Consider the following 55,459-nt stretch of genomic DNA (forward strand, 5'->3'; position numbering starts at 1 on the left):
ACTTTCGGCATGGCCCGCGCCGCCTGCCATGGATTGTCAACATTGTCATGCAGCCCTGCAGCGTGCTTCGCAAGCCCGGGTTCCGGTAACCTTGCGCCTTTCGCTTTGCAGGAATGCCTTACAGGATGAGCCACGACGCAGTCGCCCCCATCGCCGGCCATGGAAAGATGCCGCGCCAGATCCCGTACATCATCGGCAATGAGGCCTGCGAGCGGTTCAGCTTCTACGGGATGCGCAACATCCTGGTGCAGTTCCTGATCACCTCGCTGCTGCTGCAGGAAATCACTGCGGAAGGCCGTGCCGGTGAAGCCAAGGACATCATGCACAGCTTCATGATCGGCGTGTATTTCTTCCCGCTGCTCGGGGGCTGGCTGGCCGACAAGTTCTTTGGCAAGTACCACACCATCCTCTGGTTCAGCCTGGTCTACTGCGCCGGCCACCTGTGCCTGGCGCTGTTCGAGAACAGCCGCGAGGGCTTCTTCCTCGGCCTGGGCCTGATCGCGCTCGGCGCCGGTGGCATCAAGCCGCTGGTGGCCTCGTTCATGGGTGATCAGTTCGACCAGAGCAACAAGCACCTGGCCAAGATCGTGTTCGACGCGTTCTACTGGATCATCAACTTCGGCTCGCTGTTCGCCTCGCTGCTGATCCCGCTGGTGCTGAAGAACTGGGGCCCGCAGTGGGCATTCGGTATTCCCGGCATCCTGATGTTCGTTGCCACCTTCGTGTTCTGGCTCGGCCGCAAGCGCTACGTGCTGGTGCCACTGCCGCCGAAGGACCCGCATTCGTTCGCCAACGTGGTGCGCACCGCGTTGACCGCGCGCGTGGCCGGCCAGGGCCGCCCGGGCCTGGTGCTCGCCGTGCTTGGCCTGGTACTGGCGGTGGCCTCGTTCGCCCTGGTCGGTTCGCTCGGCATCGTGATCTGCCTCTGTCTGGCGCTGGTCGCCATCCTGGCCGGTATCGGTGGCGGCACCTGGCTGCAGCTGGACCGCGCCCGTGGCCAGCACCCGGCCGAAGCGGTCGAAGGCGTGCGCTCAGTGCTGCGCGTGCTGGTGATCTTCGCCCTGACCACGCCGTTCTTCTCGCTGTTCGACCAGAAGGCCTCGACCTGGGTGCTGCAGGGCCAGCAGATGCAGATGCCGAGCTGGTTCACCGCCTCCCAGATGCAGGCGCTGAACCCGCTGCTGGTGATGATCCTGATCCCGTTCAACAACCTGGTGCTGTACCCGGCGCTGCGCCGTTTCGGCTTCGAGCCCACCGCACTGCGCCGCATGACCGCCGGTATCGCCTTCAGTGGTCTGGCCTGGATCGTGGTCGGCGGCATCCAGGTGGTGATGGACGGTGGCAACGCCATGTCGATCTTCTGGCAGATACTGCCGTACGCGCTGCTGACCTTCGGCGAGGTGCTGGTCTCGGCCACCGGCCTGGAGTTCGCCTACAGCCAGGCACCGCAGGCCATGAAGGGCGTGGTGATGAGCTTCTGGAACCTGACCACCACCATCGGCAACCTGTGGGTGCTGCTGTCCAACGCCGCCGTGCGCAACGATGCGGTGACCCACAAGATCGCAAGTACGGGCCTGAGCGAGGCGGCATTCCTGATGTTCTTCTTCGCCGGTTTCGCCTTTGTTGCGGCGTTGGCCTTCGGTTGGTACGCGAAACGCTATCGTATGGTCGACAACTACCGTAGCGCTTGAGCCTGACATGACCCCCGTCAATCTGCTGTTGATCGCCGTCACCGCCATCCTGTCGTGGATGGCGTTCAACAACCGCAAGCTGGCCGACCGGCTGATCCTGTGGCCGCCGGCCATCGACCGTCATCGCCAGTACGACCGGCTGGTGACCTACGGCTTCATCCACGCCGACTGGTCGCACCTGATCTTCAACATGATCACCCTGTTCTTCTTCGGGGGATTCATCGAGAGCGTGATGGTGCAGCTGACCGGCAGTTACCTGACCTACCCGGCGTTCTACATCGGAGCGCTGCTGGTCTCGATTCTGCCCAGCTACCTGAAGAACCAGAAGAACCCGAACTACCTCAGCCTCGGTGCTTCCGGTGCGGTGTCGGCGGTGCTGTTCGCCTTCATCCTGATCAAGCCGTGGTCGATCATCCTGGTGTTCTTCATCCCGGCGCCGGCGATTGTCTATGCCGCGTTCTACGTCGGCTACAGCATCTGGATGGACAAGCGCGGTGGGGACCGCATCAACCACAGCGCGCATTTGGCCGGTGCGGCGTTCGGCGTGATCTTCATGCTGGCCATGCAGCCCAGCATCTTCACCCACTTCCTGCGCGAACTTTCCAACCCGACCTTCCGCCTCGGCGGCGGTTGAGGGTCGCGGGGGCCAGATCCGCTGGATCCGGCCCCCGGGGCAGGCCCTGCTACCGGTCAGGCCGGGGTCTGCTGGCCGTAGGTATCCAGCAGGCGGGCGAACACCTCCTCGCCGATACGCTGGAAATCCTGGTCTTCGGTCTGCCCTTCCACCGCCAGTTGCAGCAGGCCCTCCAGCAGGGCGCGGTCGGTATCGGGACGGGTGTCGCTGGGGTGCATCGGAGCCTCCGCGGGGGTGAGCTTGATCAATGTTCGCAAGGGCCATGCCAGCCTGGCCGTAGCCCTCCACAGGCGATAGCGGCCGCGCACGCTCCAGCTTGAGGGTCGAAAACTGACGTGAATGGGCCGGACTTGCCCCTGTTCAGGCTTCACACGATCATGGCGCCCGGCTGCGCACCATCCACGCAGTCGTCGCAGGAGACATTTCCATGGCTTCGGTCACGCCCCCCGGTCTGGCCTACGAGGTCGAACACGATCTGGCCAACCACCGCTTCACCGCCCGTGTGCGAGGACAGCTGGCGGTGCTCGACTACCAGATCAAGCGCAAGCGCATGGTCATCACCCACACCGAAGTGCCCGAGCCGATTGCCGGCCGCGGTATCGCCGGTGAGTTGACCCGCGTTGCACTGCGTTTTGCGCGCGAACACAAGTACAAGGTGGTGCCGGCGTGTTCCTACGCCGAGGCCTTCCTGCAAAGGCACGAGGAGTATCACGACCTGCTCGTCGGCTGAATGCCAGCGGGCCACGCTTCAGCCAGGGCAGGCGATGATGTACAAACATGAACAGGGGATCCCGATGAAGACTGGAAACAACCGGCCATTGCGCGCAAGCGTGCTGGCCGGCGTGGTGGGCGTGCTGTTGTTGGCCGGTTGCCAGCGTGAGAGCGAGCCGGCACCGGCGACCGACGCGGCACCTGCACCCGACGCCACCGCAGCGGGCGAAACACCAGCCACGGAAGCGGCGCTGGACCTGCGCGATGTGATTGAGAACAACGAACGCGAAGTGGTGGGCATCAGCTACCCGGCGGGCATCGATCGCTATCCGGGCCTGGCGCGCGCGCTGCAGGACTACGCCACCAGCGCACGCAGCGACCTGCAGCAGGCGCTGGACGGGCTTGGCAACGACAAGCCGACAATGCCCTACGAGCTGTCGCTGAGCTTCGAGAAGCTGCTGGAAACCCCGCAGCTGGTGGTCGTCAGTGCCGATGGCAGCCGCTATACCGGTGGCGCCCATGGCGAGCCGCTGGTGGCCCGTTTCGTGTGGTTGCCGCAGCAGCAGCAGATGCTCAGTGCCGAAAAGCTGGTGGCCGATACCAAGGGCTGGAAGGCGATCAGTGACTTTGTTGCCGACCAGCTGCGCGAGCGCGTGGCGACCCGCCTCAGCGGCGAAGACATGGACCCGGCCCAGCTGCAGGAATCGTTGCGCAACGCCTCGCGCATGATTGCCGACGGTACCGGTCCGCAGGCCGACAACTTCAGCCAGTTCCAGCCGTTGACCGATGACAAGGGGCAGATCACCGCGCTGCGCTTTGTGTTCCCGCCGTATCAGGTGGGTCCATACTCGGACGGCACCCAGACCGCCGATGTGCCGGCGGCGGTGGTGTTGCCGCACGTGGCCAAGGACTACGTGGAGTTGTTCGCACGCGGTTGACCGCAGTCGAGGAGGTGGCGTGGATACAGGGTTGCAGGAGCGGGTCGCCGGCCTGCTGCACGAAGCCGGGGTCCGCATCGGCGGCACCCAGCCACAGGATATCCAGGTGCATGACCCGCGCTTCTTCGCGCGGGTCATGGCACACGGCTCGCTCGGCCTTGGCGAGAGCTACATGGACGGCTGGTGGGACGCCAACGTCCTCGATGAATTCCTTGTCCACCTGATGCAGGCGCACCTGGACGAACGGGTACATGGCTGGCGCGAGGTGGCCGATGCGCTGAAGGCGCGCCTGTTCAATCTGCAGGCGGGGCAGGGCAGCTACGAAGTCGGCCGCCGCCATTACGACCTCGGCAACGACCTGTATCAGGCCATGCTCGGGCAGCGCCTGGTGTACAGCTGTGGCTACTGGCGCACTGCCGATGATCTGGACGCCGCACAGGAAGCCAAGCTGGACCTGGTCTGCCGCAAGCTGGGCCTGCGCCCGGGCCAGCGCGTGCTGGACATCGGTTGTGGTTGGGGCGAGGCGCTGAAGTTTGCCGCCGAGCGCTACGGCGTCAGCGGCGTCGGCGTGACCATTTCGCAGGAGCAGGCCGAGTTCGCGCGCGAACTGTGTGCCGGCCTGCCGATCGAGATCCGCCTGCAGGACTATCGCGAACTGGATGAGCCGTTCGATGCGGTCTTCTCGATCGGCATGTTCGAGCATGTCGGCGACAAGAACTACGCCAGCTTCTTCGAGGTGGCCCGGCGCTGCCTGTCGCCGCGCGGGTTGCTGCTGCTGCATACCATCGGCACCAACATCTCGCGGCATCGCACCGATCCGTGGATCGCGCGCTACATCTTCCCCAATTCGATGCTGCCGTCGGCGGTGCAGATCAGCAAAGCGTTCGAAGGGCGCTTCGTGCTGGAGGACTGGCACAATTTCGGCACCGACTACGACCGGACCCTGCAGGCCTGGCGACGCAACGTGGAGGCGGCGTGGCCGCGGCTGGATGCGCGTTACGACGAGCATTTCCGCCGCATGTGGCGCTTCTACCTGGCCGGATCGATGGCCACCTTCCGCTGCCGGCACGCGCAGCTGTGGCAGCTGGTGCTATCGCCGGAAGGCGTGCCGGGCGGGTACGTCGCGCCGCGTTGATTCGGGTGCATCCACGCCATGCGTGGATGGCGCTTGAGACCTTTGCTACGGAAAGGAATCCGACCCCGGCCAACAAAAAACCGCCCGGTCTCCCGGGCGGTTTTCGTTTCACGCTACCGCGCTGGCGATCAGTTGCTGGCGCCGGTCAGGCCACGCTTTTCCAGCAGCGGCTCGATCTGCGGCTCGTGGCCGGCGAAATCGCGGAACAGCTGCATGGCATCCACACTGCCGCCCTTGGACAGCAGGGTGGCGCGGAAGTGGTCGCCGTTCTTGCGGCTCAGGCCGCCGTTGTCCTTGAACCACTTCTGGGTGTTGGCGTCGAGCACTTCCGACCAGATGTAGGCGTAGTAGCCGGCCGAGTAGCCGCCCATGATGTGGCTGAAGTACGGGGTCTTGTAGCGCGGCGGAACCGGCGCGTAGTAGATGCCGTCCTTCTCCAGCGCGGCGCGCTCGAAGGCCATCACGTCCTTGGCGGCCGGCACCTGGTCGGCCCCGATCTGGTGCCAGCGCTGGTCCAGCATCGCCGCACCCAGGTACTCGGTGGTGGCGAAGCCCTGGTTGAACTTGGCCGCGGCCAGCACTTTGTCCAGCAGCGCCTGCGGCATCGCCGAGCCGTTCTGGTAGTGCTTGGCGTAGTTCTTCAGGATGGCCGGGTTGTCCGACCACATCTCGTTGACCTGCGAGGGGAACTCGACAAAGTCACGCGGCACTGAGGTGCCCGAGAAGTACGGATACTTCACGTTGGAGAACATGCCGTGCAGGGCGTGGCCGAATTCGTGGAAGGTGGTGTTCACCTCGTCCCAGGTCAGCAGGGTCGGCTGGCCGGCCGGCGGCTTCGGGATGTTCAGGTGGTTGGCGACCACCGGCTTGAAGCCGGTCAGCTTGGACTGCGAGACGTAGGAGTTCATCCACGCGCCGCCACGCTTGGAAGCGCGCGCGTACGGGTCGAAGATGAAGATCGCCAGCTGGCTGCCGTCGGCATCGAACACGTCGTACACGGTGACGTCATCGTGGTAGACCGGCAGGTCGGTGCGCTGCTTGAAGGTCAGGCCGAATTCCTGACCAGCGGCGTAGAACACGCCGTTTTCCAGCACGTTCTTCAGTTCGAAGTACGGCTTCAGCTGCGACTCGTCAAAGTTGTACTTGGCCTGGCGCACCTTCTCGCTGTAGAAGGCCCAGTCCCACGGTTCCAGCTTGAACGTCGGCTTGCCGGCGGCCTTCTGTTCCTTGTCGATCATCGCCTGCAGGTCGGCGGCTTCGCGCTTGGCGTTGGCCACGGCGGCCGGCGCCAGCTTGCCCAGCATCGCGTTGACCGCTTCAGGGGTCTTGGCGGTCTGGTTGGTCAGGTTGTAGGCGGCGAAGTTCGGGAAGCCCATCAGCTTGGCCTTGTCGGCACGCAGCTGCATGATGCGCGAGACCAGCGCGGTGTTGTCGAACTCACCCCCGCGGCTGCCACGGCTGACCGAGGCTTCGTAGATCTTCTGGCGCAGGGCACGGTTGGCCAGGTTGGTCAGCGGCGGCTGGCCGGTGGTGTTGAGCAGGGTGATCACGTACTTGCCTTCCAGGCCACGGGCCTTGGCGGCTTCGGCGGCGGCAGCGATCTGCTCCTTGGACAGGCCGGCCAGCTCCTTGACGTCGTCGACGGTGATCGCCGAAGCGTTCACTTCCGACTGCACGTTCTGGCTGAACTTGGTGCCCAGGTTGGCCAGCTCGGCGTTCATCTCCTTGAGCTTGGCCTTGTCGGCCTCGGACAGCTTGGCGCCGGCGCGCACGTAGTTGTCGTAGTACTTCTCGACCAGGCGCACGCCTTCGGCGTCCAGGCCCAGCTGGGTGCGGGTGTCATACAGCGCCTGGATGCGGGCGAACAGCTTGCCGTTCAGCGCGATCGCATCGCTGTGCGCGGCGAACTTCGCCGAGTAGTCGGCCTGCAGCTTCTTGCGCGCATCGTTGGTATCGGCACCGACCAGGCTGAAGAACACGGTGGTCGCGCGATCGAGGATGTCACCGCTCTTTTCCAGAGCGATGAGGGTGTTGTCGAAGGTCGGCTTGGCCTTGTTGTTGGCGATTGCCTCCACTTCCTTCAGCTGCTGCGCCATGCCGGCGTCGAAGGCCGGGGCGAAGTCGCTGTCCTTGATCTTGTCGAACTGCGGGAAGTGCAGCGGCAGCGGGCTTTCGGCAAAGAACGGGTTGGCCTGCCGGGCGTCGGTGCTGGCGGCCGGGGTGGCGGCGCCAGCCGAGAAGGCGGGCAGGGCAAGGCCGAGGGTCATGGCCACGGCAAGGGCAAGGCGAGTGGTCAAGGTAGGAACTCCGGTAAGGCAAACAAGGTCCCGAGAGTAACCCGGCCGGTCGTGTGCCCACTTGTGTCAAAAGGCATGTTCACGCGCCGCGTTGCGGTAGCGCCACCCAAGGGGGGGCTGGCCCGCTACCATGGGCCAAAGCCCCCACCGCACAAGGCCCGCCAGCATGACCATCGCCTATGATTTCAGCTTCCGCGACCTCGACGGCCAGCCGCAGGCGCTGGATCAGTACCGGGGCCGTCCCTTGCTGCTGGTGAACGTGGCCAGCCGCTGTGGTTTCACCCCGCAGTACACCGGCCTGGAACAGCTGTGGCAGGACTACCGCGAACGTGGCCTGGTGGTGATCGGCTTCCCCTGCAACCAGTTCGGCGCGCAGGAGCCCGGTGATGCCGCGCAGATCCGCCAGTTCTGTTCGCTGGACTATCCGGTCAGCTTCCCGCTGTCGGAGAAGATCGAGGTCAATGGCGAGGGCGCCGACCCGCTGTGGGCGTGGCTGACGAGCGAGAAGCGTGGCCTGCTGGGAAGTGCCCGCATCAAATGGAATTTCAGCAAGTTCCTGATCGATCGCCAGGGACAGGTGGTGGCGCGGCATGCGCCGACCACCAAGCCGGAACAGCTGCGCGGTGAGATCGAAGCGCTGCTGTAACCGCCCGCGCCCTGCGGTAGCGCCGGGCCATGCCCGGCGTCGCTCGTGATTGCCGCCGCTCAGTTTCCTGCGGCCGCGCCCGCTTGGCGATTGCGCACCTCTTCGGGCAGCGCGTCGATGATCTCCTGCATGATCCGCGGCAGGCTGGCTTCGCTGTAGCCGCGATGGGCATGGGCGACCTGTCCATCGCGGCCGACGATGAACATGTGCGGCACGGCGACGATGCCGTACTGCTCGGCGAGCGCGCCGGCGGGATCATGCAGGTAGTCCAGCTTCGGCCAGTCACGCTGGCGGATCAGGCGGCTGACCTCCAGGCGGGATTCACCCCAGTTGACTGCGTATACCTTCAAAGCGTCCTCGCCGACCACCTGTTGCAGATGGGCCAGGATCGGCAGCTCCTTGCGGCAGGGCCCGCACCAGGACGCCCAGAAGGTGACGATCACCACTTTGCCGCGCTGATCGGCCAGATTGACCAGGTTGCCTTTGCGGTCATTGCCCAGCGCCTGCGGTGGGAGCTCGCCACGTGCGGGTGGGGCGGCCCATGCCGGAATGGCCGCCAGCAGGACGCAGACCAGCGCCCAAGCCCGCATCCAGTGCGGGAATCGTGTGTTTGTCATCCGTGTTGTCCCCTGTTAGGCATGCGCCCTGCGTGCTGCGGACAATGCCGCCAATCGAAGCGCCCTGCAGGCGGTGGCGAAGCCGCAGCCCCACCCCCGCCGCTTACTTCTCGACGAACGCGCGTTCGAACACGTAGTGGCCCGGCTGGCCGATGCGCGGCGAAACCTGGAAGCCACGTGCGTCGAGCACCGCGCGCAGGTCGGCCAGCATCTGCGGGCTGCCGCAGATCATCGCGCGGTCGCTCTCCGGGTTCAGTTCCGGCAGGCCGAGGGTGCGCTGCATCTCTCCGCTTTCCATCAGCGAGGTCAGGCGGCCTTGGTTGGCGAACGGCTCGCGGGTGACCGCCGGGTAGTACAGCAGCTTGTCGCCGATCATCTCGCCGAGGAACTCGTGCTCACGCAGTTCCTTCTCGAAGTAATCACGGTAGGCCAGGTCCTTTTCGTAGCGCACGCCGTGGCAGAGGATCACCTTCTCGAAGCGCTCGTAGGTCTCCGGGTCCTTGATCACCGACAGCCACGGTGCCATGCCGGTACCGGTGCCCAGCAGGTAAAGGTTCTTGCCGGGGTGCAGGTCGCTGATCAGCAGGGTGCCGGTGGGCTTCTTGCCGACCAGCACCTTGTCGCCCGGCTTGATGTGCTGCAGGCGCGAGGTCAGCGGGCCGTCCTGCACCTTGATGCTGAAGAACTCCAGGTGCTCTTCCCAGTTGGCACTGGCGATGGAGTAGGCGCGCAGCAGCGGCCGAGCCTCGGTTTCCAGGCCGATCATCACGAACTGGCCGTTCTCGAAGCGGAAACCGCTGTCGCGGGTGAGGGTGAAGCTGAAGTAGGCGTCGGTCCAGTGACGGACCTCAAGCACCGTTTCGGCGCCGAAAGCGGAGGACATGGGCGTATCTATCGGAAGTCGTCTGGGGTGATTCTATCTCAAATGAGACAGGTTCTCATTAGGCGGAACGAGAGGCGTTCTCAGCGGTAGCCGGCCGCCTGCAGCTCGAACAGCTCGGCATAACGGCCGCCTTCGGCCATCAGCTGCTCATGGGTGCCGCTGGCCTCGATCCGGCCTTCGGCCAGCACCAGGATACGATCGGCCATGCGTACCGAGGAGAACCGGTGGGAAATCAGCACGGCGGTGCGATTATCCGCCAGTTCCCTGAACCGCTGGAACACCTCGAACTCACTGCGCGCATCCAGCGCCGCAGTGGGTTCATCCAGGATCATCACCTGCGCATTGCGCATCCACGCGCGAGCGATTGCGATCTTCTGCCACTGGCCACCGGACAGGTCCACGCCCTGCTTGAAGCGGCGCCCGATCAGCTGGTCGTAGCCGCCGGGCAGTGCGTGGATCACGTCCTCGGCCATGCCACGCCGGGCGGCATCTGCGATACGCGCCTGGTCGTCCATCGCTTCGACCAGGCCGACACCGATGTTCTCGCCGGCGGTCAGGTTGTAACGCACGAAGTCCTGGAAGATCACTCCCAGGTTGGCGCGCAGGTCATCCAGGTCGTAATCGCGCAGGTCGCGGCCATCGAGCAGGATGCGGCCTTCGTCGGGCTCATACAACCGCGCCAGCAGCTTGACCAGGGTGGTCTTGCCGGCGCCGTTCTCACCGACCAGGGCCAGCACTTCGCCCGCATGCAGCTGGAAATCGAGATGGCGCACCGCCCATTGCTCTGCATCGGGATAGCGGAATCCGACATTCTCGAATACGAAGCCCTGGCGGATCGGCTGCGGCACGGCCACGGCGTTGTCGCGCGAGTGGATTTCCGGCTGTATCTGGAAGAACGAATACAGATCGTCCAGGTACAGCGCCTGGCTGGCTACCTGCGAAAAACCGATCAGCAGGCCTTCCAGCAGCTGGCGCAGGCGCAGGAAACTGCCGGCCAGGAAGGTCAGATCACCAATGCTGAAATCCCCGCGCACGGTGCGCCAGGCGATGTACGCATAGGCGGCGTAATAGCCCAGCGTGCCCAGCGCCGCCAGCAGCGTGCCCCAGAACGCGCGCCGCCGTGCCAGCGCACGGTTGGCCAGGAACAGCGCCATCGACAGCCGGCGGTAGCGCTCCACCAGGAAGCGGTGCAGGTTGAAGATCTTTACTTCCTTGGCCGTTTCCACGCTGGCCCCGAGCTGGCGCAGGTAGTCCAGCTGGCGGCGCTCGGGTGTCCACAGGAAGTTGAGGCTGTAGCCGGCCGCATTGAAGTGCGATTCGCCGATGAACGCTGGTACCAGCGCCATTGCCAGCAGCACGATCAGCCAGGGCGCGTAGACCAGCAGGCCCACGGCCAGGCTGACCACGGTGATCGCATCCTGCACCTGGCCGAACAGCTGGCTCATCAGGTTCATGCGGCCCATGGTCTGGCGACGGGCACGGTCCAGCTTGTCCTGCAGGTCGGGGTCTTCGAAGTCCTCCAGGTCCAGCGTGGCCGCGTGCTCCATCAGCCGCACGCTGGTGGCGTTGGCGAACAGTTCCGACAGCAGCGCATCGGCATAGCTCACCAGCCGCCCCAGCAGATCCGAGGCGATGGCCAGGCCGAATTCCAGTGCCAGCAGCCCCAGCAGTGGATTCAGCAGCCCGCTGGACAGCGCTTCGCTCAGCGGCGGGAAGCCGGCACCGTGCTGGCTCAGGTGCAGGGCGGTATCGATGATCAGCTTGCCCACGTACAGCATCGCCACCGGCAGCAGCGCACGGATCACGCGCAGGCCGAGGCTGGCCAGGGTCAATGCCGGGCTGGTCTGCCACACCTGGCGCAGGAACGGCGGCAGGTTGCGCATGGCCTTGAAGCGCTGGCGCAGGCTGGGTTTCTTTTCGGAGGCGGCGGGCATTCACCTATTGTGCGCGCCTGGGTCGTGCAGAAGGGGTCAGTGCAGGCGTGCGGCTTGGGGTCAGATCCCTTTGCCATGCAATGGGATCTGACCCCGTTGCATCCACGCATGGCGTGGATCTACCGCGGCGGAGGGATCTGACCCCGGTGGGAATTATGGCAGTGGCGGCAGCAGGCCGGCACCCAGCCGGTTCCAGGCATTGATCACGGCGATGCCCATGCTCAGGTCGCTGATGCCCTTCTCATCGAAGTGCGGGGCCAGCGCATCGAATGCGGCCTGTGACGGCGCGCCGTCGGTCAGCCGGGTCAGGTCCTCGGCCCAGCCCAGCGCGGCACGCTCGCGCGCATCGTAGAAACGGCTTTCATGCCACGCCGGCAGCGTGTCCAGCTTGCGTGGCTCGATGCCGCCCTTGCGCAGCGCGGTGCCGTGCATGTCCATGCAGTAGCCGCAGCCGTTGAGCTGGGACACGCGCAGGAACACCAGTTCCATCAACGTCGGGTCGATCGAGCTGTCATGCACCGCCTTGCTGGTGGCCAGCAGGCCCTTGAAGGCATCGGCGGCCAGGCGGGTGTAGGGAACGCGGGGAAAGGTATGGTCGGACATGTTCGGCTCCACGGCGGCCACGATGGCCGCCTTTCGCTACCAGGACGCCGCCGCGCCCGCCGTCGTGACAACCGCAGACAGCTTTTCCGGATTCAGCACGCTGTAGACCTGGGTGATGCGTCCATCCACCACCTCTACCGTGGTGACCGAGTGCAGGCGCTGGCCATCGAAGCGCAGGATGGCCGGTTCGCCGTTCACATAGCCCAGCTGCGCGGTGTGGCCCAGGCCGCGTTGGGCAATGGCCCAGAACAGGCGACCGATGCGTTCGGCGCCCAGCAGCGGCCGGATCGCGGCGGTGACCACGCCGCCGCCATCGGACACCAGCCGCGCATTGGCATGCAGCAGGGCCTGCACGGCCTGGCTGTCGCCCTGCTGGGTGGCGTGCATGAAGCGCGCCAGCAGCTCCCGGTGCTGCCGCGCATCGGCATTGAAGCGCGGGCGCCCGGCCTGCAGTCGCTGCCGGGCCCGATGCACCAGTTGGCGGCAGTTGGCCTGGCTATGGCCGATCAGCCCGGCGATCTCGGCATAGTCATGCTCGAACACTTCCTTGAGCAGGAAGGCCGCCCGTTCCTCAGGACCCAGCTGTTCCAGCAGCGTCAGGAAGGCCACCGAGACATCGTCAGCCAGCGCCAGGCGCTGCGCCGGGCCGGGGGCCGGGTCGGGCTCCAGGCTGATCGCCAGTGGCTCGGCCAGCCAAGGGCCCACGTAGTGCGCGCGCTCGCGCCGGGCCGCACGCAGGCGGTCCAGCCCCAGCCGGGTGGTGGCGGTCACCAGCCATGCCTCGGGATCGCGCACGCTGGCTGGGTCGGCGCCGGACCAGCGCAGCCAGGCGTCCTGCACCACGTCTTCGGCATCGGCACGGCTGCCCAGCAGGCGGTAGGCCAGCGCCATCAGGCGCGGGCGGTGGGTCTGGAAGGTCGATTCAACATTCATGTCGGCAAGGACGCCAGAGGGGGTGGGGGCGTGACAGAGGGGTTGGGGGCAGGCCTCTTTCCACAGGGACCGGCTCTGACCCCTGCGAATCTACGCGCACTCGGCGGAGGGGGTAAAATGAGCGGATTACCCCCGCCAGCCTCGAGCAAGCGAGCAAGCCGTGACATCGATCAAGCAGGAAGACCTCATCCAGTCCATCGCCGACGCGCTGCAGTACATCTCGTACTACCACCCGGTCGACTACATCAAGAACCTCGCCGCCGCGTATGAGCGCGAAGAGTCGCCGGCCGCGAAGGAAGCGATGGCCCAGATCCTGATCAATTCGCGGATGTGCGCCGAAGGCCACCGGCCGATCTGCCAGGACACCGGCATCGTCACCGTGTTCCTGGAAATCGGCATGGACGTGCGCTGGGACGACGCCACCATGGGCGTGGAAGACATGGCCAACGAAGGCGTGCGCCGTGCCTACATGCATCCGGACAACAAGCTGCGCGCCTCGGTGCTGGCTGATCCGGCCGGCAAGCGCATCAACACCAGGGACAACACCCCGGGCGTGGTCAACGTCAAGGTGGTGCCGGGCAATACGGTCGACGTGATCGTCGCCGCCAAGGGCGGTGGTTCGGAAGCGAAGACCAAGTTCGCCATGCTCAACCCGTCCGACTCCATCGTCGACTGGGTGCTGAAGACCGTGCCGACCATGGGCGCCGGCTGGTGCCCGCCGGGCATGCTCGGCATCGGCATCGGTGGCACCGCCGAGAAGGCGATGCTGCTGGCCAAGGAAGCGCTGATGGAGCCGATCGACATCACTGAGCTGCAGGCCCGTGGTGCCTCCAACCGCATCGAAGAGCTGCGCCTGGAGCTGTATGAGAAGGTCAACGCGCTGGGCATCGGCGCACAGGGCCTGGGCGGCCTGACCACCGTGCTCGACATCAAGATCAACGATTACCCGACCCACGCGGCCAATCTGCCGGTGGCGATGATCCCGAATTGCGCGGCCACCCGCCACGCGCACTTCACCCTGGACGGCAGCGGCCCGGTGATGCTGGACCCGCCGTCGCTGGAAGACTGGCCGAAGCTCACCTACGACGCATCCAAGGGCACCCGCGTGGATCTGGACACGATCACCCCGGAAGACGTGGCCAGCTGGAAGCCCGGCCAGACCCTGCTGCTGAACGGCAAGCTGCTGACCGGCCGCGACGCCGCGCACAAGCGCATGGTCGACATGCTCAACAAGGGCGAGGCGCTGCCGGTCGATCTGAAGGGCCGCTTCATCTACTACGTCGGCCCGGTCGACCCGGTGCGCGACGAAGTGGTGGGCCCGGCCGGTCCGACCACCGCCACCCGCATGGACAAGTTCACCCGCCAGGTGCTGGAGCAAACCGGCCTGCTGGGCATGGTCGGCAAGGCCGAGCGTGGCCCGGCGGCCATTGAGGCCATCCGTGACAACAAGTCGGCCTACCTGATGGCCGTCGGTGGTTCGGCCTACCTGGTGTCCAAGGCGATCAAGGCGGCCAAGGTGGTCGGCTTCGCCGACCTGGGCATGGAAGCGATCTACGAGTTCACCGTGCAGGACATGCCGGTGACCGTGGCGGTCGACTCCACCGGCGAGTCGGTGCACAAGACCGGCCCGCGCGAATGGCAGGCCCGCATCGGCAAGATTCCGGTGGTGGTGGAGTAAGTCTCCAGCTTCCGTTTCACGCAACGGCGCCCGTGTGGCGCCGTTGTTGCAGGCCGCCGTGGATCGCGTGCTCTGCTAACGTGCTGTCTGGCATGCTGGAAGGGAGTCCACGTGCTGCAGTGGTCGCGTGTTTTCGTGTTGCTGGTCGCTGTGCCGGCGTGTCGGCCTGCGAGAGCCAGAAGGCGGCGTGCGACTTCCACAACCGCGCCCGTGCCGAGTCGGATCAGCGGAGTTGCGAAAGCGAAAAGAGCCGGATCATCAGCGGTTGCAGTGGTATTGCCGACGACAAGCAGCGGCACAACTGCGAAGGGGCAACGGTGCCGGCAGCTATTGCGGCCCCCGGCGCTTCCTTCATGCGGTGCTCCGTACGCCCACTGCCTGCTCTCCTGCGGCGGCACCGTGAATGAAATCCGCTCCGGCACCGGTGTTCCCGTGTACTGATCGAAGGCGTGTGTGGATGCCTGCACGAGCAACCACAGTCTGCTAGGGTCCGCACATTACATTCCTGTACTGGATGTGCCCATGCGCCTGCATCGATCCGTCGCGTCTGTGTTCCTGCTGGTCCTGGCCGGTTGCAGCACAACCTCATCCTATGAAGGTGCGGATTTCTCCGCGTCCGCGCACTGCCGCATGCAGTGCCAGGCCAGCCATCGCAGCTGTATGGCGCAGGGCAGCAGCGGCAACAGTGCCTTCAGCTGCGAGCAGCAGGTGGTGCCCGCGCCGGACAAGCGCTGCAAGGACGTCGCCAACCCCGAGCTGCGCCGTGCCTGCGAACTGAAGACGCACGACTGCACGATGCGCGCGCCGATGATGTCCTGTGGAGAGCGCCGGGATTCGTGCATGAGCACCTGCGGTTGAACGCAGCGGCATCGCCGGGCGCATAATCGGCGGATCCACCCACACAGGATCCGCCGCATGAGCACCACGCTGTATGGTTCGACCAGTACTGCCGCGCTGGTGGTGCATTGGCTGCTGATCGAGCTGGGCATCGAGCACGAACTGGTGCTGCTGGACTTTGACCGGCGCGAGCACAAAGCGGCCGGGTATCTGGCGCTGAATCCGGCCGGCGTGGTGCCTACGCTGATGATCGACGGCGCGGTACTGACCGAAGCGGCAGCCATCGCGCTGTACCTGGCCGACCGTCATCCGGAAGCTGGCCTGCTGCCGGCGCTGGGCACGCCGCAGCGTGGCGATGCCTACCGCTGGATGTTCTGGTGCGCCAATACGCTGCAGCCGGCCTACCGTGCCTGGTTCTATCCGCACGAAGTGGCGGGCGAGGAGAACGTCGAGGCCAGCCGCGAGATGGCGCGGCAGCGGCTGGAGTCGGCCTGGCAGCATGTGGCGACCCACCTGCAGGCGCACGGGCCGTACCTGCTGGGCGCCGCGCCGTGTGTGGTCGACTACATGCTGGTGATGCTGATGCGCTGGTCGCGCAACATGCCGACACCGAGTGACCGCTGGCCGGTGCTCAAGGCACATGCCACCTCGATGAAGGCGCGCCCGGCCTTTGCCGAGGTCTATCGCCGCGAGGGGATCACCGACTGGCTGTAAGCCAGTCGGATGGGGGCGGGGACCCGTCCGGGCAGAGTCGACTGTCAGTGGACCGCCACACGCAGTGCGGGCGTTTCCGCGAACGAATCCGAAGGATTGGGGGGGGAGTCGGCCAACAGTCGACTCTACCAACAGGCTTCGCTACGCCGCGACCGCGGGCGGATTACAGGATCTCCAGCACCGTTTCCGGTGGCCGGCAAAGGCGCGTGCCCTTGTCCGTGCGCACCACCGGCCGGTTGATCAGGCGCGGTTGTTCGGCCATCGCCGCCAGCAGGGTGGCGTCGTCGGCGCCGTCCAGGCCGAGTTCGGCGAACTGCGGCTCCTTGCTGCGCGCCAGCGCCTGTGCGCTCAGGCCGGATTCGGCCAGTACCTGGCGCAGGGTCGCCGCGTCCGGCGGGCTGTCCAGGTAGTCGATCACTACCGGCTCGAAGCCGGCATCACGGATCAGCTTCAGCGCGCCGCGCGAGTTGCTGCAGGCCGGGTTGTGCCAGATCGTCACGTCCATCAGAACCACTCCAGCAGGGACACGCCCACGCCGACATAGGTGGCCTTGTGGTTATAGTCGATCAGGCTTTCGCCGTAGCCATCGAAGACCTGCACGTGGCCGCGCAGCAGGTTGCTGATCGGGAAGCCATAGTCCAGCTGCAGCGCGCCATGCGAGCGGCTGCCGGATCGCAGCGAATGGCGCGCCATCAGCGAGACTTCGTGGCCGTTGCGGTTCCAGATCAGGGTCGCGTCACCGCGGCCCATGTAGTCGTCGATGTCCGGATTGTTGTCGTCACTGCGGGTCTCAGGAATGCGGTACCACGGGCGCAGCACCAGGGCCCAGTTCTCGCGGTCCAGGCCGACGTTGAGCATCACCCGGTTCCAGCTGCGCGACAGCGGGTCGGCGCGGCCGTTGGACTGGTGGTTCAGCGCGATGCCGGTCATGCGGCCGCGCCAGCCCCCGATCGAGTAGCCGTTGCGGAACACCATCATCACTTCCGGCTCGTAGTTGGTTTCGCGGAACGGGCGCGAATCCTCGCCGTTGTAGGCCTGCCAGCGCGAGCTCTGCGTGTAGCCGGCCCAGATGTCGCCGTTGTCGCCGAACAGGTTCTCGGCGATCTTGGTCTTGAAGCTGATCTGGAACTTCAGCTCGGTGCTGTCCAGCACCTGCGGCGTGGTGACTGTGTTTGCCGGGTTCGGCGAGTGCGGGGTGGTGTTGCGGTCACTGGTCCAGAAGGCAGGCAGCAGGTACACCGGCTTGTAGGCGCGCAGCTGGAACGGCCCGAGTTTGGAGTCTTCGGCCAGCTCCCAGCGGCTGTCCAGCAGCGACCCGCGACCGGCATTGGCCAGCGCACTGTCCGGCGTGGCCGCGCGGAACAGGTCGCCGACCCGTTCGCGCAGCTTTTCCTCGCCCTGGCTCAGGCGCGTGCTCTGCCGTTCCTCGCGGCGGGCCTGGGCAGCGGCTTCGGCAGCGGCGTCGGCCTCGGCCGTGGCCTGAGGGGTGCGCCCGAACTGGCGGTCATAACAGGCCAGGCGAGCGGCGTCGGTGGTGATCGCCGCGCACGCCGTCGGCGAGGCGTCGGCGCTCGGCGCGAACTCCTGGGCGGCCAGCGGCATGCTGGCCAGGGCCAGCGCCAATGGGGCGAGGCGGGGAAGCAGCGGAAGGAGGGTCATTGCAGCAGGCCCTTCAGTGAATTCGGGAATCGCACAGTGTGGAGGCTGCGCCGCATCGCGGCCAGCCCCACGGTTTATGCACGTCTACCGCGTGCGCGCGGCGTGAAGGCCGCATGGGTTACAGGAACCAGGCGAAGGCGAACAGGCCGAGCATGGCGATCACCACCGCCAGTTTCAGCGCCAGGCCGAGCAGAATGCCCAGCCAGGTCGCCAGGCCCACTCTGGTCGAGCGTCCCAATTGGCGGGTATGCCAGTACTCGCCGAGCAGGGCGCCGATCAGCGGCCCGGCAAACAACCCGATCGGCATGAAGAACAGGCCGACGATGCTGCCGGCGAAGGTGCCCCACAGCGCCTTGCGGCTGGCGCCGACCCGTTGCGCGCCGACCACGGTTGCCAGCACGTCCACCAGGAGCGAGAGCAGGGTCAGTGCACCCAGCGCGACCAGAGTCGGCCAGCCGACATGGGCAAAGCCGTCGGCCCAGGCGGCCAGCAGCAACCCGATGAACACCAGCGGCACGCCGGGAAGGGCCGGCAGCACAATGCCAGCGATGCCAACAAGGACAAAAATGACCGCTAGCAGATACAAGATGAATGAGAGTCCCATGCTGATCCGTATGGTCGCCGTTTTGGGGTTGACAGTGAAAGATTTTGCCAGTTGCTTTTTCGTTTTGGGCGGGTTAAGTTGCAGTCGCTGAGCTTGGCAAGGTCACCGTGGATCGTGGCCTGATGAAGCAAGATCTTCCCGATCCGCTGCATCGATGCACCTCGCTTCCCCCTTGCTTGTCAGCCGCCCACCAGGCGTATCCAACAACAAGAGAGAGTCAAAGGGAGTTAGTGAGATGGCTGATCGCGAGACCGGTACCGTGAAGTGGTTCAATGATGCGAAGGGCTTCGGCTTCATCAGCCGGCAGAATGGCGAGGACGTGTTCGTGCACTTCCGCGCCATCGAGACCCAGGGCTTCAAGAGCCTCAAGGAAGGCCAGGCCGTTACGTTTGAAGTCGTGCAGGGCCAGAAGGGCCTGCAGGCTGACAAGGTGCAGCCGGCGTAACACCTGCCGCATTCCGGCATCAAAAAGGCCCGCGCAAGCGGGCCTTTTTCGTTTCCGCGGCCTGCTGCAGGTCAGCGCAGGATGACCTTGCCGTTGACCACGCGCACATAGGTGTTCTCGCGGATGCCGCCGAGGTCGCGCTGGTTGACCACGATGGTGCGGCCATCATCCATGCGCACGCTGATATCGTAGGTATCGCTGGTGACGTTCTTCTGGATCTGGTTGCCGGCCAGCGCGCCACCGACCGCGCCTGCAGCGGCGGCGATGTTCTTGTTGCCACGGCTGCCGCCGGTGTGGTCGGAGATCTCATGGCCTGCCACGGCGCCGACGATACCGCCGAGGATGGCGCCGGTCGCGCTGGGCGCGGTGCGGCCGGACGGCACGGTGTTGATGCGGGTGACGATGCCGCAGTCGGCGCAGCGGCCCTGGTTGTACCCGCCGTTGTTGCCGTAGCCGCCATTGTTGTAGCCGTTGTTGTAACCACCGCCGCCGTAACCGGGCGAGGTGGCACAGCCTGCCAGGGCGAGGGTAGCAATGGCGCTGGCAGCGATGAGCTGGATCTTCATGGGGCGTCTCCTGGCCGTGAAGGCGGGTGTGATTGGGTGGCACTGCGTCATGCAGCAGGGTGGACGAATCCTCTCCTTTCGAACGTGAACAAGGTGCCAATCAGGCGTGTGTAGTCCGGCTGCAGGATGAATGCGCCTCAGCGGAAGTCCTGGTGGCAGGCACGGCAATCGGCCTGCACGGTGTCCACCACCTTGGCCAGCGCTGCGCAGTCGCTGGGCGGTGCGGCCAGTGCAGCATTGAGGTTGCCGCGCAGCTGGCTGGCGTGCTGCTGGAACCGGGCATTGTCCTTCAGCCCCGGAAAGGCCAGGTCGAGGTCGTTGGACAGCAGGCGCACGGCCTGCAGCCGCGGCACGCTGTCGGCCAGGCTGCAGCGGTTCTGCTGCTGGGCCTGCTGCAGCAGCTGCGATTGCCGCTGCATCACCTGCATCAGGCTGTCCGGGAACGGATCGCGTCGGGCTTTCAGGGCACGGCCGACCATCACCGTGGCGACCAGGCCGATCAGCAGGCCCAGGCAGAGCATGAAGACATAGCGGTGGGCGGTGGAGATGCGGCGGGGCGGGCTGGCGTTCATGCGGGCTCTCCGGGCGTGCAACAGTGGGTTCGGTGCCGGCGCGCTGCAGGCGCTGGCGGCTGCACGTTAAAATAGCCGGATGAACGAACAGGTCAAACAACGCTTCGCCGGCATCGAACGGCTGTATGGCGTGGGTGCGCTCGAGCGCCTGCAGGGCAGCCGCGTGGCGGTGGTCGGCATGGGCGGGGTCGGCTCGTGGGTGGTGGAGGCGCTGGCGCGCTCGGCGGTCGGCCATCTGACCCTGATCGATGCCGATGACATCTGCGTGTCCAACACCAACCGGCAGCTGCCGGCGATGGAAGGCAACTACGGCCGCAACAAGGCCGAGGCGATGGCCGAGCGCTGCCGCGCGATCAACCCGGATATCGGCGTTGATGCGGTGCAGGCGTTCCTGACCGTCTCCAACATGGCCGACCTGCTGGACCGGGGCTTCGACCTGGTGATCGATGCCTGCGACAGCTTCCGGGTCAAGGTCGAGACGATTGCCTGGTGCCGCCGCCGCAAGCTGCCGCTGCTGACCGTGGGCGCTGCCGGGGGGCGCACCGATCCGACCCTGGTCCGCATCCGCGATGTCTCGCGCACCGAACACGACGCCATGCTGGCGCTGATCCGCAAGAAGCTGCGCAGCGAATTCAATTTCCCGAAGAACGCCAAGCGCTATTTCGGCGTGCCGGCGGTGTACTCGCTGGAAAACGTGAAGTACCCGCAGGCCGATGGCAGCGTCTGTGGCCTGCGCCCGAACCTGGGCGCCGATGCGGCGCTGAAGCTGGATTGCGGCGCCGGCCTGGGCGCAGCCACGCACATCACTGGCGCGTTCGCGTTCGCCGCGGTGGGCAAGGCGCTGGAGATGCTGCTGGAGCCGAAGAAGGTGAAGGCTGAGGTGACCGAGGCCCACGCCGACGCATGACGATGGTGCCGGCCGCTGGCCGGCATACGCTGCAGCGTGCCAACCAGGGTCGGCACCTACCGTTACAACGCCGGCAAAGCGAACAGCCGTCGCGCGTTCTCCGTGGTGGCCTGTGCCACCGCGTCCAGCTCCATTCCGCGCAGTGCAGCCACGTGGCGGGCGATGACCGCCAGCCGCGCCGGCTCGTTGCGCTGGCCACGGATGCCGGCGTCGGGCTGGTCCGGTGCGTCGGTTTCCAGCAACAGCTGCTCCAACGGCATTTCGCGCACCAGCCGTTGCAGGCGCTGCGCCCGCACGTAGGTCAGCGGACCGCCCAGACCCAGCAGGAAGCCCAGCCTGTGCAGCTGCGCGGCCTGTTCCGGGCTGCCGGAAAAGCTGTGCACCACCCCGCGCAGGCCGCCGATGCGGCGAATCGCCGCGATCACCGCGTCCACCGCGCGACGCGCGTGCACGATCACCGGCAGCTCGAATTCACGGGCCAGTTCCAGCTGGCCGATGAAGTACGCCTGCTGTGCCTCGGCATCCAGGCCCTCGACGAAGAAATCCAGCCCGCACTCGCCGATCGCGCAGGGCCGTTCGCGCTCGATCCATTCGCGCAGCAACGGCAGATGCTCGGGCCGATGCGCGGCCAGGAACATCGGGTGCAGGCCATAGGCCGGGTACAGCCCGGGTGCCTGCCGGCATACGTCGCGCAGCTTCGGCCAGCTTTCGGCGGTCACGGCAGGTACCACCTGCACGCGCACGCCCGCCGCGCCTGCGCGCTCGATCACCGCCGTGCGGTCAGCATCGAACTCGCTGGCATCCAGGTGGCAATGGCTGTCGACCAGCAGGTTCAACGCTGTTCCAGCGGTGGCGGCGTCGCGGTGTTGCGGCTTTTCCAGTTGGCCAGCAGCAGGGTGCCCAAGCCTAGCACCAGTTCATCGACGAATAGGATCGGGTCCGGGATAAACAAGGTCAGAACGAACAGGCCGGCGGTGAGCTTGAACAGGGTGGGGTAGCGCAGCCGGCGGGCCCATTGCAGTACCGGCAGCAGCATCGGGTTGGCCATGGCGGACGTCCTCGTAGGGAATATGCAAACGCTACCACGGACCCAGGATTTCCCGATGCTGAATGGGTTACCGCAATGAGCAGGAAATGTGGAGATTCCGTTCAGGCAGCCCATGCTGCAATCTGGCCCGACAACGTTGCGGACGGTCCGCAAGGAGCAGGTCATGAAAAGCACAACTACAACTGTCCTGGTCGCAGCGGGCGCGCTGCTGGTGGGTGGCATCGCCACTGCCGCCTTCATGAAGAGCGGCAGCACGTCGCCCGAATCCATCAGCGCCGGAACCCCAAACGGTGAGTCGCGCCTGGTCGACGGCGCTGCCGCCGACGATGGCGCGCGTGCCGACAAGCTGGACCCGTCCGCACCGCGCGGGCTCGAATACGCCGATGTGCTGAAGGTCGACCCGATCACCGAAAAGCAGAAGGCCTACGCCACCGTGATCGGCACCGATCCGGTACGCGAGACCTCCACCACGCAGACCCCGCATGAAGTCTGCGAGGACGTGACCGTGCAGGAACGCCTGCCGGAGCGTGACGGCAACGTCGGTGGCACCGTGGTCGGCGCCGTGGTTGGTGGCCTGCTCGGCAACCAGGTTGGCGGCGGCAACGGCAAGAAGGCCGCGACCGCAGCGGGTGCCGTGGCGGGTGGCTTCATCGGCAACCAGATCGACAAGCGCCACGTCGGTGGCCGCGTGGTCAACCGTACCGAGCGCCAGTGCCATACCGAGACCGCCACCTCGGAGTCGAGCCGCGTCACCGGCTACAACGTGACCTACCGCAATGAGGATGGCACCACCGGCACCATGCGCATGGCCAGCAAGCCGGGCACCCGCATTCCGATGGGCACCAACGATGTGGTGAAGGGTTACAACGTGACCTACCGCTATGACGGTGCAGAGAAGACCGTGCGCCTGGACAACAAGCCGGCCAGCGATCGCCTGCCGGTGGTCGACGGCCAGCTGGTCACCCAGACCGCTGCGGCCGGCGCCACCGCCGCGACCCGCCAGTAATTCCGGCGCAGCGCGCAGTACCGAACGGGCCGGCATCTGCCGGCCCGTTTCGTTGTACGCGGCGGTATTCATCCGCACGGCGAAGGAATACACCATCATGGAGTCCCTTCGACAAGGAGTCGGCATGAGCATCTTCGACCTGCGCTTGGAAACCGAGCGGCTGATCCTGCGCCCGCTGCTGCGCGAGGACTACGAACCCTACCTGGCGTTCTGTGCCGACGAGGACACGATGCGCACCCTGGGCGGGGTGCAGCACCCGTCGGTGGCCTGGCGTGGCTTCTGCAGCCTGGCCGGTGCCTGGCAGCTGTTCGGCTTCTCGATGTTCAGCGTGATCGAGAAATCCAGCGGCGACTGGATTGGACGGATGGGCCCCTGGCAGCCGCAGGACTGGCCGGGCACCGAGGTGGGTTGGGGCATCCGTCATGCCAGCTGGGGCCGGGGCTATGCGCCGGAAGCGGCGGTGGCGGCGATCGACTGGGCCTTCGACACGCTGGGCTGGGACGAGGTGATCCATACCATCGCCGAGAACAACGAGAACTCGCGGGCCGTGGCGCGCAAGCTCGGCAGCACGCTGTTGCGCATGGGCGAATTGCCGCCGCCCTACAATGACAAGCCGATGCAGATCTGGGGCCAGTCGCGCGAACAATGGCGGCAACGCGTGCGCTGAATGTCGGGGTGCCGCCCCCATGCTGCACCCGCGCTTGGCATTCACCTGCGCACTTGCCAGACTGCACGCAGCCGGCCGCCGGCCGGATCCGATGGAGCAGGCAATGGTGGAAGAGCGCGTTCCGTTGACCGTGCATGGCATGTCGGTCTCGGGCAATTGCCACAAGGTACGCCTGCTGCTGGAGCAACTCGGCAGCCGCTACCGCTGGGTGGAAGTGGACAGTGCCCATGGCCAGACCCACACCCCCGAATTTCTGGCGTTGAATCCGAACGCGAAGGTGCCGCTGATCGTCCGCGACGATGGTCGCGTGCTGACCGAATCCAACGCGATCCTGTTCTGGCTGGCCGAAGGCACGCCCTACCTGCCCAGCGATGGCTGGGAGCGCGCGCAGGCGTTGAGCTGGATGTTCTTCGAGCAGTACACGCATGAGCCGTGCGTGGCAGTGGCGCGCTTCATCCGTGGCTGGACCGCGTTGGATTCGCCGCGCCGCGCCGAACTGCCACGCCTGCAGCAGCGGGCGGCCGATGCGCTGGCGGTGATGGAGCAGCACCTGCGCCAGGCGCAGTGGTTCACCGGCCGCGGGTACGGCATCGCCGACATCGCCCTGTTCGCCTACACCGACGTGGCAGGCGAGGGCGGCATCGGCCTGGAGTCGTTCCCGGAAGTACGCGCGTGGCTGCAGCGGGTACGTGCGCAGCCGCGCTTCACGCCGATGCCGGCGGTGACCGCCGAGGTGCGCGCACGCTTCGAGGCCGCGTGAAATCCACACAGTAGCGCCGGGCCATGCCCGACGGAAGGCAGCAACGACACGGAGGGTGTTCGATGTTCGCTGTGGTCCCAGATCCGATTCCGGCGCGCATGCGCGTGCTCAACCGCGCCGAGGTGTGCGACGTCAATTTTCTCGAGGCGCTGCGCGGCTGGCGCGGCAGCCCGCGCCCGCGTCCGGCGCCGGATGCGCCGATCCTGCCGGGCAGCACGCTCAGCGCCGCCGCGTTCGGCGAACTGTTCGATTCGCAGCTGGCCAGCCGCCAGCTCGACTTAATGGCGCGCGTGCTGCGCGTGCAGAACAAGGTCTTCTACACGATCGGTTCGTCCGGCCACGAGGGCAATGCGCTGCTGGCGCGGGCCTGCCGGCATACCGATCCGGCGTTCCTGCACTATCGTTCCGGCGCCTTCATGGCCGAGCGTTCGCGACAGGTGCCGGGCATCGATCCGTTGCGCGATGCCGCGTTGTCATTCGCCGCCAGCGCCGACGATCCGGCCAGTGGCGGCCGCCACAAGGTGTGGGGCAGCAAGCCGCTGTGGGTGCTGCCGCAGACCTCGACGATCGCCTCGCACCTGCCGAAGGCGCTGGGCACCGCACTGGCCATCGAGAGCGGCAAGCGCTTGGGGCAGGCGCTGCCGGTTCCGGCCGACAGCATCGTGCTGTGCTCGTTCGGCGATGCTTCGGCCAACCACGCGACCGCGCAGACCGCGTTCAACACTGCGATGTGGTCGGCTTACCAGAAACTGCCGGCACCGATCCTGTTCGTGTGCGAGGACAACGGCCTGGGCATTTCCGTGAAAACGCCCGACGGCTGGATTGCCGAGCGCTTCAGCCGGCAACCCGGGCTGGACTATTTCTTTGCCGATGGCCTGGACCTGGCCGTCGGCCACGCCCAGGTACAGGCGGCGGTGGCGCACTGCCGGCGCACCCGGCGCCCGACCTTCCTGCACCTGCGCACCACGCGCCTGATGGGCCATGCCGGCACCGATTTCGAAGTGGAATGGCGCGCGCTGCCGGAGCTTTGCGCGGCCGAAGCGAGCGACCCCCTGCTGCGCTCGGCGCAGATTGCGCTGGAGTCCGGCTGGATGGATGCTGCGGCCATCGAGGTCGCCTATGAAACGATGCGCGCGCGCTGCATGGCCGCTGCCGCCGATGCCGAAGGCGGCGCGAAGCTGTGCTCGCTGCAGGAGGTGATGGCTCCGCTGGCACCTTACACGCCCGCGGCGGTGCAGGCCGAGGCGCAACGCGCGGTGGCCGCCGAAACCCGCGAGGCGCTGTACGGCGGTGCCGAGGCGTTGCCGGAACGCCAGGCGCCACGGCACCTGGCCATCCAGATCAACCACGGCCTGCAGGAGCTGCTGGCCAAGTATCCGCAGAGCCTGTTGTTCGGCGAGGACGTGGCGCAGAAGGGCGGCGTCTACACGGTCAGCAAGGACCTGCTGCGCCGCTTCGGCCCGCGCCGGGTGTTCAACACGCTGCTGGACGAGACCATGATCCTGGGCATGGCCCAGGGCCTGGCCAACATGGACATGCTGCCGATCCCGGAGATCCAGTACCTGGCCTACCTGCACAACGCCATCGACCAGCTGCGTGGCGAGGCCTGTTCGCTGCAGTTCTTCTCCAACGACCAGTACCGCAACCCGATGCTGGTGAGGGTGGCGGGGCTGGGCTACCAGAAGGGTTTCGGCGGCCACTTCCACAACGACAATTCGATCACCGCGCTGCGCGATATCCCGGGCCTGGTGGTCGGCTGCCCGTCGCGCGGCGACGATGCGGTGATGATGCTGCGCACGCTGGCGGCGCTGGCGCGGGTGGATGGACGGGTGGCCGTGTTGCTGGAGCCGATCGCGTTGTACATGAGCAAGGACCTGCACGAGCCCGGTGACGGCCAGTGGCTGTTCGACTATCCCGCGCAGGGCTTGGCTCTGGTGCCGGGCGAGGGCCGCGTGTACGGCCCGCAAGGCGAAGACCTGGTGGTCTACACCTATGGCAACGGCGTGCCGATGGCGCTGCGCGCCGCGCGTGCGATCGAGCAGCAGCTGGGCTGGCAGGTGCGGGTGGTCGACCTGCGATGGCTGGTGCCGCTGGACGCCGGCTTCATCGCCGCGCAGGCCGCCAGCGCCCGGCGCGTGCTGGTGCTGGATGAGGGCCGCCACAGTGGCGGGGTCGGCGAGGGCGTGGTCACCGCGCTGGTCGAGGCGGGGTTCGGCCATCTGCCGCTGCGCCGGGTCTGTGGTGCCGATACCTATACGCCGCTGGCAGGGGCAGCAATGTTCGGGCTTCCAAGCGACAATGCGGTGATTGGCGCCGCCCTCGATCTGGCGCAGGAAGCTTGATGCATGTGTGGATTGGCGGGAATGTTGTTGCCGGCGCCGATGGCGTCGGCCGAGGTGCTGCAGGCGCAGGTCCTGGCCATGGGCCAGGCGCTGCAGCATCGCGGACCGGATGATGGTGGCTGCTGGGTCGATGCCGGAGCCGGCATCGCGCTGGCGCACCGCCGCCTGAGCATTCTCGACCTGTCCCCGCTGGGCCACCAGCCGATGGCCTCGGCCGACGGCCGCTATGTGATGGCCTACAACGGCGAGGTCTACAATTTCGCCACCCTGCGCGCCGAACTGGAGCCGCTGGGGCATACCTTCCGTGGCCACTCCGATACCGAAGTGCTGCTGGCGGCGATCCTGCAGTGGGGCATGGAAGACACCCTGCAGCGCTGCAACGGCATGTTCGCCATCGCGCTGTGGGACCGCCAGCAACAGTGCCTGTGGCTGGCCCGCGACCGCGTCGGCAAGAAGCCGCTGTACTACGGCTGGGCCGGTGACACGCTGGTGTTCGGCTCGGAACTGAAGGCGCTTTGGCAGCATCCGTCCTTCGACAACGACATCGACCGCGATGCGCTGACCCTGCTGCTGCGGCTGGATTACATCCCGGCACCTCACAGCATCCACCAGCGCTGCTACAAGCTGATGCCGGGCCGCGTGCTGCGCCTGGATGCCGAAGCCGTGGCGGCGGGCGCGGCCGCGCATCGCCCGGAGCAGGCGCAGCGCCCGTTCTGGGATGCGCGTGCGCGCATGCAGGCGGCGCTGGCGGCCCCGTTCCAAGGCCGCATCGAGGAGGCCGAAGAACAGCTGGACACGCTGCTGCGCGATGCGGTGGCGCTGCGCATGGTGGCCGACGTGCCGGTGGGCGTGTTCCTGTCCGGCGGTACCGATTCGTCACTGGTGGCCGCGCTGATGCAGGCCCAGAGCGGGCAACCGGTGCACAGCTTCAGCATTGGTTTCACCGATTCAGGCCACGACGAGGCGCCGCTGGCCAAGGAACTGGCCACCCACCTGGGCTGCGACCACACCGAGCTGTATGTCAGCGGCGCCGATGCCCTGGCCGTGGTCCCGCAGTTGCCGGCGATGTTCGATGAACCCTTCGCCGATGCCTCGCAGGTGCCGACCGCGCTGGTCGCACGGCTGGCACGGCAGGGCGTCACCGTGGCGCTGTCCGGTGACGGCGGCGACGAACTGTTCTTCGGCTATACGCGCTATGTGCGCGCGCTGCGCAACTGGCAGATGCTGGGACGGGTACCCGCTCCGCTGCGGCGCTGGATGGGCGCTCGCGCCCAGCAGCAGGGCGAGGCCTCGCGGACCGGCGGCTTGGCCGCGCTGCTGGCCGAGTCCGGCGCACGCGGCATCGGCGATGTGTATCGCAACCGCATCTCGCGCTGGCGCGATCCAGCGGCGGCAGTGCCGGGCGCGCAGGCGGCCGGCAGCTTCTACGACCTGGCCGACCCGCTGCACGGCGCCGGCACGCCGGCCGACGCGATGATGCTGGCCGATTACGTGACCTACCTGCCGGACGACCTGCTGTGCAAGGTTGACCGGACCTCGATGGCGGTCAGCCTGGAGGCGCGTGCGCCGCTGCTGGACTGGCGCGTGGCCGAGTTCGCCTGGTCGCTGCCGCTGGGCTTCAAGCGCAGTGAAACCACCAGCAAGGTGCTGCTCAAGCGCGTGCTTGGCCGCTACGTGCCGCAGTCGATGGTGCACCGACCCAAGCGCGGTTTCGGAGCGCCGGTCAGCGATTGGCTGAAGGGCGACCTGCGACCGTGGGCGGAGGACCTGCTGCAGCCGGCACGCCTGGAGCGCGAAGGCGTGCTGTCGGCGGCGGCGGTGCAGCCGTTGTGGCAGCAGTTCCTGGGCGGCCAGCGCAAGTGGCATACCCACCTGTGGAACGTGCTGATGTTCCAGGCCTGGCAGGCGCATTGGCGGCAAGTGCGGGCCAGCGTGACCGGGGGCTGATCTTCACCGGACGGCACGGGCCCGGCGTCTAGGCTGGGCCTCCCGCACCGTGAGGAGTATGTTCCTATGTCCGTCCCCACCATCGCCGTGTTCGTCGGCAGCCTGCGCAAGGATTCCTGCAACCGCAAGCTGGCCCATGCGCTGGAGAAGATCGCCGGCGACCGCGCGCGCTTCCAGTACGTGCAGATCGGCGACCTGCCGCTGTACGACCAGGATTTCGATGGCCACTATCCGCCGCAGGGCACCCGCTTGAAGGATCAGGTGCGTGCGGCCGACGCCGTGCTGTTCGTGACCCCGGAGTACAACCGGTCGGTACCGGGCGTGCTGAAGAACGCCATCGACATCGGCTCGCGCCCGTATGGCGACAGCGCGTTTGCCGGCAAGCCGGCGGCGGTGATCGGTGCCTCGATCGGCCAGATCGGTACTGCCGTGGCCCAGCAGCACCTGCGCAACACCCTGGCGTTCCTTGACATGCACGTGCTCGGCCAGCCGGAGGCGTTCATCCACTTCAAGGACGGCCTGATCGATGCTGACGGCACGATCCACAATGAAGGCACGCAGAAGTTCCTGCAGGGCTACGTGGACCGCTTCCTGGCGCTGATTGCGGTGCACGTCAAGGGCGATTGAGGCCGATGGAGTCAGAGCCGTCTGCGTTGCAGAGGGCTCTGGCTCCACGTCCCTGAGCGCGTCGGCACCGGTGTACTGTGCCGGCTCCGACCCGGGCCGCCTGATCTGCGATAATGCCCGGCTCGGGCGCCGCAACGGTGCCCATCGCAGGCATTGCGACAGTCCCACGCCAGAATGGCCAGGCACCGGCGGATATCCCCCGTTCTTCCACGGCTTATCCACAGGCTTGTCCATGGCTGCCGGGGTCGGCGCATGCCTACACTGGTCCGGCCCACTTTCGCAGGAAACACCGCAGCATGTCCGCTCGTTCCGGCTTCCGTTCCAACCGCAGAGAGCGCGGTGATGGCTTCGATCGTGATCGCGACGAGTCGCGCATCGACCAGTTGCGGGTGCCTCCGCATTCGGTGGAAGCCGAGCAGGCGGTGCTGGGTGGCCTGATGCTGGCGCCGGAGGCCTATGACCGGGTCAACGACCAGCTGACCGAGGGCGATTTCTACCGCCGCGACCACCAGATGATCTACCGCGCGATCCGCGAGCTGTCCGAGCGCGAGCGGCCGTTCGATGCGGTGACCCTGGGCGAGTGGTTCGAATCACAGGGCAAGCTGGAACTGGTCGGCGATGGCGCCTACCTGATCGAGCTGGCCAGCACCACGCCGTCGGCGGCCAACATCGTGGCCTATGCCGAGATCGTGCGTGACAAGGCGGTGCTGCGGCAGCTGATCCAGGTCGGCACCGACATCGTCAACGATGGCTTCCAGCCCGAAGGGCGCGACAGCAGCGAACTGCTGGCCTCGGCGGAAAAGAGCGTGTTCGCCATCGCCGAACAGGGCGCACGCGGCCGTACCGACTTCGTGGCCATGCCCGGGGCGCTGAAGGACGCCTTCGAGGAGCTGCGCAACCGCTTCGAGAACGGCGGCAACATCACCGGCCTGCCAACCGGCTATACCGATTTCGATGCGATGACCGCCGGCCTGCAGCCGACCGACCTGATCATCCTGGCCGCGCGCCCGGCGATGGGCAAGACCACCTTCGCGCTGAATATCGCCGAGTACGCGGCGATCAAGTCGAAGAAGGGCGTGGCGGTATTCTCGATGGAAATGTCGGCCTCGCAGCTGGCGATGCGCCTGATCTCCTCCAACGGCCGCATCAACGCGCAGCGCCTGCGTACCGGCCAGCTGGAAGACGAGGACTGGAGCCGGGTCACCAGCGCGATCAAGATGCTGAAGGAAACCAAGATCTTCATCGACGATACGCCGGGCGTGTCGCCGGAGGTGCTCCGTTCCAAGTGCCGCCGCCTCAAGCGCGAACACGACCTGGGCCTGGTGGTGATCGACTACCTGCAGCTGATGAGCGTGCCGGGCAACAGCGAGAACCGCGCGACCGAAATCTCGGAAATCTCGCGTTCGCTGAAGGGCCTGGCCAAGGAACTGCACGTGCCGGTGATCGCGCTGTCGCAGCTCAACCGCTCGCTGGAAACGCGTACCGACAAGCGCCCGGTGATGGCCGACCTTCGCGAATCGGGCGCAATCGAGCAGGACGCGGACATGATCGTGTTCATCTACCGCGACGATTACTACAACAAGGAAAACTCGCCGGACAAGGGCCTGGCCGAGATCATCATCGGCAAGCACCGTGGTGGCCCGACCGGTTCGTGCAAGCTGAAGTTCTTCGGCGAGTACACCCGCTTCGACAACCTGGCCCACGACTCGGTCGGTTCGTTCGAATGACCGTGGTGCCGGCCGCTGGTCGGCGCCCCTGGCCGGCAGACCATTCGAAACGGCAAACGTCCGTACGTGGCGTGTAAATGACATGTAACGCGACGCTTCTACGATTCCGCCGCTGCTGCTCTTCGACGCCGCCCTTCGGCGTCCAGCGTGCCCAAGGAATCCGCCTCCATGCCGTCTCACGCTCCGCTTCGCCGCAATCTGCTGGCCCTGCTGGTCTGTGCTTCGCTACCGTCGCTGGCCGCCGCTGAAGCTGCCCCCGCTGCCGATGCACCGTCGGCCACCACGCTCGATTCGATCTCGGTGATCGGCCGCGGCGAAGCGCGCCAGGTGCAGCGCGTGACCGCCGAGGACATGAAGATGCTGCCGCCCGGTGCCAACCCGCTGAAGGTGCTGGCGACCAAGCCGGGCGTGCATTTCGAATCGGCCGACGCCACCGGTGCCTACGAGTGGTCCACCACCATCAGCCTGCGTGGCTTCAACCAGAATCGCCTTGGCTACACCCTCGACGGCATTCCGTTGGGCAACATGGCTTACGGCAACAGCAACGGCCTGCACATCAGCCGCGCGGTGATCAGCGAAGACCTCGGCGGCGCCGAAGTGTCCACCGGCATCGGCGCGCTCGGCACGCCGTCCACCAGCAACCTCGGCGGCGTGTTCCAGTTCTATTCGATCGATCCGTCCACCGAGTACGGGGTGGTGCTGGCGCAGAGCTTCGGCAGCGACAGTGCGCGCCGCAGCTATGCGCGCCTGGAGACGGGTGAACACCAGGGCTTCGCCGCCTACCTGTCCGGCGTGTATTCAGAAGGCGACAAATGGAAGGGCAAGGGCTCGCAGGAGCTGAAGCAGTTCAATGGCAAGGCCACCTACAATTTCGGCATGGACAGCAGGATCACCGCGCTGTTCAACGCATCGCGCCGCGTCGAGGCCGACTACCAGGACCTGTCGCTGGAGATGATCGATCGCCTCGGCTGGGACTGGGACAACTACGCCCCGGACTGGGATCGCGCGGTGGCTGCCGCACGCGGCACGTTCAGCGGCGGCGTCAACAGCCCGTGGGACGCGTATTACTCCGGCCACGGCCTGCGCAATGACGATCTGTCCAGCATTGCCGGCGATTTCGGCCTGAACGAGTCGATGCGCCTGAAGGTCAATGTCTACAACCACAGCAACCGTGGCCAGGGCCACTGGTTCAGCCCGTCCAATCCGTCCAACCCGGGCACCAGCCGAGAGATCCCGATCTCGATCCGCACCACCGAGTATGCGATCGACCGCACGGGCGTGACCTCGGCGTTCACCTGGAACGTGGGCGGCCACGAACTGGAAGCGGGCCTGTGGTACGAAGACAACGGCCACAGCGTGCAGCGCAATTTCTATTACATCGATGGCCCGATCACCGACGACTTCTTCCTGCGCAATCCGGACCAGCGCGTGTGGCACCAGCGCTACACCACTGTCACCCGCCAGTTCTACGTGCAGGACCGCTTCCGCCTGTTCAATGACCGCCTGACCATCGACATCGGTGCGAAGTCGCCGAACACCCGCACCCGCGTGCGCACGCCGCTGGGCAGCTACGCCAACAACAGCAGCCTGACCTCGAAGAAGGGCTTCCTGCCGCAGGCCGGCTTCAACTTCAAGCTCAACGAAGGCAACGAGATTTTTGCTTCGTTCGCCAAGAACATCGCGGCCTATGCGCTGGGCGTGGGCAGCCCGTTCAACGTGCCGCAGGCCGCATTCGATGCCAGCGCGAAGAACCTCAAGCCGGAACAGTCGCGCACCCTCGAACTGGGGTGGCGCGGCTATGGCCAGGGCTATGAAGCCTCGGTGGCGGTGTATGACGTAAAGTTCGACAACCGCCTGCTGGCCATTGCCCAGTGCGTGGGCATCCTCGGTTGCCCGGCGCTGTTCTCCAACGTCGGTTCGGTGACCAGCCGCGGCGCTGAGGCGACCCTGCAGTTGAAGCCCATGCAGGACCTGGCGTGGTCCAACGCACTGTCGTGGAATGACAGCACCTACGACAACGACTATGTGAACAACGGCGTGGTGCCGACCCGCGGCAAGAAGACCGTCGACACTCCGGAATGGATGTTCGCCAGCACCCTGGCGTGGACGCCGGGTCCCTGGGACCTGCGCCTGGCCGCCAACCACATCGGCAAGCGTTACGTGACCTATACCAATGACGTGTCGGTGCCGAGCTACTGGCTGGTCAACGCCTCGGTGGCCTATGACTTCGGCAGGCTGGGCCCGGCACAGAACCTGACCGTGGCGCTGAACCTGACCAACCTGACCGACAAGCGCTACCTGTCCTCGATCAACACCAACGGCACCTATGCCGCCGACCCGACCCGCAGCCTGGCGACCATGCAGGTCGGCGCGCCGCGGCAGGTGATGGCCACCGCTACCGTGCACTTCTGATGCGCGGGCCTGTCGATCCGGAAAGCCGTCGTCGCCTGCTGCGCATGGCGTGGCAGGGCACGGGAGCGGCGATCGCGCTGGCAGCGATGCCGGGGCTGGCCACGGCCGGTCCACGCCCGCGGCTGGGACGTGATCCGTTCACCCTGGGCGTCGCCGCCGGCGATCCGGATCCGCAGGGGGCCGTATTGTGGACGCGGCTGGCGCCGGACCCGCTCAACGGTGGCGGCATGCCGTCGCGGGCGGTGCCGGTGCGCTGGTTCGTGGCCGAAGATCCGGGCATGCGCCGTCTGGTGCAGCGTGGTGCTGCGGCCGCGGTGCCGGAGCTGGCCCATTCGGTGCACGTGGAGGTCAATGGCCTGCGGCCCGGCCGCGATTACTATTACCGCTTCGCCTGCGATGGCGATGAGGAAAGCGCGGTCGGCCATTTCCGCACCGCGCCGCTGCTGGACACGCAACTGCAGCAGTTGCGGCTCGCGCTGTGTACCTGCCAGGCGTGGAACAGCGGCTACTACCCGGTGCTGCGTGACATCGCGCAGAGTGATGTCGACCTGGTGCTGCATGCCGGCGACTACCTGTACGAATACAGTCCGCTGCAGAACGCGCGTGGCAGCACGCTGGATGCCGAGCGCTTCAGCGGCGAGACCATCAGCCTTGAGCGCTACCGCGACCAGTACGCGCTGTACAAGCTCGATCCCGATCTGCAGGCCGCGCACGCCGCACACGCGTTCGCGGTGATCTGGGATGACCATGAGGTGCAGAACGATTACTCGGGCATCCATCCGGAGAAGCCCGGCGTCTCGACGGAGGACTTCATCATTCGCCGCGCGGCGGCCTACCGCGCGTTCTACGAACACCTGCCCATGCGCAGCACGCCTGCGGGCAACGGTGGCCTGCGCGTGCATCGGCGCCTGCGGTACGGCGATCTTGCACAGCTGACGCTGCTCGATTGCCGCCAGTTCCGCCCGGCCAATCCCTGCGGTGTGGGCGAGTCGCCGCGCTGCGAGGCGGCCCTGGACCCACGCATGAGCATGCTGGGCGCGGGCCAGGAAGCGTGGTTCGCGCAGTCGATGGCGGCCGCACGCGGCATGCGCTGGAACGTGGTGGTGCAACAGCTGCTGATGGCGCAGCTGCGGCTGGACGGCGGCACGCCGCGGGAGCGCTTCTGGAACGACGCCTGGGACGGTTATCCCGCCGCACGCAACCGGCTGCTGCAGGCAATGCAGGCGGGCGGGCAGGGCAATGCGATCGTGCTCGGTGGTGACTGGCATTCCACCTTCGTCAACGACCTGAAGCTGGACTTCGATGCCGCCGGTGCCCCGGTCGTAGCCACCGAATTCATTGCGCCGGCAATCAGCAGTGGCGGCGACGATACCCCCTATGGCCCGTACTACGGTCCGTCGATTCCAGAGAATCCGCATATCCGCTACTTCGACGGCGACCGCCGTGGCTGGTGGAAGCTGCAGCTGAACCGGCAGTCCGTGGATGCCGAACTGCGCTTCGCCGACAGCGTGCTGCGCGCCGATGCGCCGGTGCGTACCGCAGCGCGCTTCCAGGTGGCCCACGGCCGTCCGGGCGCAGTGCAGCTCCTGTAGAGCCGAGCCCACGCTCGGCTCTACAACGGCGGTAGACCGGTTTCATCGCCCCCAGCCGGGTTTCGTCGCAAACCGTTTGCGGCCACCGGGGCAGGGCGCCAAGGTGGCCGCAGGCGGCAGGGTGCCGCCGCAAGGAGACCGTGATGAAGACCCTGTTCGCGCTCGGTGTGTGGTGCCTGCTGTTCGTGCTGTGCTGGCCGCTGGCGATCCTCGCCCTGATCGCCTGGCCGTTCGTCTGGCTGCTGAGCTTGCCGTTCCGCTTGGTCGGCATCACCTTTTCGGCGCTGTTCGCCTTCCTGCGCGCGCTGTTCATGCTGCCGGCGCGGTTGCTGGGTGGTCGGGCGGTGGCTGCATGAGGGCTATGTTGCTGATGGGTCTGGTCCTGTTGCCAGGCCCGGTGCTGGCCACACCGCCCGCGCCACCGTCGGCGTGGCTGGAGCGCCAGCAGGCAGCCGGTGCCGATGAAGCGAATGCGGCGGGGGCGAAGGCGTCGACGGCACCCGAGGCCAAGGAGCGCTGCCGGGTCACGAAGCAATGGAAGGTCGGCGAGACGGTGGTGCAGCACAGGGTCTGCGACGATCCGCCGAAGAAGCCGGCTGGGAAGGTGTAGCGCCGAGCCCATGCTCGGCGGGCTTTGGCAGGGCAGCCGAGCGTGGGCTCGGCTCTACACCGGCGCAGCCAACAAAAAACCCCGCCGAAGCGGGGTTTTTTGTTTGCAGGGGGAGGGCCGGCCAGCGGTCTGCACCCGCCCGGATGCAGATCAGTTCGCCTTGTGGATGGCGCGCTTGCTGACGGCCATCGCCGCGTCGTGGACCACTTCCGACAGCGACGGGTGGGCGTGGCAGATGCGGGCCAGGTCATCGGCCGAACCGCTGAACTCCATGGTCAGCACACCTTCGTGCACCAGTTCGGAGACGTTGGCGCCGACCAGGTGCATGCCCAGGATGCGGTCCGTTTCGGCGTGGGCCAGGATCTTCACGAAGCCTGCCGGCTCGATCATCGCCACGGCGCGGCCGTTGGCGGCGAACGGGAAGCTGCCGGCCTTGTACGGAATGCCTTCGGCCTTCAGCTGGGCTTCGGTCTTGCCGACCCAAGCCAGTTCCGGTTCGGTGTAGATGACCCACGGGATGGTGTCGAAGTTGACGTGGCCCGGCAGACCGGCGATCAGCTCAGCCACCGCGATGCCTTCCTCGAAGCCCTTGTGCGCCAGCATCGGGCCGCGCACGCAGTCGCCGACCGCCCAAACGCCGTCGACGCCGGTGTGGCAGTGCGCGTCGACTTCGATCTGGCCGCGCTCGTTGATCTTGACGCCGGTGCCTTCGGCCAGCAGGCCCTTGGTGGCGGCGCGGCGGCCAACGGCCACCAGCAGCTTGTCCACGGTCAGGGTCTTCTCGCCTTCGCTGTCGGTGTAGGTGACAACGACTTCCTTCTTCTTGCCCTTGCCAGTGATTTCGGTCTTGGAAACCTTGGCACCGAGGCGGATGTCCAGGCCCTGCTTCTTGAATTCCTTGGCAGCGGTCTTGGCCACTTCGGCATCGGCCACGGCCAGGAACTCCGGCAGTGCTTCCAGGATCGTGACTTCAGCGCCCAGACGCTTCCACACGCTGCCCAGTTCCAGGCCGATCACGCCGGCGCCGATCACCGCCAGGCGGTTCGGCACTTCGGTGAAGTCCAGGCCGCCGACGTTGTCGACGATGGTCTCGCCGTCGAACTTGGCGAACGGCAGTTCGATCGAATCCGAACCGGCCGCGATGATGACGTTGGTGCCCTTCAGCTCGACGATGGAACCGTCATGCTGGGTGACCTTGACCACGTTGCCCGGCTGCAGTTCGCCGAAGCCGTAATACGCGGCGACCTTGTTGGCCTTGAACAGCATGCCGATGCCGCCGGTGAACTGCTTGACGATCTTGTCCTTGCGGCCAACCATCGCCTCGACGTCGATCTTGGCATCCTTGAAGCTGATGCCGTGGTCGCCAAAGATGTGGCCCATGTTCCAGAACTGGCGCGAGGAATCCAGCAGCGCCTTGGACGGGATGCAGCCCACGCGCAGGCAGGTGCCGCCCAGGGCCGGCTTGCCGTCCTTGCCCAGCGCTGCGTCGATGCAGGCGGTCTTCAGGCCCAGCTGGGCCGCGCGGATGGCAGCGTGGTAACCGGCCGGGCCGGCACCGATGACGACGACGTCGAATTGTTCAGCCATTGAATTATTCCTTGATGCATTACCAGAACCCCTCCGCGCAGGCGCGGAGGGGCGGGAGGTGTCTTACAGGCCGAACAGCATGCGGCCCGGGTTTTCCAGCTGGTTCTTGATGTCCACCAGGAACTGCACCGAATCCTTGCCGTCGATGATGCGGTGGTCGTACGACAGCGCGAGGTACATCATCGGCGCGATCACGACCTGGCCGTTCTGGGCGATCGGACGCTCCTTGATCGCGTGCATGCCCAGGATGGCGCTCTGCGGCGGGTTGATGATCGGGGTCGACAGCAGCGAGCCGAAGGTGCCGCCGTTGGTCACGGTGAAGGTGCCGCCCTGCAGCTCGTCCAGGCCCAGCTTGCCGTCACGCGCCTTCTTGGCGTAGTCGGCGATGGTCTTTTCGATGTCGGCGAACGACATGCGCTCGACGTTGCGCAGGACCGGGGTGACCAGGCCCTTCTCGGTGGACACGGCGATCGAGATGTCCGAGTAGCCGTGGTAGATGATGTCGTCGCCATCGATCGAGGCGTTGACCAGCGGGAAGCGCTGCAGCGCGTTGGCCGCGGCCTTCACGAAGAAGCTCATGAAGCCCAGCTTGATGCCGTGGGCCTTGACGAACTCGTCCTGCAGTTCCTTGCGCGCTGCCGAGACCTTGGACAGGTCGACTTCGTTGAAGGTGGTCAGCATGGCGGTGGAGTTCTTCGACTCCATCAGGCGCTCGGCGATGCGCTTGCGGATGCGGGTCATCGGCACGCGCTCTTCCGGACGTGCGCCACCGGCCTTGCCGGCGCCGCCGTTGCGGGCGAAGTTGACGATGTCTTCCTTGGTGACGGCGCCGCGGCGGCCGGTGCCGTCGACGTCGGCCGGGTTCACGCCTTCGGTGATGGCGGTGAAGCGGGCGCCCGGCGGCAGCGCATCGGCGGCCGACTTGGTAGCCGGGGCCGGAGCAGCGGCAGCTGCCGGAGCAGCAGCGGCCGGGGCAGCAGCGGCTGCCGGAGCAGCTTCAGCAGCCGGAGCCGGGGCAGCAGCGACCGCGCCTTCTTCGATGATCGCCACGACCTGGCTGGAGGTCACGGTCGAGCCTTCGGCGAACTTGATTTCCTTCAGCACGCCGTCGACCGGCGACGGCACTTCCAGGACGACCTTGTCGGTTTCCAGGTCAAGCAGGTTTTCGTCGCGCTTGACGGCGTCGCCCACCTTCTTGTGCCAGGTGGCGATGGTGCCGTCGGCGACGGATTCGGGCAGTACCGGGGCTTTGACTTCGGTGGCCATTGCGGGAGCTTCCTGGTTTGTCTTCTAAATAGGGGAGGATTATTCAGCGAACGTGTCGTTGAACGGGTTGACCAGTGCGTCGGCGACCAGCTGCTGCTGCTCGCGGACGTGGTCAGCCATGTGACCGGCAGCCGGCGAAGCCGAGCGTGCGCGACCGGCGTAGTGCAGGTTCTGGCCATCGGCCAGGCAGAACTGCAGGTGGTGGCGGATCTGGTACCACGCACCCTGGTTCTGCGGTTCCTCCTGCGTCCACACCACGTCGGTGGCCTTGCCGTACTTCTTCAGTTCGGCAGCCAGCAGCGCACGCGGGAACGGATACAGCTGCTCGACGCGGATGATCGCCACGTCGTCCTGGCCACGCTTGGTCTGGTCTTCTAGCAGGTCGTAGTAGACCTTGCCCGAGCACAGCACCACGCGCTTGACCTTCTTGGCATCGGCATTGGCATCGCCGATCAGGTGCTGGAACTCGCCGTTGGCCAGCTCGTCGAGGGTCGACACGGCCAGCTTGTGGCGCAGCAGCGACTTGGGCGACATCACCACCAGCGGCTTGCGGGTGGTCAGGTGCTGCTGGCGGCGCAGCATGTGGAAGGCCTGTGCCGGCGTCGACGGCACCACAACCAGCATGTTCTCCAGCGCGCACAGCTGCAGGAAGCGCTCCAGGCGCGCCGAGCTGTGTTCAGGGCCCTGGCCTTCATAACCGTGCGGCAGCAGCAGGGTCAGGCCGGAGATGCGGCCCCACTTGGCTTCACCGGCGGCGATGAACTGGTCGATGACGACCTGGGCGCCGTTGGCGAAGTCGCCGAACTGGCCTTCCCAGATGCACAGCGTGTTCGGATCGGTGGTGGAGAAGCCGTACTCGTAGGCCATCACCGCTTCCTCGCTCAGCAGCGAATCGATGACGGTGGCCTTCTCCGGCGAATCCACCAGCTGCCGAAGCGGCATGTAGTAGTTGTCGGTCTTCTGATCGTGCAGGATCGCATGGCGGTGGGTGAACGTACCGCGGCCGACGTCCTGGCCGACCAGGCGCAGTGCTTTGCCTTCGTCGAGCAGGGTGGCATAGGCCAGGTTCTCGGCAAAGCCCCAGTCGCCCGGGATCTCGCCGGCGGCCATCTTGCGGCGGTCGTCGTAGACCTTGGCCACGCGCGAGTGCAGCTGCACGTCTTCGGGGATGGTGTTGATCAGCTTGGCCAGCTCGACCAGCTTGTTCTTCTCAACCTTGGTCGAGATCGGATCGGACAGCTTTCCTTCCAGCAGCTTCGGCCAATCGACGAACAGCGGGCTGCTCGGCGGGGTCTTCTCGACCTTGGCCAGCTCGGTGGTGACTTCACCTGCGTCCAGCTTCTCGCGGTAAGCATCGACCATCGCCTTGCCGGCGCCGGCGGCAATCACGCCCGCCTTTTCCAGCTGCTCGGCGTACATCTCGCGGGTGGTCGGGTGCTTGCGGATCACCTGGTACATCAGCGGCTGGGTGATTGCCGGTTCGTCGGCCTCGTTGTGGCCCCAACGGCGGTAGCACATCAGGTCGATGACCACGTCCTTGGCGAACTTCTGGCGGAACTCGAAGGCCAGCTGGGCAGCGAACACCACCGCTTCCGGATCATCGCCGTTCACGTGCAGCACCGGGGCGGCGATCATCTTCGCCACGTCGGTCGCATAGCGCGTGGAGCGCGTATCCAGCGGGTTGGAGGTGGTGAAGCCGACCTGGTTGTTGACCACGATGTGCACGGTGCCGCCGACGGCGAAGCCGCGGGCCTGCGACATCTGGAACAGCTCCATGACCACGCCCTGGCCGGAGAAGGCCGCGTCGCCGTGGATCAGGATCGGCATGACCTGCTTGCGCGCGGTGTCCTTGCGGCGCTCCTGGCGCGAACGCACGGAACCGGCCACGACCGGGTCGGCGATTTCCAGGTGCGACGGGTTGAACGCCAGCGCCAGGTGCACCGGGCCACCTTCGGTGGCGACGTCGGCGGAGAAGCCCATGTGGTACTTCACGTCACCGGCCGACGCGTGCTCGTCGTGTTCGAACTTCCCTTCGAATTCGTCGAACAGCTTGCGCGGGTTCTTGCCCAGGGTGTTGACCAGCACGTTCAGACGGCCGCGGTGGGCCATGCCGATCACCACGTCCTTGACGCCATCCTTGCCGGCGTTGCGGATGATGGTGTCCATCATCGGGATCAGCGAGTCGCCGCCTTCCAGCGAGAAGCGCTTCTGGCCGACGTACTTGGTGTGCAGGTAGCGTTCCAGACCCTCGGCCGCAGTCAGGCGCTCCAGCGTGCGGCGCTGGGTGTCAGCGTCCAGCTGGTAGTTGCCGCCGGCCAGTTCCAGCTTCTTGTAGATCCACTGGCGCTGCTCGACCTCGGAGATGTGCATGAACTCCGCACCGATCGAGCCGGTGTAGGTGGCCTTCAGGCGTGCCAGCAGGTCGCGCAGCTTCATGCGCGGCTGGCCACCGACCCCTCCGGTGCTGAATTCGCTGTTGAGGTCGCCATCGGACAGGCTGTGGAACGGCAGGCCCAGGTCCGGGGTGTTGACCGGCGCGGCCAGGCCCAGCGGATCAAGACGGGCGTCCAGGTGACCGCGCGAGCGGTAGGCGGTGATCAGACGACCGACATTGCGCTCGCGCTCGTCGCCCGCACCATTGCCGGTGCCGGCTTTCAGCGCATCCTTGGCCGCGTCCGCGATGTGGGAGATGACGGCCGAGTGCGGAATGTCACCTGCTTCGCGGCCCTTGAAGCCGTCGAAGTAGGTTTTCCATTTGGGATCGACACTATCCGGGGAGACCAGGTACTGCTCGTACAGGTCCTCGACATAGGAGGCGTTGCCGCCGGCGAGTTGCGAAGATTGCGCAAACTGCTTCAGTTGATTGTCCACGATGGAGGGTGTTGATTCGCTTTGTGGGGTATGGCTTCAGAAGGACCCGGCAGAAACATGAATAGCCATGCACGGGCGCGTTCAAACAGCCAAATTGTACCCCCAACCGGACACGAAGGGGCACCACCACAGGCATCCCGCGTCCCCCGGTGCCGCTTCCAGACAGGTTGGATCGAGCGGTCCGCTCAGATGCCAAGCGCGCGCAGCTCGCTGCAATCGCGCGAACGGTCCCAGACACGCCGCAATTGCAGCTCGAACGGCTGCGAACGTGCCGGTAGCGCGACGGCGGCCTCGCCGTCGAGGCGATGCCCCATCAGACGAAAGTAGAAGTCGCCGGCATCGTTGAGCAGGCAGGCCGAGGCCAGCGCACGGTCGACCGGGTCGGTCACTTCACGGAACTGGATCACGCTTGGCAGGCGTTGGGCCAGCGCCAGCAGGGGCGCACCGGCCGAGGCGATCGCCGCCGCGTCGTGCACGATCACCCGCAGCTGCTTGTCATGGCGGGCGGTGACGAAGCGCCGCAGGGCAGCCTGTACCGGCGGCGTGTCCAACAGGCCGGGGTCCAGTTGGCGGCTGTGCAGCCACAGTTGGCGGCGGGCGCGGTGGATGATCGCGGTGGTGATCGCCACCGCCTCGGCGCGGCCGTCGATGGCACTGGCCGCGCCCAACCGGCGGCGCATCTGCTGGTGGCCGATGCCGGCCTCTTCGAACACCGCGCCCTCGGGCAGGAAGCCCTGGCGGGCGTAGAAGTCACGGGCCGGCAGCTGCGCGTGCAGGTGCAGTTCGACCAGGCCGAGCCGGCGTCCGGCCTCGACCAACGCCTCCAGCAGGGCTTCACCGACGCCGCGGCTGCGATGGCCGGCCAGCACCGCCATCCGGCCGATGCGGCCATCGGGGGCCAGCCGGCCGGTGCCGACCGGTTGGCCGTCGGCGTCCAGCGCCAGCACATGGGCGCTGACCGGGTCCAGCGCATCGCGTTCCAGCTCCGCGGCGATGCCCTGTTCCTGCACGAACACCCGCTGCCGCACGTCGTGGATGGCGACATGGGCGTCGGTGTGGCTGACCTGCTGGACCCGGATCATGGGGATGGCTCAGGCGCGACCGTCGTCGCTGTCGTCTTCGTCGTGATCCTCGAAGTTGACGATGACCTCGATACCGTCGTCGTGCACGGTCACGGTGTGGACATCGTCGGACACCGCATCCGCGTCGATCGCGTCGACACGGTCACGTCCTTCGACCACTTCGCCGAGCACCACGGCGTCTTCGCCGTCGTCCTCGTCTTCAGCGTCATACACCTCGTTCGGATCGATCAACTGGAACACGCCACCGACCAGCAGCTGCTGGACCACCGCGCGGCCCTTGTCGGACAGGCCGCGGTAGGCGGTAGCGTCGAGCTGCTCGGCCCCGGCCAGGCGCTGTGCGTCCTTCACCGGCAGCGCGAAGTCCTGGCCGCTGACATACAGGCTGGCGCCACGCTTCGCCCGGCGCCAGGCCAGTCGCGCCCATGGGTGGCGCTGCAGCAGCAGGCCGGACGCCAGTGCCTCGACGACCTCTTCCTGTGCCGGCGCGGCCTGGTGGGCCATCACCTCACCGGCAGCGCGGTAGGTGGTGATGAAGCGGCCGAACCAGTCGCCCAGCTTGTCCGGGTCATTCATTCGGATGGCATTGAGCGCAGTGATCACCCGCGCCATCGCCACCGTGTCGATTTCGTTCGGGTCAGCCGGCACCTTCAGGTCGGCATCCTGGTAGCGGATGTTCTCGTCGGCATCGGCGATCAGGGTGTCCAGGTAGTCGCTGATCAGCTCGGCCGAGGCCGGCGCGCGCATGCCGAAGGAGAAGGTCAGGCAGGGGTCTTCGGCGACACCGTGGTGGGGCACGTTCGGCGGCAGGTACAGCATGTCGCCCGGCGCCAGCACCCAGTCATGGGTCGGCTTGAACACTTTCAGCAGCTTCAGTTCCACGTCCGGGCGGAAGCCCAGCGGCGGCTGCTTGCCCTTGATCGATTCGCTGGCATCGATCTGCCAGCGGCGGTGGCCATGGGCCTGCAGCAGGAACACGTCGTACTGGTCGACATGGGCGCCGACCGAGCCACCGGTGGCGGCGAAGCTGATCATCACGTCGTCCATGCGCCAGCGCGGCAGGAAGCTGAAGTGTTCGATCAGTGCGCGCACGTCCTTGTCCCATTTGTCCACGTCCTGCACCAGCAGGGTCCAGTCGTGGTCGGGCAGGGCGGGGAAGATGTCTTCCTGGAACGGGCCGCTGCGCACGCGCCAGCTGTCCTGGGCCTTGTCGTGTTCGATCAGGCGCGCCAGCACGCCTTCCTCGCAGGCCAGGCCCGCGAGGTCTTCCGGCTGCACCGGGGTCTGGAAATCGGGGAAGGCGTTGCGGATCAGCAGCGGGCGTTTCTGCCAGAAGTCGCGCAGGAAGGTGGCCGGCGCCATGCCCAGCGGCTGGCCGGGGCGGGCGGTGACTTCAATGAGCGGAGCGGAGGACTTGCGGGCGGCCATGGGGGAATCCTTGCAGCGGAAAGCGGGAGGGGCGGCGCGGCGGGCCGCCAAGGTCTCCATTGTCCGCCGTTCGTTGGGATTGCGCACGTGCGGTGGTTTGTCGCGGGGTTCCGGCCAACGGCTGAGCCCCTCGTGGCGGGGTCTGGGTTGGTCGCTGAAAGCAAAAGCCGGGTTTGGCCGGGCGGGTGGGCTGCGCGGGGGGGGCGCTGCAAGTACGTCCCTGTAAGCTTCGCCGCCGCATCCATGCGGCGGACACCCCCGCGCAGCTCACCCGCCCGGCCCCTGACAGTTTCCTGCGTGGCCCGCCACGGAATGGAAGAGGAAAATCAAAGGCAAGAGCGGGTCGCGCGCTGCGCTTGCTCGTGCATCTGTAGAGCCGAGCCCACGCTCGGCTTGCTGTTGGAACAAGCAGCCGAGCACGGGCTCGGCTCTATAAGGGCCGCAAAACCAAAACAAAGAAGGACGCGGCGAAGCCGCGTCCCTCTTTCAAATTCCGTCCCGACAACCCAATGCTCTTCGATCCGTCACCGGACAACTGTCAAAGGTGGGGCGGGATGGGTTCGCGGGGGTGTCCGCGGCATGGATGCCGCGGCCAAGCCCCCAGGGATGGGTTTACGGCGTCCCCCGCGAACCCAACCCGCCCCGCCAAGCGAGGCAATAACCCAGAGCCGCCTTTGACGTTGCAGTTGCAGTTGCAGTCAAGCCTGCCGCAGGCAGCGCCCGCGGCCGCCGCCGCAAGGAGCCCCTTAAATCTTCTTCGCCAGCGACTCGGCCAGGCCGGTGTAGCTGCCCGGGGTCATCTCCAGCAGGCGCTGCTTCGCATCCGCCGGCAGCTCCAGCCCCTGCACGAACGCACGCATCGACTCGGCCGTGATGCCTTGGCCACGGGTCAGCGCCTTCAGCTGCTCATATGGGTTCGGCAGGCCGTGGCGGCGCATCACCGTCTGCACGGCTTCGGCCAGCACTTCCCAGGCCGCGTCCAGATCGGCGTCCAGGCGCTGCGGGTTCACTTCCAGCTTGCCCAGCCCCTTGGCCAGCGAGTCCAGTGCCACCTGGCTGTGGCCGAACGCGGTGCCCAGGGCACGCAGCACGGTGGAATCGGTCAGGTCACGCTGCCAGCGGCTGATCGGCAGCTTCGCGCTGAAGTGCTCGAACAGCGCATTGGCAATGCCGAAGTTGCCTTCCGCATTCTCGAAATCGATCGGATTGACCTTGTGCGGCATCGTCGACGAGCCGACTTCGCCTTCCTTCAGGCGCTGCTTGAAGTAGCCCAGCGAGATGTAGCCCCAGATGTCGCGGGCCAGGTCGATCAGGATGATGTTGGCGCGGCGTGCGGCATCACCGATCTCGGCGACGTTGTCGTGCGGCTCGATCTGCGTGGTGTACGGGTTGAACACCAGGCCCAGGCCGGTGACGAAGCGCTCGGCGAAGGCAGGCCAGTCCACGTCCGGGTAGCTGGCTACGTGCGCGTTGTAGTTGCCGACCGCGCCGTTGATCTTGCCGGTCAGCTCGACTGCGGCGATCTGCCGGCGCTGGCGCTCCAGGCGCGCGACCACGTTGGCCAGCTCCTTGCCCAGGGTGGTCGGCGAGGCGGTCTGGCCGTGGGTGCGCGACAGCATCGGCTGGCCGGCCTGAGCGTGGGCCAGGGTGCGCAGCGTGGTGGCGATGCCGTCCAGGGTCGGCAGCAGCACTTCGCGGCGGGCCTGCTCCAGCATCAGGCCGTAGCTGAGGTTGTTGATGTCTTCGCTGGTGCAGGCGAAATGCACGAATTCCAGCGCCGGAGCCAGCTCGGCGTCGTCCTTCAGCTGTTCCTTGATGAAGTACTCCACCGCCTTGACGTCATGGTTGGTGGTGCGCTCGATTTCCTTCACGCGCGCGGCCTGGGCCGGGCTGAAGTTGGTGGCCAGGGCGCGCAGGCGGGCGATGGCGGCGTCGGAGAACGGTGCCAACTCGATGATGCCCGCTTCAGCGGCAAGCGCCAGCAGCCATTCCACCTCGACCACGATGCGGGCCTTGATCAGGCCATATTCGGAGAAGATCGGGCGCAGCGCGTCGACCTTGCCGGCGTAGCGGCCATCGAGCGGGGACAGGGCGAGCAGGGCGGAATCGGACATGTCGGCAGGGCGGGGACGAGCGGCGGGGCCGATATTCTACGACGTGCCGGGCGGGCGTGCCCTGTAGAGCCGAGCCCACGCTCGGCTGCTTCGGGCAATCCGATACCCACGGGCCAGCCGGGCGTGGGCTCGGCCCTACACACAACGGCCCTGCGGACGGAACGATCTGGCCCGCGCTCGTCATCCCATGCCGCAGGCAAGGGAGTATCGTTGGCGCAGCCGCCAGCCCGGGAAGCGACACCCTGCCAGCCGCCGCTTCCCTTTCCCCAACTGAAGTAGTGCGGAGTCGATGCAATGAGCAAAGTTGCAAGCAAGGGTGGAACCCCCGGGTTCCGGATTGAACACGACAGCATGGGCGAGCTGCAGGTGCCTGCCGATGCCCTGTGGGGCGCGCAGACCCAGCGTGCTGTGCAGAATTTCCCGGTCTCGGGCCAGCGCATGCCGCGCGGTTTCATCCGTGCGCTGGGCCTGGTCAAGGGTGCCGCTGCCGGCGTGAATGCCGAGCTGGGCCACCTGCCCAAGACCGTGGCCAGGGCCATCCAGACCGCCGCCGCCGAAGTGGCCGCCGGTGACTGGGACGCGCATTTCCCGATCGACGTCTACCAGACCGGCTCGGGCACGTCGTCCAACATGAATGCCAACGAGGTCATCGCCACCTTGGCCAACCGTGCCGGCAAGGCGGGCAAGACCGTGGTGCACCCCAACGACCACGTCAACCAGGGCCAGAGCTCCAATGACGTGATCCCGACGGCGCTGCGCGTGTCGGCGGTGCTGGCCACGCACGAACACCTGCTGCCGGCGCTGGTGCACCTGCGCAAGACCCTGGACAAGAAGGGCCGCAGCCTGCGGAAGGTGGTCAAGACCGGCCGCACCCACCTGATGGATGCGATGCCGCTGACGTTCGAGCAGGAATTCGGCGCCTGGTCGGCGCAGCTGGCCTCGGCGCAGGAGCGCATCGAAGACAGCCTCAAGCGCCTGCGCCGCCTGCCGCTGGGTGGCACTGCCATCGGCACCGGCATCAATGCCGACCCGCGCTTCGGCGCGCAGGTGGCCAAGGCGCTGAAGCAGCAGACCTCGATCAAGTTCGACAGTGCCGACAACAAGTTCGAAGGCCTGGCCGCGCAGGATGATGCAGTGGAACTGTCGGGCCAGCTCAATGCACTGGCGGTGGCACTGATCAAGATCGCCAATGACCTGCGCTGGATGAACGCCGGTCCGCTGGCCGGGCTGGGCGAGATCGAGCTGCCGGCACTGCAGCCGGGCAGCTCGATCATGCCGGGCAAGGTCAATCCGGTCATTCCGGAAGCCACCGTGATGGCCTGCGCGCAGGTGATCGGCCACCACGCCGCGATCACCGTGGCCGGGCAGACCGGCAACTTCCAGCTCAACGTCACCCTGCCGCTTATTGCAGTGAACCTGCTCGATGGCATCGGCCTGATGGCCAATGTGTCCACCCTGCTGGCCGACAGTGCCATCGCCGGCCTGAAGGTGCGCGAGGAGCGCGTGGCTGAGGCGCTGGCGCGCAACCCGATCCTGGTCACCGCGCTGAACCCGATCATCGGCTACGAGAAGGCCGCGGCGATTGCCAAGCGTGCCTACAAGGAGCAGCGCCCGGTGCTGGATGTGGCGCTGGAAGACAGCGGCCTGGGCGAGGCCGAGTTGCGTCGCCTGCTGGACCCGACCGCGCTGACCGCTGGCGGCATCCAGGCGGGCGGTGGCGGCGGCGGTTGATCTGCCGGTTGTAGAGTCGAGCCACGCTCGACCGTTGTTCCGGAGTCGAGCATGGCTCGGCTCTACGGAAGTGAAGAACGCCGCCCTTGGGCGGCGTTTCTGCTTCAGCGACGGTCGGCGACGATGTTGCCGAAGGTGTCGGTGTAATCCTTGAATTCGGGGATGCGCTGGATCAGGTCGGCCGGAATCACGTCCATGCCTTCCGGCGGCTGGATCTTCACCGGCTGCATGTTCGGGTCGGCCGGGGCGGCCACCAGGGTGTTCTGGCGCAGCACCTGCAGCTTGCCGAACATCGTCTGCAGCATCTGCTTCTGCCCGTCGTCCAGCGGAATCTGGATTTCGTCCACCTTCATCGTGCCGTCGCCGAGGATGATGATGTTCGGTGCTGGCGGGCGGCGCACGGTCACCATGCCTTCGCTGACGGAAATCTTGGGCTTGCCACGCTCGGCGCGGTGGTTGCGGTAATCCTTGTCACAGCCGACCAGGCCCAGGCAAAGCAGGGCGGCCAGCAGCAGGAACAACTTCTTCATGGCGTTCGGTTCGGGGGCATCCGGGGCCTCCATTGTAAGCCCGCCAGCGCAGCCCTACCGGCAACGGAGCGCCGTTGACGGTAAGGTGCGTCGATATGTCTCAGTTGGAGAACGTGACCGAGTTGTTCTTGCCGCAGTCGTCCACGTCGCTCTGGTCCATGGTCGCGTAGGGCTTGAACGCCGGCAGTTCGCGTGCCAGCGCCTGCTGGCTGGCCAGCATCGCCGGCAGGCGATCACAGATGCGCTTGGCCTGGGCCTCGATCTTGGCGGCTTCGGCGTTGATGCGCTTTTCCACGCCTTCGCTGTCGCCGCTGAAGATGCTCTTCAGCGCTTCACCGGCCGCGTTGGCGCCGAGCTTGGCACCGGCCACGCCGACATCCATGCCCGCCATCGCAACGGCGACCACGTGACCGCGGTACTCCTGCAGGTGGCGGCGCTGGACGTCGTTGGCGGCGACCTCCTTGCCGTCGATCAGCAGGCGGCCGTCGGGCGTGATCTCCGCACGCGGCTGCTTGTCGGCAGAGATCTTGATGTTGCCCTCGGCGATCTCCTTGCGGGCATCGTCCATGGCTTCCTTCACGGACTGGCCAACGCCGCTGGTGGCTTCGGCAACGCTCTTGCCGACGCTCTTGTCGGGGGCGGAGGAGGTGCCACCGCAGGCGATCAGCGGCAGGCACAGCAGGGCAGCGGGCAGCAGGCGCAACAGATTCATGGTGTTCCCCTGGAGGTATGTGGAAGAGGATTACTTGCCGCGCGGCAGGGTGACCCGGCCGCTGACGTTGCGGTGCCCGACATCACCGCTGCCGCTGTGATCGACGGTCAGGCTGCCGCGCACGCCGTCGACCTGGATGTCACCCGAGCCGTGGCTGCGCACATGCACATTGCCGCCGATGTCGGCCAGGTCGACGCCGCCGGAGCCGACCACGCCGACCTCGACGCTGCCCTGCACGCGCTTGAACTCGATGTCGCCCGAGCCGACCGTATCCAGCCGCGCGTTGCCACGCACATCGGTGATCTTCAGGTCACCCGAACCGACCGTGCCGGTGATGGCGTCGCCGCCGATGTTGCGGGCGTTGACGTCGCCCGAACCGAGCGACAGCAGGTTCAGCGAACTCCCGCCGTCGATGTTGAGGTCGCCCGAGCCCACTGCGGCGTGGATGCTGCCGCGCGTACCGCGGGCGACCGCATCACCGGAGCCGACATCCACGCTGAGCGACTGCGCGTTTTCCACGCTGGCGTCGCCCGAGCCGACCTTGAGCTGCAGCGGCAGGTTGTCCGGCACGCTGCCGCGGATGTCCAGCCAGGCGTAGCTGTTGCCCAGGCTGATGCCGCTGTGGCGGCCGTCGCGGCGCAGGCTCACCACCAGCTTGTCGCCCTCGCGGTGCTGGTCCAGCACCAGCTGGTCCAGCCATTCCTGGCTGGAGGCACAGGCACGGCCATCGAGCTGGCCACCGCCGGCACGGGCGACCACCTTCAGGTCGTGCTGGTTGACCTCGATCACCACCGCCTTGGCACCGGCCACGTCCAGCTTCAACGCGCGCGCAGCAGTGAACTTGCAGTTCGGGGCATCGGCAGCGAGTGCCGACAGCGGCAACAGCAACAACGCGGAACAGGCGAGCAGGGAACGCATGGGTGGTGCCTCCGGATGGATGGAATCAGATCTCGCCGGCGCGCTTGCGCAGGCGGATGGCGAGGAAGATGAACACTGCACCGACGGCCGCACCGATCCACAGTTCCGGCATCGCCAGCGACTTCAGCTGCGAGGCGGGGGACATCAGGCTGACCACCGAGTCCAGATCGCGGCGCGACCCTTCACCGGCGCCGAGGCGGTACAGCAGGTCCATGCCGGGCACGCCGCCCAGCAGCAGGCGACCGACGATGTTCTGCCAGAACCAGCCGGTGGTCAGGCCAAACAGCGGCATGATCTTGGTGGTGCTGACGATGACGCCGGCAAACAGCGGCAGCATCACCGCCCACAGGAACGGCTTGCTCTTGGCCCAGGCCGAGCACAGCAGCAGCCAGCCGGCGGTGGGCAGGGCCCACAGCGCGTAGACCGGAATCCAGCTCAGATGGCCGGCGGCCAGCGTCAACGGGCTGGCTGGGCCCCAGATCAGCGACATCGGGCTGCCGCCGTGCATCAGTGCGACGATGCTGATGATCACCAGGAAGCCGAACATGGTGATGATGCCGGCGAGCACCGCGATCAGCGGTGCCACGATCAGTGCACTGATCACCTTGGACAGCACGGTCTGGGTATCTGACAGCGGCAACGACTTCCAGAACAGGATGCTGCGGTCGCGGCGGTCGTCATACAGGGCGCCCAGGCAGTAGAAGAACACGACGAAGGCCAGCACCAGGAACGGCCACGCCGAGCTGAGCACCAGAGTCAGGTCGAGGCCGTTGCCCAGGTCGGCCAGATCCTTGCCGTCGATGTTGCGGGTGAGCAGGGCCAGGTCCAGGCCGTTGACGTTCACGCTTTCGCCATCGACATGCAACGCGCCGTTGCGCGCGGCGCGGTTCAGCGCGAACAGGCCGAAGGCGATGCCAACGGTGCTCATCACCAGCGAGATCAGGCCGGCGATCAACGGGGCATACAGGAAGCCGCCGCGGTTTTCCCAGTACTCGCGCTTGAGCAGCCAGCGCAGGGTGCCGAGGGGACTGACGGGGTGGTTGACGGCGTTCATGCGTAGGTCCCCTTCATGATGGCGACGAACAGGTCGGCCAGGCCCGGACTGCGGGTCTCGCCAAGGGTGGACAGCTGCGTGCGCGGCACGCCATCGAACAGCATCACGGTCTTGCCGAATGCCAGGGTGCGCTCGTCGATCGGCTTCAAGGCGCGGGCGGTATCGAGCTGATCGGCATTGACCAGCAGCTCGGTGTAGCGCTGGCTGACCTCGTCCATTTCGGCGTCGAGCACGATGCGGCCGTCGCGGATGAACATCACGTCGGTCAGGATGTGCTCGATCTCTTCCACCTGGTGGGTGGTGACGATGATGGTCTTCTGTTCGTCGAAGTAGTCCTCCAGCAGGCGCTGGTAGAACTCCTTGCGGTACAGGATGTCCAGGCCCAGGGTGGGCTCGTCCAGCACCAGGATGCGGGCATCGATGGCCATCACCAGCGCCAGGTGCAGCTGCACGATCATGCCCTTGGACAGTTCGCGAACGCGCTGTTTCGGCTGCAGCTTGGTGTTGGCCAGGAAGCGCTCGCAGCGGGCGCGGTCGAAGCGCGGATGCACGCCGGCCACGAAGTCGATCGCCTCGCGCACCTTCAGCCAGCGCGGCAGCACGGCGACGTCGGCGATGAAACAGATGTCATTCATCAGTTCGTCGCGGTGGAGCCGCGGGTCGCGGCCGAGCACGCTCAGTTCGCCTTCCACCGCGGTCAGCCCGAGCAGGGCTTTCAGTGCGGTGGTCTTGCCCGCACCGTTGGGGCCGATCAGGCCGACGATGCGTCCGCTCGGAATGCTGAAGCTGGCTTTGTCGAGGGCGACCGTGGTCTTGTAGGCCTTGCGCAGGCCGCGGGCGGTGATGACCGATTCGCTTGCGTTGCTATTCATCAGACTTTCCCCTGGGGCAACAATTCGTCGAGGCTCAGGCCCAGGCGCTGGATGCGCTCCAGCACCGCCGGCCACTCTTCGTTGAGGAAGCGTTCGCGCTCGCTGCTGCGCAGCTGCGTGGCGGCCTGCTCGGTCATGAACATGCCCAGCCCGCGGCGCTTCTCGACCAGGCCTTCGTCGGCCAGTTCCTGATAAGCGCGCGAAACGGTGATGGGGTTGAGCTGGTAGTCGGCGGCCACCTGGCGCACCGAAGGCAGGGCATCGCCCGGCTTGAGGATTCCGTCGAGCATCATGGCGATCACGCGCTCCTTCAACTGACGGTAGATGGGAGCGCCGTCGCTCCACTGGATGTCGCTCATGGTCAGCTCCGTGGGGTCAGCGGCTGGGCGAACGAGAAATACGGCATGGACAGGGAGCTGTGCAGCCGACGCGGGGGAGGGGGGGAGGATACGGCGGCGTTCCCTGCCGGTGAAACGGTGGCGTCCTGCCCACTGTCGGGGGAGGTGGGGGAGGTGGGCGCGGCCAGCCAGGCCAGCACGATCAGGGTCGAGACAGCAGCGGCCGCTGGCGCGGTGAAGTGGCGACGGATCCGGATGTTCATGGCTTCCCCCTGTCTCAGGTGACTGGTGTTGTATGCAACTATAACACCGGCACGCCTATGTGCAACCCCTTGCCGGCCCCAACTGATGGCAGGGGGAGTCGTTTCACCGACATATTTCAGCAGGTTGTTGATTGAAAAGGAAAAAAAATCTCCGGTGCCACGCCCGGCGGCCGAAGCGCTGCTTGGCAGCCGTTCATCCATCGCCCGTGCGCCGTCGAGCGAGCTCGACTCTACGGCATCCATGCCCCCGCGCCCCGGGGCGAACGCCGCAATTGCCACGCCGCGCAAAGCCGCGCCCGCACCTGCGCCATCGGGGCGGCCGGCGCCCGATGCTATAGTTCGGCCGATTCCCGGCCCCTTTGGGCCGGGCCTTGTGAATGGCTACCGCGGACCGCTCCTGATGCCCCTGCCGACCGTTTCCCCGCGCCACCTGCGCGGCCTGTCCCTGCTGGCCCTGCTGGTGGCCGGCGCTGCCGGCAGCGCCAGTGCCCTGGCCGCCGATCTGCTCGACCTGAACTACCGGCCCTTGGCCGGCAAGCAGCAGGTCAACCTGCAGCAGCGCTACCACGGGCAGGTGCTGCTGGTGGTCAACACCGCCAGCAAGTGTGGCTACACGCCACAATACGAAGGCCTGGAGGCGCTGCAGAAGCGCTACGCCGGTCGCGGCTTTGCCGTGCTCGGTTTCCCGTCCAACGATTTCAAGGGCCAGGAACCGGGTGACGAGCAGCAGATCCAGGAGTTCTGCACGCTGACCTACGGCGTCAAGTTCCCGATGTTCGAAAAGGTGCACGTGGTGGGCGCGGAGGCGACGCCGCTTTACCAGCGCCTGACCGCAGCGACCGGTGTCGCGCCGGGCTGGAATTTCCACAAGTACCTGGTCGGCCGCGATGGCAAGGTCATCGCGCAGTTCGCCAGCAAGGTGACGCCGGACGATCCGCAGTTGACCGCGGCCATCGACAAGGCGCTGGCCGCCGCTACGCATTGACATGCAGCACGGATGCCTCGACATCGACGGCATGCGTGCGACAATGCTTCTTTTCGCGCCGACGTCGGCGCCCGGACACTTTCAGGAATGCAGCGAATGAAGATGGGAATGCGCGGCGCCGCGGCGTCGGTTCTGATTCTGGCGATGGGCACTTCGGGTGTCGCTCTGTCGCAACAACCGGCTGCCCCCGCAGCCGCCAAGGAGACCGCAACCTTGAATTCCCCCAAGCAGAAGCTGGGCTACGCCATTGGCCTGGACGTGGCCAAGTCGTTCACCCCGATCGCCGATGAGATCGACGTGGCCGCCCTGCGCACCGCCGTGGAGCGCTCCTTCGAAGGCCTGCAGCCGCAGATCACCCAGGAACAGGCCAAGGCCACCGATGCGGCCCTGCGCCAGGTCGTGATGGCCCGCAGCGGGCAGCAGGTGCCGGGCGTGGCGCCGGGCTCGCAGCCGCCCAAGGTCGATCGCGTCAAGGTTTCGCAGATGATCGGCTCCTACTCGGTGGGTCCTTCGCTGGCCCAGCTGAAGGACGACATCGACGTTGCCTCGCTGTTTGACGCAATCAGCACGGGCCTGAGCAAGGGCCAGCCGAAGATGACGGAAGCTGACGCGACCGCCACCATCCAGGCCTTCATGGGCAGCAAGCAGGCCGAAATGCAGGCCAAGGCCGCCGCCGCCGCGCAGACCAACCGCGAGGAAGGCAACGCGTTCCTGTCCAAGAACAAGACCCAGCCCGGCGTGGTGACCACAGCCTCGGGCCTGCAGTACCAGATCATCCGCCCGGGCAGTGGCGAGCGTCCGCTGCCGACCAGCAAGGTGCGCGTGAACTACGAAGGCAAGCTGCTCAACGGCACCGTCTTTGACAGCTCCTATGGCCGTCAGCCGGCCGAGTTCGGCCTGGACCAGGTGATCAAGGGCTGGACCGAGGGCGTGGCGCTGATGCCGGTTGGCTCGAAGTACCGCTTCTGGATCCCGGGCAATCTGGCCTATGGCGAAAACGGCACCCCGGGCGGCCCGATTGGCCCGAACGCCACCCTGACGTTCGATGTCGAACTGCTGGGCGTTCTGCCGTAAGTCACCGAGGAGCGAATACGGACATGCGCGTTGCGATTTTCGGTACGGGTTATGTAGGGCTGGTGACCGGTACCTGCCTGGCGGATGTCGGCCATCAGGTGGTCTGCGTCGATATCGACCAGGCCAAGGTCGATGGCCTCAACCGGGGCATCATCCCGATCTACGAGCCCGGCCTTGAGCCGATGGTGAAGGCCAACCATGCCGCGTCACGGCTGGCGTTCACCACCGATGCCGCCGCTGCGATCGCGCATGGCCAGGTGGTGTTCATCGCTGTGGGCACGCCGCCAGACGAGGATGGCAGTGCCGATCTGCAGTACGTGCTGGCCGTGGCCCGCACCATCGGCCGGCACATGAGCGTGCCGACGGTGGTGGTCAACAAGTCGACGGTGCCGGTCGGTACCGCCGACAAGGTGCGTGCCGCCATTGCCGAAGAGCTGGCCGCACGCGGTGCCGACATCGCCTTCGACGTGGTGTCCAATCCGGAATTCCTGAAGGAAGGTGACGCGGTCGCCGACTGCATGCGTCCGGACCGCATCATCATCGGTGCGACCAGCGACGAGTCGGTGGCAGTGATGCGCCGCCTGTACGCACCGTTCAACCGCAACCACGACCGCGTGGTGGAAATGGACGTGCGCTCGGCCGAGCTGACCAAGTACGCGGCCAACGCGATGCTGGCGACCAAGATTTCGTTCATGAACGAAATCGCCAACATTGCCGAACGCGTCGGCGCTGACGTCGAACAGGTCCGCCAGGGCATCGGTTCGGACCCGCGCATCGGCTGGCACTTCATCTACCCGGGCGCCGGTTACGGTGGCTCGTGCTTCCCCAAGGATGTGCAGGCGCTGGCCCGCACCGCGCAGCAGTACGGCCTTGAGCCGAAGCTGCTGGACGCGGT

At 66.5% G+C, this 55,459-nt stretch carries 53 protein-coding genes (1 of these 53 running past the window's edge); 26 read left to right on the forward strand and 27 right to left on the reverse strand.

Annotation, left to right across the window (positions count from 1 at the left end; genetic code table 11):
• Positions 1-125 precede the first annotated feature (125 nt).
• Together QZ853_RS14835 and QZ853_RS14840 are read left to right on the forward strand one after the other, a co-directional pair.
• Positions 126-1,691 carry an oligopeptide:H+ symporter gene (locus tag QZ853_RS14835; RefSeq protein WP_295574678.1) on the forward strand — a complete coding sequence of 522 codons (1,566 nt, stop codon included), beginning with the start codon at positions 126-128 and terminating at the stop codon, positions 1,689-1,691.
• A 7-nt stretch (positions 1,692-1,698) separates the two neighbouring features.
• Positions 1,699-2,325, forward strand: a complete 627-nt coding sequence (locus QZ853_RS14840; RefSeq protein WP_111205080.1) for a rhomboid family intramembrane serine protease — start codon at positions 1,699-1,701, stop codon at positions 2,323-2,325.
• A 56-nt stretch (positions 2,326-2,381) separates the two neighbouring features.
• Here QZ853_RS14840 and QZ853_RS14845 read toward each other — a convergent pair whose 3' ends face one another.
• Positions 2,382-2,543 carry a hypothetical protein gene (locus tag QZ853_RS14845; RefSeq protein ID WP_295574682.1) on the reverse strand — a complete coding sequence of 54 codons (162 nt, stop codon included), beginning with the start codon at positions 2,541-2,543 and terminating at the stop codon, positions 2,382-2,384.
• A 209-nt stretch (positions 2,544-2,752) separates the two neighbouring features.
• Between QZ853_RS14845 and QZ853_RS14850 the strand changes: the two genes are divergently transcribed.
• From QZ853_RS14850 to cfa, 3 genes are read left to right on the forward strand one after another with little or no spacing between them, the layout of a single operon-like run.
• Positions 2,753-3,055: a GNAT family N-acetyltransferase gene (locus QZ853_RS14850; protein WP_295574684.1), complete on the forward strand. Its 303-nt coding sequence runs from the start codon at positions 2,753-2,755 to the stop codon at positions 3,053-3,055.
• A 37-nt stretch (positions 3,056-3,092) separates the two neighbouring features.
• Entirely contained in the window at positions 3,093-3,974 is an 882-nt protein-coding gene (locus QZ853_RS14855) for a DUF3298 and DUF4163 domain-containing protein (protein ID WP_295574687.1), read from the forward strand.
• A 19-nt stretch (positions 3,975-3,993) separates the two neighbouring features.
• Complete coding sequence (cfa, locus tag QZ853_RS14860) at positions 3,994-5,109, forward strand: cyclopropane fatty acyl phospholipid synthase (protein WP_295574689.1); 1,116 nt, start codon at positions 3,994-3,996, stop codon at positions 5,107-5,109.
• A gap of 128 nt (positions 5,110-5,237) precedes the next feature.
• Here cfa and QZ853_RS14865 read toward each other — a convergent pair whose 3' ends face one another.
• Positions 5,238-7,406: a M3 family metallopeptidase gene (locus QZ853_RS14865; protein ID WP_295574692.1), complete on the reverse strand. Its 2,169-nt coding sequence runs from the start codon at positions 7,404-7,406 to the stop codon at positions 5,238-5,240.
• Between the two features lie 166 nt (positions 7,407-7,572).
• Here QZ853_RS14865 and QZ853_RS14870 point away from each other — a divergent pair, with 166 nt between their 5' ends.
• Positions 7,573-8,052, forward strand: a complete 480-nt coding sequence (locus tag QZ853_RS14870) for a glutathione peroxidase (protein ID WP_295574694.1) — start codon at positions 7,573-7,575, stop codon at positions 8,050-8,052.
• 59 nt (positions 8,053-8,111) lie between these two features.
• On the opposite strand, the gene QZ853_RS14875 is transcribed toward QZ853_RS14870, so the two are convergent.
• The 5 genes from QZ853_RS14875 to QZ853_RS14895 all read right to left on the reverse strand — a co-directional run bounded on the left by QZ853_RS14875 (position 8,112) and on the right by QZ853_RS14895 (position 13,022).
• Positions 8,112-8,669 (reverse strand): TlpA disulfide reductase family protein, encoded by a 558-nt coding sequence (locus tag QZ853_RS14875; protein WP_295574697.1) that lies wholly within the window; start codon positions 8,667-8,669, stop codon positions 8,112-8,114.
• A 103-nt stretch (positions 8,670-8,772) separates the two neighbouring features.
• The gene (locus QZ853_RS14880; protein ID WP_295574700.1) at positions 8,773-9,552 is read right to left on the reverse strand and encodes a ferredoxin--NADP reductase; all 780 of its coding nucleotides are present in this window, start codon (positions 9,550-9,552) and stop codon (positions 8,773-8,775) included.
• Between the two features lie 80 nt (positions 9,553-9,632).
• A complete protein-coding gene (locus tag QZ853_RS14885; protein WP_295574703.1) occupies positions 9,633-11,486 on the reverse strand; it encodes an ABC transporter ATP-binding protein in 1,854 nt (617 codons plus the stop codon).
• A 153-nt stretch (positions 11,487-11,639) separates the two neighbouring features.
• Entirely contained in the window at positions 11,640-12,089 is a 450-nt protein-coding gene (locus QZ853_RS14890; RefSeq protein WP_295574706.1) for a carboxymuconolactone decarboxylase family protein, read from the reverse strand.
• A 36-nt stretch (positions 12,090-12,125) separates the two neighbouring features.
• Positions 12,126-13,022, reverse strand: a complete 897-nt coding sequence (locus tag QZ853_RS14895) for an RNA polymerase sigma-70 factor (protein WP_295574709.1) — start codon at positions 13,020-13,022, stop codon at positions 12,126-12,128.
• Positions 13,023-13,182: 160 nt separating this feature from the next.
• Here QZ853_RS14895 and QZ853_RS14900 point away from each other — a divergent pair, with 160 nt between their 5' ends.
• From QZ853_RS14900 to QZ853_RS14910, 3 genes are all read left to right on the forward strand, one after another.
• Positions 13,183-14,700, forward strand: a complete 1,518-nt coding sequence (locus tag QZ853_RS14900) for a fumarate hydratase (RefSeq protein WP_295574711.1) — start codon at positions 13,183-13,185, stop codon at positions 14,698-14,700.
• A 522-nt stretch (positions 14,701-15,222) separates the two neighbouring features.
• A complete protein-coding gene (locus tag QZ853_RS14905; protein WP_295574713.1) occupies positions 15,223-15,558 on the forward strand; it encodes a hypothetical protein in 336 nt (111 codons plus the stop codon).
• 57 nt (positions 15,559-15,615) lie between these two features.
• The gene (locus tag QZ853_RS14910; RefSeq protein WP_295574716.1) at positions 15,616-16,251 is read left to right on the forward strand and encodes a glutathione S-transferase family protein; all 636 of its coding nucleotides are present in this window, start codon (positions 15,616-15,618) and stop codon (positions 16,249-16,251) included.
• A 163-nt stretch (positions 16,252-16,414) separates the two neighbouring features.
• Here QZ853_RS14910 and arsC read toward each other — a convergent pair whose 3' ends face one another.
• From arsC to QZ853_RS14925, 3 genes are all read right to left on the reverse strand, one after another.
• Positions 16,415-16,756, reverse strand: coding sequence for an arsenate reductase (glutaredoxin) (gene arsC / locus QZ853_RS14915; protein WP_295574718.1), 342 nt, complete (start codon positions 16,754-16,756; stop codon positions 16,415-16,417).
• Positions 16,756-17,910: a phospholipase A gene (locus tag QZ853_RS14920; protein ID WP_295574720.1), complete on the reverse strand. Its 1,155-nt coding sequence runs from the start codon at positions 17,908-17,910 to the stop codon at positions 16,756-16,758. The genes arsC and QZ853_RS14920 overlap by 1 nt, the downstream gene beginning before the upstream one ends.
• Positions 17,911-18,028: 118 nt before the next feature.
• On the reverse strand, positions 18,029-18,514 hold the full coding sequence (locus QZ853_RS14925; protein WP_295574722.1) for a DUF456 domain-containing protein: 486 nt from the start codon (positions 18,512-18,514) through the stop codon (positions 18,029-18,031).
• A gap of 235 nt (positions 18,515-18,749) precedes the next feature.
• Between QZ853_RS14925 and QZ853_RS14930 the strand changes: the two genes are divergently transcribed.
• On the forward strand, positions 18,750-18,959 hold the full coding sequence (locus QZ853_RS14930) for a cold-shock protein (protein ID WP_046984344.1): 210 nt from the start codon (positions 18,750-18,752) through the stop codon (positions 18,957-18,959).
• 71 nt (positions 18,960-19,030) lie between these two features.
• On the opposite strand, the gene QZ853_RS14935 is transcribed toward QZ853_RS14930, so the two are convergent.
• Positions 19,031-19,525: a glycine zipper 2TM domain-containing protein gene (locus QZ853_RS14935; protein ID WP_005410289.1), complete on the reverse strand. Its 495-nt coding sequence runs from the start codon at positions 19,523-19,525 to the stop codon at positions 19,031-19,033.
• A gap of 137 nt (positions 19,526-19,662) precedes the next feature.
• A complete protein-coding gene (locus QZ853_RS14940; protein WP_295574724.1) occupies positions 19,663-20,097 on the reverse strand; it encodes a cytochrome c in 435 nt (144 codons plus the stop codon).
• 79 nt (positions 20,098-20,176) lie between these two features.
• Here QZ853_RS14940 and QZ853_RS14945 point away from each other — a divergent pair, with 79 nt between their 5' ends.
• Positions 20,177-21,004, forward strand: coding sequence for a tRNA threonylcarbamoyladenosine dehydratase (locus tag QZ853_RS14945; RefSeq protein WP_295574727.1), 828 nt, complete (start codon positions 20,177-20,179; stop codon positions 21,002-21,004).
• A gap of 62 nt (positions 21,005-21,066) precedes the next feature.
• Here the strand turns inward: QZ853_RS14945 and QZ853_RS14950 are convergent, their stop codons facing one another.
• Both QZ853_RS14950 and QZ853_RS14955 read right to left on the reverse strand, forming a co-directional pair.
• Positions 21,067-21,840: a TatD family hydrolase gene (locus QZ853_RS14950; protein ID WP_295574730.1), complete on the reverse strand. Its 774-nt coding sequence runs from the start codon at positions 21,838-21,840 to the stop codon at positions 21,067-21,069.
• Positions 21,837-22,052 (reverse strand): DUF6116 family protein, encoded by a 216-nt coding sequence (locus tag QZ853_RS14955; RefSeq protein WP_295574732.1) that lies wholly within the window; start codon positions 22,050-22,052, stop codon positions 21,837-21,839. The genes QZ853_RS14950 and QZ853_RS14955 overlap by 4 nt, the downstream gene beginning before the upstream one ends.
• Before the next feature lie 163 nt (positions 22,053-22,215).
• Here QZ853_RS14955 and QZ853_RS14960 point away from each other — a divergent pair, with 163 nt between their 5' ends.
• From QZ853_RS14960 to QZ853_RS15010, 11 genes are all read left to right on the forward strand, one after another.
• On the forward strand, positions 22,216-23,058 hold the full coding sequence (locus tag QZ853_RS14960; protein WP_295574735.1) for a glycine zipper 2TM domain-containing protein: 843 nt from the start codon (positions 22,216-22,218) through the stop codon (positions 23,056-23,058).
• Between the two features lie 124 nt (positions 23,059-23,182).
• Positions 23,183-23,725: a GNAT family N-acetyltransferase gene (locus tag QZ853_RS14965; protein ID WP_295574737.1), complete on the forward strand. Its 543-nt coding sequence runs from the start codon at positions 23,183-23,185 to the stop codon at positions 23,723-23,725.
• A 103-nt stretch (positions 23,726-23,828) separates the two neighbouring features.
• Complete coding sequence (locus QZ853_RS14970; protein ID WP_295574739.1) at positions 23,829-24,485, forward strand: glutathione S-transferase family protein; 657 nt, start codon at positions 23,829-23,831, stop codon at positions 24,483-24,485.
• 62 nt (positions 24,486-24,547) lie between these two features.
• The gene (locus QZ853_RS14975; RefSeq protein WP_295574741.1) at positions 24,548-26,827 is read left to right on the forward strand and encodes a transketolase C-terminal domain-containing protein; all 2,280 of its coding nucleotides are present in this window, start codon (positions 24,548-24,550) and stop codon (positions 26,825-26,827) included.
• Positions 26,828-26,830: 3 nt separating this feature from the next.
• Complete coding sequence (gene asnB / locus QZ853_RS14980) at positions 26,831-28,774, forward strand: asparagine synthase (glutamine-hydrolyzing) (RefSeq protein WP_295574744.1); 1,944 nt, start codon at positions 26,831-26,833, stop codon at positions 28,772-28,774.
• A gap of 66 nt (positions 28,775-28,840) precedes the next feature.
• Positions 28,841-29,401 (forward strand): NAD(P)H-dependent oxidoreductase, encoded by a 561-nt coding sequence (locus QZ853_RS14985; protein WP_295574746.1) that lies wholly within the window; start codon positions 28,841-28,843, stop codon positions 29,399-29,401.
• Between the two features lie 296 nt (positions 29,402-29,697).
• Entirely contained in the window at positions 29,698-31,128 is a 1,431-nt protein-coding gene (locus QZ853_RS14990) for a replicative DNA helicase (RefSeq protein WP_197583707.1), read from the forward strand.
• A gap of 168 nt (positions 31,129-31,296) precedes the next feature.
• Complete coding sequence (locus tag QZ853_RS14995) at positions 31,297-33,540, forward strand: TonB-dependent receptor (protein WP_295574750.1); 2,244 nt, start codon at positions 31,297-31,299, stop codon at positions 33,538-33,540.
• Complete coding sequence (locus QZ853_RS15000) at positions 33,540-35,132, forward strand: alkaline phosphatase D family protein (protein ID WP_295574753.1); 1,593 nt, start codon at positions 33,540-33,542, stop codon at positions 35,130-35,132. The genes QZ853_RS14995 and QZ853_RS15000 overlap by 1 nt, the downstream gene beginning before the upstream one ends.
• Positions 35,133-35,275: 143 nt before the next feature.
• Entirely contained in the window at positions 35,276-35,488 is a 213-nt protein-coding gene (locus QZ853_RS15005) for a hypothetical protein (RefSeq protein WP_010486834.1), read from the forward strand.
• A gap of 5 nt (positions 35,489-35,493) precedes the next feature.
• Entirely contained in the window at positions 35,494-35,742 is a 249-nt protein-coding gene (locus QZ853_RS15010; protein WP_295574755.1) for a hypothetical protein, read from the forward strand.
• A 150-nt stretch (positions 35,743-35,892) separates the two neighbouring features.
• On the opposite strand, the gene lpdA is transcribed toward QZ853_RS15010, so the two are convergent.
• The 6 genes from lpdA to purB all read right to left on the reverse strand — a co-directional run bounded on the left by lpdA (position 35,893) and on the right by purB (position 46,087).
• Positions 35,893-37,329, reverse strand: a complete 1,437-nt coding sequence (gene lpdA / locus QZ853_RS15015; RefSeq protein WP_295574757.1) for a dihydrolipoyl dehydrogenase — start codon at positions 37,327-37,329, stop codon at positions 35,893-35,895.
• A 63-nt stretch (positions 37,330-37,392) separates the two neighbouring features.
• Positions 37,393-38,595 (reverse strand): dihydrolipoyllysine-residue succinyltransferase, encoded by a 1,203-nt coding sequence (gene sucB, locus QZ853_RS15020; protein ID WP_295574759.1) that lies wholly within the window; start codon positions 38,593-38,595, stop codon positions 37,393-37,395.
• A 39-nt stretch (positions 38,596-38,634) separates the two neighbouring features.
• The gene (locus QZ853_RS15025) at positions 38,635-41,466 is read right to left on the reverse strand and encodes a 2-oxoglutarate dehydrogenase E1 component (protein WP_295574762.1); all 2,832 of its coding nucleotides are present in this window, start codon (positions 41,464-41,466) and stop codon (positions 38,635-38,637) included.
• Between the two features lie 185 nt (positions 41,467-41,651).
• Positions 41,652-42,548: a GNAT family N-acetyltransferase gene (locus QZ853_RS15030; protein ID WP_295574765.1), complete on the reverse strand. Its 897-nt coding sequence runs from the start codon at positions 42,546-42,548 to the stop codon at positions 41,652-41,654.
• Positions 42,549-42,557: 9 nt separating this feature from the next.
• The gene (locus QZ853_RS15035; protein ID WP_295574767.1) at positions 42,558-43,973 is read right to left on the reverse strand and encodes a cupin domain-containing protein; all 1,416 of its coding nucleotides are present in this window, start codon (positions 43,971-43,973) and stop codon (positions 42,558-42,560) included.
• A gap of 746 nt (positions 43,974-44,719) precedes the next feature.
• Positions 44,720-46,087, reverse strand: coding sequence for an adenylosuccinate lyase (purB, locus tag QZ853_RS15040; protein WP_295574769.1), 1,368 nt, complete (start codon positions 46,085-46,087; stop codon positions 44,720-44,722).
• 294 nt (positions 46,088-46,381) lie between these two features.
• On the opposite strand from purB, the gene QZ853_RS15045 reads away from it, so the two are divergent.
• Complete coding sequence (locus tag QZ853_RS15045) at positions 46,382-47,818, forward strand: class II fumarate hydratase (RefSeq protein ID WP_295574772.1); 1,437 nt, start codon at positions 46,382-46,384, stop codon at positions 47,816-47,818.
• Between the two features lie 104 nt (positions 47,819-47,922).
• Here the strand turns inward: QZ853_RS15045 and QZ853_RS15050 are convergent, their stop codons facing one another.
• The 7 genes from QZ853_RS15050 to QZ853_RS15080 all read right to left on the reverse strand — a co-directional run bounded on the left by QZ853_RS15050 (position 47,923) and on the right by QZ853_RS15080 (position 52,505).
• A complete protein-coding gene (locus QZ853_RS15050; protein WP_295574774.1) occupies positions 47,923-48,348 on the reverse strand; it encodes a hypothetical protein in 426 nt (141 codons plus the stop codon).
• A 100-nt stretch (positions 48,349-48,448) separates the two neighbouring features.
• Positions 48,449-49,060 (reverse strand): DUF2884 family protein, encoded by a 612-nt coding sequence (locus QZ853_RS15055; protein ID WP_295574776.1) that lies wholly within the window; start codon positions 49,058-49,060, stop codon positions 48,449-48,451.
• Between the two features lie 30 nt (positions 49,061-49,090).
• A complete protein-coding gene (locus tag QZ853_RS15060) occupies positions 49,091-49,978 on the reverse strand; it encodes a DUF4097 family beta strand repeat-containing protein (protein WP_295574778.1) in 888 nt (295 codons plus the stop codon).
• Between the two features lie 25 nt (positions 49,979-50,003).
• A complete protein-coding gene (locus QZ853_RS15065; RefSeq protein ID WP_295574781.1) occupies positions 50,004-51,032 on the reverse strand; it encodes an ABC-2 transporter permease in 1,029 nt (342 codons plus the stop codon).
• A complete protein-coding gene (locus QZ853_RS15070) occupies positions 51,029-51,904 on the reverse strand; it encodes an ABC transporter ATP-binding protein (protein ID WP_295574783.1) in 876 nt (291 codons plus the stop codon). The genes QZ853_RS15065 and QZ853_RS15070 overlap by 4 nt, the downstream gene beginning before the upstream one ends.
• Positions 51,904-52,263, reverse strand: coding sequence for a GntR family transcriptional regulator (locus tag QZ853_RS15075; protein WP_005410261.1), 360 nt, complete (start codon positions 52,261-52,263; stop codon positions 51,904-51,906). The genes QZ853_RS15070 and QZ853_RS15075 overlap by 1 nt, the downstream gene beginning before the upstream one ends.
• 2 nt (positions 52,264-52,265) lie before the next feature.
• Positions 52,266-52,505 carry a hypothetical protein gene (locus QZ853_RS15080; protein ID WP_295574785.1) on the reverse strand — a complete coding sequence of 80 codons (240 nt, stop codon included), beginning with the start codon at positions 52,503-52,505 and terminating at the stop codon, positions 52,266-52,268.
• 400 nt (positions 52,506-52,905) lie between these two features.
• Between QZ853_RS15080 and QZ853_RS15085 the strand changes: the two genes are divergently transcribed.
• From QZ853_RS15085 to QZ853_RS15095, 3 genes are all read left to right on the forward strand, one after another.
• On the forward strand, positions 52,906-53,490 hold the full coding sequence (locus QZ853_RS15085; RefSeq protein ID WP_295574787.1) for a glutathione peroxidase: 585 nt from the start codon (positions 52,906-52,908) through the stop codon (positions 53,488-53,490).
• A 96-nt stretch (positions 53,491-53,586) separates the two neighbouring features.
• On the forward strand, positions 53,587-54,564 hold the full coding sequence (locus QZ853_RS15090) for an FKBP-type peptidyl-prolyl cis-trans isomerase (RefSeq protein ID WP_295574789.1): 978 nt from the start codon (positions 53,587-53,589) through the stop codon (positions 54,562-54,564).
• Between the two features lie 23 nt (positions 54,565-54,587).
• On the forward strand, positions 54,588-55,459 hold the 5' portion of the coding sequence (locus tag QZ853_RS15095) for a UDP-glucose/GDP-mannose dehydrogenase family protein (RefSeq protein ID WP_295574791.1). It continues 478 nt past the right edge of the window; only the first 872 of its 1,350 coding nucleotides appear in the window; the start codon lies at positions 54,588-54,590; its stop codon lies off the right edge, out of view.

This window comes from uncultured Stenotrophomonas sp. (genome assembly GCF_913778665.1).
Classification (GTDB): domain Bacteria; phylum Pseudomonadota; class Gammaproteobacteria; order Xanthomonadales; family Xanthomonadaceae; genus Stenotrophomonas.

Excerpts from the sequence above, each read along its gene's own strand:
- QZ853_RS14965 (WP_295574737.1), top strand. The coding sequence starts at position 23,183 with ATGAGCATCTTCGACCTGCGCTTGGAAACCGAGCGGCTGATCCTGCGC.
- QZ853_RS14985 (WP_295574746.1), top strand. The coding sequence starts at position 28,841 with ATGTCCGTCCCCACCATCGCCGTGTTCGTCGGCAGCCTGCGCAAGGAT.
- QZ853_RS14910 (WP_295574716.1), top strand. The coding sequence starts at position 15,616 with ATGAGCACCACGCTGTATGGTTCGACCAGTACTGCCGCGCTGGTGGTG.
- QZ853_RS14955 (WP_295574732.1), bottom strand. The coding sequence starts at position 22,052 with ATGGCCAACCCGATGCTGCTGCCGGTACTGCAATGGGCCCGCCGGCTG.
- QZ853_RS14940 (WP_295574724.1), bottom strand. The coding sequence starts at position 20,097 with ATGAACGCCAGCCCGCCCCGCCGCATCTCCACCGCCCACCGCTATGTC.
- QZ853_RS14850 (WP_295574684.1), top strand. The coding sequence starts at position 2,753 with ATGGCTTCGGTCACGCCCCCCGGTCTGGCCTACGAGGTCGAACACGAT.
- QZ853_RS15055 (WP_295574776.1), bottom strand. The coding sequence starts at position 49,060 with ATGAATCTGTTGCGCCTGCTGCCCGCTGCCCTGCTGTGCCTGCCGCTG.
- QZ853_RS14835 (WP_295574678.1), top strand. The coding sequence starts at position 126 with ATGAGCCACGACGCAGTCGCCCCCATCGCCGGCCATGGAAAGATGCCG.
- QZ853_RS14895 (WP_295574709.1), bottom strand. The coding sequence starts at position 13,022 with ATGAATGTTGAATCGACCTTCCAGACCCACCGCCCGCGCCTGATGGCG.
- QZ853_RS14990 (WP_197583707.1), top strand. The coding sequence starts at position 29,698 with ATGTCCGCTCGTTCCGGCTTCCGTTCCAACCGCAGAGAGCGCGGTGAT.
- QZ853_RS14960 (WP_295574735.1), top strand. The coding sequence starts at position 22,216 with ATGAAAAGCACAACTACAACTGTCCTGGTCGCAGCGGGCGCGCTGCTG.
- asnB (WP_295574744.1), top strand. The coding sequence starts at position 26,831 with ATGTGTGGATTGGCGGGAATGTTGTTGCCGGCGCCGATGGCGTCGGCC.
- arsC (WP_295574718.1), bottom strand. The coding sequence starts at position 16,756 with ATGGACGTGACGATCTGGCACAACCCGGCCTGCAGCAACTCGCGCGGC.
- QZ853_RS14945 (WP_295574727.1), top strand. The coding sequence starts at position 20,177 with ATGAACGAACAGGTCAAACAACGCTTCGCCGGCATCGAACGGCTGTAT.
- QZ853_RS14840 (WP_111205080.1), top strand. The coding sequence starts at position 1,699 with ATGACCCCCGTCAATCTGCTGTTGATCGCCGTCACCGCCATCCTGTCG.
- QZ853_RS15035 (WP_295574767.1), bottom strand. The coding sequence starts at position 43,973 with ATGGCCGCCCGCAAGTCCTCCGCTCCGCTCATTGAAGTCACCGCCCGC.
- QZ853_RS15030 (WP_295574765.1), bottom strand. The coding sequence starts at position 42,548 with ATGATCCGGGTCCAGCAGGTCAGCCACACCGACGCCCATGTCGCCATC.
- QZ853_RS14930 (WP_046984344.1), top strand. The coding sequence starts at position 18,750 with ATGGCTGATCGCGAGACCGGTACCGTGAAGTGGTTCAATGATGCGAAG.
- sucB (WP_295574759.1), bottom strand. The coding sequence starts at position 38,595 with ATGGCCACCGAAGTCAAAGCCCCGGTACTGCCCGAATCCGTCGCCGAC.
- QZ853_RS15060 (WP_295574778.1), bottom strand. The coding sequence starts at position 49,978 with ATGCGTTCCCTGCTCGCCTGTTCCGCGTTGTTGCTGTTGCCGCTGTCG.
- QZ853_RS14905 (WP_295574713.1), top strand. The coding sequence starts at position 15,223 with ATGCGCCTGCATCGATCCGTCGCGTCTGTGTTCCTGCTGGTCCTGGCC.
- lpdA (WP_295574757.1), bottom strand. The coding sequence starts at position 37,329 with ATGGCTGAACAATTCGACGTCGTCGTCATCGGTGCCGGCCCGGCCGGT.
- QZ853_RS14855 (WP_295574687.1), top strand. The coding sequence starts at position 3,093 with ATGTACAAACATGAACAGGGGATCCCGATGAAGACTGGAAACAACCGG.
- QZ853_RS15065 (WP_295574781.1), bottom strand. The coding sequence starts at position 51,032 with ATGAACGCCGTCAACCACCCCGTCAGTCCCCTCGGCACCCTGCGCTGG.
- QZ853_RS14845 (WP_295574682.1), bottom strand. The coding sequence starts at position 2,543 with ATGCACCCCAGCGACACCCGTCCCGATACCGACCGCGCCCTGCTGGAG.
- QZ853_RS14995 (WP_295574750.1), top strand. The coding sequence starts at position 31,297 with ATGCCGTCTCACGCTCCGCTTCGCCGCAATCTGCTGGCCCTGCTGGTC.
- QZ853_RS14890 (WP_295574706.1), bottom strand. The coding sequence starts at position 12,089 with ATGTCCGACCATACCTTTCCCCGCGTTCCCTACACCCGCCTGGCCGCC.
- QZ853_RS14975 (WP_295574741.1), top strand. The coding sequence starts at position 24,548 with ATGTTCGCTGTGGTCCCAGATCCGATTCCGGCGCGCATGCGCGTGCTC.
- QZ853_RS15000 (WP_295574753.1), top strand. The coding sequence starts at position 33,540 with ATGCGCGGGCCTGTCGATCCGGAAAGCCGTCGTCGCCTGCTGCGCATG.
- QZ853_RS15045 (WP_295574772.1), top strand. The coding sequence starts at position 46,382 with ATGAGCAAAGTTGCAAGCAAGGGTGGAACCCCCGGGTTCCGGATTGAA.
- QZ853_RS15005 (WP_010486834.1), top strand. The coding sequence starts at position 35,276 with ATGAAGACCCTGTTCGCGCTCGGTGTGTGGTGCCTGCTGTTCGTGCTG.
- QZ853_RS14970 (WP_295574739.1), top strand. The coding sequence starts at position 23,829 with ATGGTGGAAGAGCGCGTTCCGTTGACCGTGCATGGCATGTCGGTCTCG.
- QZ853_RS15080 (WP_295574785.1), bottom strand. The coding sequence starts at position 52,505 with ATGAACATCCGGATCCGTCGCCACTTCACCGCGCCAGCGGCCGCTGCT.
- QZ853_RS14885 (WP_295574703.1), bottom strand. The coding sequence starts at position 11,486 with ATGCCCGCCGCCTCCGAAAAGAAACCCAGCCTGCGCCAGCGCTTCAAG.
- QZ853_RS15085 (WP_295574787.1), top strand. The coding sequence starts at position 52,906 with ATGCCCCTGCCGACCGTTTCCCCGCGCCACCTGCGCGGCCTGTCCCTG.
- QZ853_RS14920 (WP_295574720.1), bottom strand. The coding sequence starts at position 17,910 with ATGACCCTCCTTCCGCTGCTTCCCCGCCTCGCCCCATTGGCGCTGGCC.
- QZ853_RS15070 (WP_295574783.1), bottom strand. The coding sequence starts at position 51,904 with ATGAATAGCAACGCAAGCGAATCGGTCATCACCGCCCGCGGCCTGCGC.
- QZ853_RS15050 (WP_295574774.1), bottom strand. The coding sequence starts at position 48,348 with ATGAAGAAGTTGTTCCTGCTGCTGGCCGCCCTGCTTTGCCTGGGCCTG.
- QZ853_RS15075 (WP_005410261.1), bottom strand. The coding sequence starts at position 52,263 with ATGAGCGACATCCAGTGGAGCGACGGCGCTCCCATCTACCGTCAGTTG.
- QZ853_RS14875 (WP_295574697.1), bottom strand. The coding sequence starts at position 8,669 with ATGACAAACACACGATTCCCGCACTGGATGCGGGCTTGGGCGCTGGTC.
- QZ853_RS14925 (WP_295574722.1), bottom strand. The coding sequence starts at position 18,514 with ATGGGACTCTCATTCATCTTGTATCTGCTAGCGGTCATTTTTGTCCTT.
- QZ853_RS14870 (WP_295574694.1), top strand. The coding sequence starts at position 7,573 with ATGACCATCGCCTATGATTTCAGCTTCCGCGACCTCGACGGCCAGCCG.
- purB (WP_295574769.1), bottom strand. The coding sequence starts at position 46,087 with ATGTCCGATTCCGCCCTGCTCGCCCTGTCCCCGCTCGATGGCCGCTAC.
- QZ853_RS15010 (WP_295574755.1), top strand. The coding sequence starts at position 35,494 with ATGTTGCTGATGGGTCTGGTCCTGTTGCCAGGCCCGGTGCTGGCCACA.
- QZ853_RS14935 (WP_005410289.1), bottom strand. The coding sequence starts at position 19,525 with ATGAAGATCCAGCTCATCGCTGCCAGCGCCATTGCTACCCTCGCCCTG.
- QZ853_RS15090 (WP_295574789.1), top strand. The coding sequence starts at position 53,587 with ATGAAGATGGGAATGCGCGGCGCCGCGGCGTCGGTTCTGATTCTGGCG.
- QZ853_RS14880 (WP_295574700.1), bottom strand. The coding sequence starts at position 9,552 with ATGTCCTCCGCTTTCGGCGCCGAAACGGTGCTTGAGGTCCGTCACTGG.